49 protein-coding genes and 1 tRNA gene (1 of these 50 running past the window's edge) are annotated in these 57,671 nt (G+C 65.1%); 23 read left to right on the top strand and 27 right to left on the bottom strand.

Annotated features, from left to right (window positions below):
• Window positions 1–264: 264 nt before the first annotated feature.
• The gene (locus ACTU6U_RS00005) at window positions 265–1,458 is read right to left on the bottom strand and encodes a M23 family metallopeptidase (RefSeq protein WP_443467118.1); all 1,194 of its coding nucleotides are present in this window, start codon (window positions 1,456–1,458) and stop codon (window positions 265–267) included.
• A 68-nt stretch (window positions 1,459–1,526) separates the two neighbouring features.
• Window positions 1,527–2,018, bottom strand: coding sequence for a hypothetical protein (locus ACTU6U_RS00010; protein ID WP_443467119.1), 492 nt, complete (start codon window positions 2,016–2,018; stop codon window positions 1,527–1,529).
• Window positions 2,019–2,447: 429 nt separating this feature from the next.
• Here ACTU6U_RS00010 and rfbA point away from each other — a divergent pair, with 429 nt between their 5' ends.
• The 3 genes from rfbA to ACTU6U_RS00025 are packed head-to-tail and all read left to right on the top strand — an operon-like array spanning window position 2,448 to window position 5,763.
• Window positions 2,448–3,320, top strand: a complete 873-nt coding sequence (gene rfbA, locus ACTU6U_RS00015; protein WP_443467120.1) for a glucose-1-phosphate thymidylyltransferase RfbA — start codon at window positions 2,448–2,450, stop codon at window positions 3,318–3,320.
• Window positions 3,317–4,315 carry a dTDP-glucose 4,6-dehydratase gene (gene rfbB / locus ACTU6U_RS00020; protein ID WP_443467121.1) on the top strand — a complete coding sequence of 333 codons (999 nt, stop codon included), beginning with the start codon at window positions 3,317–3,319 and terminating at the stop codon, window positions 4,313–4,315. The genes rfbA and rfbB overlap by 4 nt, the downstream gene beginning before the upstream one ends.
• Before the next feature lie 32 nt (window positions 4,316–4,347).
• Window positions 4,348–5,763, top strand: a complete 1,416-nt coding sequence (locus ACTU6U_RS00025; protein WP_443467122.1) for a sugar nucleotide-binding protein — start codon at window positions 4,348–4,350, stop codon at window positions 5,761–5,763.
• A gap of 46 nt (window positions 5,764–5,809) precedes the next feature.
• Here the strand turns inward: ACTU6U_RS00025 and ACTU6U_RS00030 are convergent, their stop codons facing one another.
• Together ACTU6U_RS00030 and ACTU6U_RS00035 are read right to left on the bottom strand one after the other, a co-directional pair.
• Window positions 5,810–6,718, bottom strand: coding sequence for a glycosyltransferase family 2 protein (locus ACTU6U_RS00030; RefSeq protein WP_443467123.1), 909 nt, complete (start codon window positions 6,716–6,718; stop codon window positions 5,810–5,812).
• A complete protein-coding gene (locus tag ACTU6U_RS00035; RefSeq protein ID WP_443467124.1) occupies window positions 6,715–8,400 on the bottom strand; it encodes a glycosyltransferase in 1,686 nt (561 codons plus the stop codon). Before ACTU6U_RS00035 ends, ACTU6U_RS00030 begins: the two co-directional genes overlap by 4 nt.
• A 179-nt stretch (window positions 8,401–8,579) precedes the next feature.
• Here ACTU6U_RS00035 and ACTU6U_RS00040 point away from each other — a divergent pair, with 179 nt between their 5' ends.
• Together ACTU6U_RS00040 and ACTU6U_RS00045 are read left to right on the top strand one after the other, a co-directional pair.
• Window positions 8,580–9,449, top strand: coding sequence for an ABC transporter permease (locus ACTU6U_RS00040; RefSeq protein ID WP_443467125.1), 870 nt, complete (start codon window positions 8,580–8,582; stop codon window positions 9,447–9,449).
• Window positions 9,433–10,176, top strand: coding sequence for an ABC transporter ATP-binding protein (locus ACTU6U_RS00045; RefSeq protein WP_443467126.1), 744 nt, complete (start codon window positions 9,433–9,435; stop codon window positions 10,174–10,176). Before ACTU6U_RS00040 ends, ACTU6U_RS00045 begins: the two co-directional genes overlap by 17 nt.
• Window positions 10,177–10,181: 5 nt before the next feature.
• On the opposite strand, the gene ACTU6U_RS00050 is transcribed toward ACTU6U_RS00045, so the two are convergent.
• Window positions 10,182–11,255: a glycosyltransferase gene (locus ACTU6U_RS00050; RefSeq protein WP_443467127.1), complete on the bottom strand. Its 1,074-nt coding sequence runs from the start codon at window positions 11,253–11,255 to the stop codon at window positions 10,182–10,184.
• A gap of 67 nt (window positions 11,256–11,322) precedes the next feature.
• On the opposite strand from ACTU6U_RS00050, the gene ACTU6U_RS00055 reads away from it, so the two are divergent.
• Window positions 11,323–13,062: a DUF4012 domain-containing protein gene (locus ACTU6U_RS00055; protein ID WP_443467128.1), complete on the top strand. Its 1,740-nt coding sequence runs from the start codon at window positions 11,323–11,325 to the stop codon at window positions 13,060–13,062.
• A 3-nt stretch (window positions 13,063–13,065) separates the two neighbouring features.
• On the opposite strand, the gene ACTU6U_RS00060 is transcribed toward ACTU6U_RS00055, so the two are convergent.
• From ACTU6U_RS00060 to ACTU6U_RS00085, 6 genes are all read right to left on the bottom strand, one after another.
• Window positions 13,066–14,523: an LCP family protein gene (locus ACTU6U_RS00060; protein ID WP_443467129.1), complete on the bottom strand. Its 1,458-nt coding sequence runs from the start codon at window positions 14,521–14,523 to the stop codon at window positions 13,066–13,068.
• Entirely contained in the window at window positions 14,520–14,987 is a 468-nt protein-coding gene (gene purE, locus ACTU6U_RS00065; RefSeq protein WP_443467881.1) for a 5-(carboxyamino)imidazole ribonucleotide mutase, read from the bottom strand. Before purE ends, ACTU6U_RS00060 begins: the two co-directional genes overlap by 4 nt.
• Window positions 14,988–15,125: 138 nt before the next feature.
• Complete coding sequence (locus ACTU6U_RS00070; RefSeq protein ID WP_443467130.1) at window positions 15,126–16,250, bottom strand: 5-(carboxyamino)imidazole ribonucleotide synthase; 1,125 nt, start codon at window positions 16,248–16,250, stop codon at window positions 15,126–15,128.
• A 59-nt stretch (window positions 16,251–16,309) separates the two neighbouring features.
• On the bottom strand, window positions 16,310–16,864 hold the full coding sequence (locus ACTU6U_RS00075; RefSeq protein WP_443467131.1) for a PH domain-containing protein: 555 nt from the start codon (window positions 16,862–16,864) through the stop codon (window positions 16,310–16,312).
• 68 nt (window positions 16,865–16,932) lie between these two features.
• The gene (locus ACTU6U_RS00080) at window positions 16,933–17,697 is read right to left on the bottom strand and encodes a biotin--[acetyl-CoA-carboxylase] ligase (protein WP_443467132.1); all 765 of its coding nucleotides are present in this window, start codon (window positions 17,695–17,697) and stop codon (window positions 16,933–16,935) included.
• A gap of 46 nt (window positions 17,698–17,743) precedes the next feature.
• Entirely contained in the window at window positions 17,744–19,036 is a 1,293-nt protein-coding gene (locus tag ACTU6U_RS00085; protein WP_443467133.1) for a CDP-glycerol glycerophosphotransferase family protein, read from the bottom strand.
• A 49-nt stretch (window positions 19,037–19,085) separates the two neighbouring features.
• Here ACTU6U_RS00085 and ACTU6U_RS00090 point away from each other — a divergent pair, with 49 nt between their 5' ends.
• Complete coding sequence (locus tag ACTU6U_RS00090; protein WP_511198795.1) at window positions 19,086–20,159, top strand: glycosyltransferase family 2 protein; 1,074 nt, start codon at window positions 19,086–19,088, stop codon at window positions 20,157–20,159.
• A 134-nt stretch (window positions 20,160–20,293) separates the two neighbouring features.
• Here ACTU6U_RS00090 and ACTU6U_RS00095 read toward each other — a convergent pair whose 3' ends face one another.
• The 3 genes from ACTU6U_RS00095 to ACTU6U_RS00105 are packed head-to-tail and all read right to left on the bottom strand — an operon-like array spanning window position 20,294 to window position 24,500.
• Window positions 20,294–21,730, bottom strand: coding sequence for a CDP-glycerol glycerophosphotransferase family protein (locus ACTU6U_RS00095; protein ID WP_443467134.1), 1,437 nt, complete (start codon window positions 21,728–21,730; stop codon window positions 20,294–20,296).
• A complete protein-coding gene (locus ACTU6U_RS00100; RefSeq protein WP_443467135.1) occupies window positions 21,727–22,980 on the bottom strand; it encodes a CDP-glycerol glycerophosphotransferase family protein in 1,254 nt (417 codons plus the stop codon). The genes ACTU6U_RS00095 and ACTU6U_RS00100 overlap by 4 nt, the downstream gene beginning before the upstream one ends.
• Before the next feature lie 50 nt (window positions 22,981–23,030).
• Complete coding sequence (locus ACTU6U_RS00105; RefSeq protein WP_443467136.1) at window positions 23,031–24,500, bottom strand: S1C family serine protease; 1,470 nt, start codon at window positions 24,498–24,500, stop codon at window positions 23,031–23,033.
• Between the two features lie 97 nt (window positions 24,501–24,597).
• Here ACTU6U_RS00105 and ACTU6U_RS00110 point away from each other — a divergent pair, with 97 nt between their 5' ends.
• Window positions 24,598–25,800 carry an aminotransferase class I/II-fold pyridoxal phosphate-dependent enzyme gene (locus ACTU6U_RS00110; RefSeq protein WP_443467137.1) on the top strand — a complete coding sequence of 401 codons (1,203 nt, stop codon included), beginning with the start codon at window positions 24,598–24,600 and terminating at the stop codon, window positions 25,798–25,800.
• Between the two features lie 106 nt (window positions 25,801–25,906).
• On the opposite strand, the gene ACTU6U_RS00115 is transcribed toward ACTU6U_RS00110, so the two are convergent.
• The gene (locus ACTU6U_RS00115) at window positions 25,907–26,701 is read right to left on the bottom strand and encodes a carbon-nitrogen hydrolase family protein (protein WP_443467138.1); all 795 of its coding nucleotides are present in this window, start codon (window positions 26,699–26,701) and stop codon (window positions 25,907–25,909) included.
• A gap of 70 nt (window positions 26,702–26,771) precedes the next feature.
• On the opposite strand from ACTU6U_RS00115, the gene ACTU6U_RS00120 reads away from it, so the two are divergent.
• Window positions 26,772–26,848, top strand: a tRNA-Met gene (locus tag ACTU6U_RS00120).
• A 268-nt stretch (window positions 26,849–27,116) separates the two neighbouring features.
• A complete protein-coding gene (locus ACTU6U_RS00125; protein WP_443467139.1) occupies window positions 27,117–27,404 on the top strand; it encodes a DUF2188 domain-containing protein in 288 nt (95 codons plus the stop codon).
• A gap of 106 nt (window positions 27,405–27,510) precedes the next feature.
• On the opposite strand, the gene ACTU6U_RS00130 is transcribed toward ACTU6U_RS00125, so the two are convergent.
• Both ACTU6U_RS00130 and ACTU6U_RS00135 read right to left on the bottom strand, forming a co-directional pair.
• A complete protein-coding gene (locus ACTU6U_RS00130) occupies window positions 27,511–30,444 on the bottom strand; it encodes a UPF0182 family membrane protein (RefSeq protein WP_443467140.1) in 2,934 nt (977 codons plus the stop codon).
• A gap of 41 nt (window positions 30,445–30,485) precedes the next feature.
• Window positions 30,486–31,577 (bottom strand): YlbL family protein, encoded by a 1,092-nt coding sequence (locus ACTU6U_RS00135; RefSeq protein WP_443467141.1) that lies wholly within the window; start codon window positions 31,575–31,577, stop codon window positions 30,486–30,488.
• Between the two features lie 117 nt (window positions 31,578–31,694).
• Between ACTU6U_RS00135 and ACTU6U_RS00140 the strand changes: the two genes are divergently transcribed.
• A complete protein-coding gene (locus ACTU6U_RS00140) occupies window positions 31,695–33,098 on the top strand; it encodes a zinc-dependent metalloprotease (RefSeq protein ID WP_443467142.1) in 1,404 nt (467 codons plus the stop codon).
• Window positions 33,099–33,908: 810 nt separating this feature from the next.
• Here ACTU6U_RS00140 and ACTU6U_RS00145 read toward each other — a convergent pair.
• Window positions 33,909–35,630, bottom strand: a complete 1,722-nt coding sequence (locus ACTU6U_RS00145; protein ID WP_443467143.1) for an ATP-dependent helicase — start codon at window positions 35,628–35,630, stop codon at window positions 33,909–33,911.
• Window positions 35,627–36,544, bottom strand: a complete 918-nt coding sequence (gene nudC / locus ACTU6U_RS00150) for an NAD(+) diphosphatase (RefSeq protein ID WP_443467144.1) — start codon at window positions 36,542–36,544, stop codon at window positions 35,627–35,629. The genes ACTU6U_RS00145 and nudC overlap by 4 nt, the downstream gene beginning before the upstream one ends.
• Window positions 36,545–36,608: 64 nt before the next feature.
• Here nudC and ACTU6U_RS00155 point away from each other — a divergent pair, with 64 nt between their 5' ends.
• Window positions 36,609–37,868, top strand: a complete 1,260-nt coding sequence (locus ACTU6U_RS00155) for a phosphotransferase (protein WP_443467145.1) — start codon at window positions 36,609–36,611, stop codon at window positions 37,866–37,868.
• Here ACTU6U_RS00155 and ACTU6U_RS00160 read toward each other — a convergent pair.
• A complete protein-coding gene (locus ACTU6U_RS00160; protein WP_443467146.1) occupies window positions 37,814–41,242 on the bottom strand; it encodes an ATP-dependent helicase in 3,429 nt (1,142 codons plus the stop codon). The two genes, ACTU6U_RS00155 and ACTU6U_RS00160, sit on opposite strands and share 55 nt — an antisense overlap.
• Complete coding sequence (locus ACTU6U_RS00165; protein WP_443467147.1) at window positions 41,239–44,472, bottom strand: ATP-dependent helicase; 3,234 nt, start codon at window positions 44,470–44,472, stop codon at window positions 41,239–41,241. Before ACTU6U_RS00165 ends, ACTU6U_RS00160 begins: the two co-directional genes overlap by 4 nt.
• A gap of 91 nt (window positions 44,473–44,563) precedes the next feature.
• Here ACTU6U_RS00165 and ACTU6U_RS00170 point away from each other — a divergent pair, with 91 nt between their 5' ends.
• Both ACTU6U_RS00170 and ACTU6U_RS00175 read left to right on the top strand, forming a co-directional pair.
• Window positions 44,564–44,788, top strand: a complete 225-nt coding sequence (locus ACTU6U_RS00170; RefSeq protein WP_443467148.1) for a DUF3107 domain-containing protein — start codon at window positions 44,564–44,566, stop codon at window positions 44,786–44,788.
• Between the two features lie 5 nt (window positions 44,789–44,793).
• Complete coding sequence (locus ACTU6U_RS00175; protein WP_443467149.1) at window positions 44,794–45,081, top strand: hypothetical protein; 288 nt, start codon at window positions 44,794–44,796, stop codon at window positions 45,079–45,081.
• 28 nt (window positions 45,082–45,109) lie between these two features.
• On the opposite strand, the gene ACTU6U_RS00180 is transcribed toward ACTU6U_RS00175, so the two are convergent.
• Complete coding sequence (locus ACTU6U_RS00180) at window positions 45,110–45,820, bottom strand: ferritin-like fold-containing protein (RefSeq protein WP_443467150.1); 711 nt, start codon at window positions 45,818–45,820, stop codon at window positions 45,110–45,112.
• A gap of 172 nt (window positions 45,821–45,992) precedes the next feature.
• Between ACTU6U_RS00180 and ACTU6U_RS00185 the strand changes: the two genes are divergently transcribed.
• Window positions 45,993–47,513 (top strand): DEAD/DEAH box helicase, encoded by a 1,521-nt coding sequence (locus ACTU6U_RS00185; protein ID WP_443467151.1) that lies wholly within the window; start codon window positions 45,993–45,995, stop codon window positions 47,511–47,513.
• A 129-nt stretch (window positions 47,514–47,642) separates the two neighbouring features.
• Here ACTU6U_RS00185 and ACTU6U_RS00190 read toward each other — a convergent pair whose 3' ends face one another.
• Entirely contained in the window at window positions 47,643–48,509 is an 867-nt protein-coding gene (locus ACTU6U_RS00190) for a PHP domain-containing protein (protein ID WP_443467152.1), read from the bottom strand.
• 88 nt (window positions 48,510–48,597) lie between these two features.
• On the opposite strand from ACTU6U_RS00190, the gene ACTU6U_RS00195 reads away from it, so the two are divergent.
• The gene (locus ACTU6U_RS00195; protein ID WP_443467153.1) at window positions 48,598–49,614 is read left to right on the top strand and encodes an endonuclease/exonuclease/phosphatase family protein; all 1,017 of its coding nucleotides are present in this window, start codon (window positions 48,598–48,600) and stop codon (window positions 49,612–49,614) included.
• Here the strand turns inward: ACTU6U_RS00195 and ACTU6U_RS00200 are convergent.
• On the bottom strand, window positions 49,550–49,945 hold the full coding sequence (locus ACTU6U_RS00200; RefSeq protein ID WP_443467154.1) for a DUF3054 domain-containing protein: 396 nt from the start codon (window positions 49,943–49,945) through the stop codon (window positions 49,550–49,552). The two genes, ACTU6U_RS00195 and ACTU6U_RS00200, sit on opposite strands and share 65 nt — an antisense overlap.
• Window positions 49,946–49,980: 35 nt before the next feature.
• On the opposite strand from ACTU6U_RS00200, the gene ACTU6U_RS00205 reads away from it, so the two are divergent.
• The gene (locus ACTU6U_RS00205) at window positions 49,981–51,381 is read left to right on the top strand and encodes an aminopeptidase P family protein (RefSeq protein WP_443467155.1); all 1,401 of its coding nucleotides are present in this window, start codon (window positions 49,981–49,983) and stop codon (window positions 51,379–51,381) included.
• Window positions 51,378–51,989 carry a YdcF family protein gene (locus tag ACTU6U_RS00210; protein ID WP_443467156.1) on the top strand — a complete coding sequence of 204 codons (612 nt, stop codon included), beginning with the start codon at window positions 51,378–51,380 and terminating at the stop codon, window positions 51,987–51,989. Before ACTU6U_RS00205 ends, ACTU6U_RS00210 begins: the two co-directional genes overlap by 4 nt.
• On the opposite strand, the gene ACTU6U_RS00215 is transcribed toward ACTU6U_RS00210, so the two are convergent.
• Entirely contained in the window at window positions 51,986–52,633 is a 648-nt protein-coding gene (locus ACTU6U_RS00215) for an alpha/beta hydrolase family protein (RefSeq protein WP_443467157.1), read from the bottom strand. The genes ACTU6U_RS00210 and ACTU6U_RS00215 overlap by 4 nt on opposite strands.
• A 2-nt stretch (window positions 52,634–52,635) precedes the next feature.
• The gene (locus ACTU6U_RS00220) at window positions 52,636–53,256 is read right to left on the bottom strand and encodes a YflT domain-containing protein (RefSeq protein ID WP_443467158.1); all 621 of its coding nucleotides are present in this window, start codon (window positions 53,254–53,256) and stop codon (window positions 52,636–52,638) included.
• 67 nt (window positions 53,257–53,323) lie between these two features.
• On the opposite strand from ACTU6U_RS00220, the gene ACTU6U_RS00225 reads away from it, so the two are divergent.
• Genes ACTU6U_RS00225 through ACTU6U_RS00240 form a run of 4 tightly spaced genes read left to right on the top strand, consistent with a single transcriptional unit; the run spans window position 53,324 to window position 56,819 of the window.
• Window positions 53,324–54,595 (top strand): magnesium transporter MgtE N-terminal domain-containing protein, encoded by a 1,272-nt coding sequence (locus tag ACTU6U_RS00225; protein WP_443467159.1) that lies wholly within the window; start codon window positions 53,324–53,326, stop codon window positions 54,593–54,595.
• Entirely contained in the window at window positions 54,595–55,155 is a 561-nt protein-coding gene (locus ACTU6U_RS00230) for a DUF1003 domain-containing protein (protein WP_443467160.1), read from the top strand. The genes ACTU6U_RS00225 and ACTU6U_RS00230 overlap by 1 nt, the downstream gene beginning before the upstream one ends.
• The gene (locus ACTU6U_RS00235) at window positions 55,155–56,303 is read left to right on the top strand and encodes an Mrp/NBP35 family ATP-binding protein (protein WP_443467161.1); all 1,149 of its coding nucleotides are present in this window, start codon (window positions 55,155–55,157) and stop codon (window positions 56,301–56,303) included. Before ACTU6U_RS00230 ends, ACTU6U_RS00235 begins: the two co-directional genes overlap by 1 nt.
• 12 nt (window positions 56,304–56,315) lie before the next feature.
• On the top strand, window positions 56,316–56,819 hold the full coding sequence (locus ACTU6U_RS00240) for a YcxB family protein (RefSeq protein ID WP_443467162.1): 504 nt from the start codon (window positions 56,316–56,318) through the stop codon (window positions 56,817–56,819).
• 1 nt (window position 56,820) lies between these two features.
• Here ACTU6U_RS00240 and ACTU6U_RS00245 read toward each other — a convergent pair whose 3' ends face one another.
• Window positions 56,821–57,228 carry a twin-arginine translocase TatA/TatE family subunit gene (locus ACTU6U_RS00245; protein ID WP_443467163.1) on the bottom strand — a complete coding sequence of 136 codons (408 nt, stop codon included), beginning with the start codon at window positions 57,226–57,228 and terminating at the stop codon, window positions 56,821–56,823.
• Between the two features lie 80 nt (window positions 57,229–57,308).
• On the opposite strand from ACTU6U_RS00245, the gene ACTU6U_RS00250 reads away from it, so the two are divergent.
• Window positions 57,309–57,671, top strand: the 5' portion of a protein-coding gene (locus ACTU6U_RS00250; protein ID WP_443467164.1) for an O-methyltransferase. 273 nt of this gene lie beyond the right edge of the window; the window shows 363 of its 636 coding nt (coding positions 1–363); it begins with the start codon at window positions 57,309–57,311; the stop codon falls past the right edge of the window.

The raw sequence follows: 57,671 nt of genomic DNA on the forward strand, positions 1-57,671 counted from the left end.
AAAACCCCAAACAAGACGAGTCAACTAAACCGTCAGCAGTCCCCTGCGCTCGTCCTTCATCTCGGACGGGATCTCCAGCTCGGAGTGGCTGCGGATCACGATCGCCGATTTCGCCGGATCGGCATGCACATCATCCGAACTAGAAACATGCACATCATCCGAACTAGAAATCGGTGATGCTGTGCCCCTCCACGCCTGACGCCCTTCATCCGCGAAGGACCCCACCAATCATTAGCGGGGTGGGCGCCCTCCTGCCTTCCGGGGTCAGGTACGGCGGATAGTCGGTGATGGGTAGCCCAGCATGCCCCACTCCGCGTAGCTGATCGGCCTGTTCACGGTTGGACCGGCGTACCAGATCGTGGGAGAGCCGTTGAACTTGTACAACTGGTCCCCGGGAAATCGGGTTGCGATCGTCGGATTCGGGAATCCCTCCAGTGCCCATTGCTGGTGGCTGATCGGCCCGCCCTTACCCGTGGCAAAGTCGGTCAGGAAAGCGATGTTCGCATCCCACGAGAGTCTCACGAAGCCCTGAGTAGCACGCTTCTGGAACGGCTGGAACCCGGATGCCCCCCACTCCTCGTACGTCAGCGCATGTTTGACACCTCCCGCGTCCTGGACGAAGACCTGGGAGGAGCCTGCCCACTGGTAGTAGAGCGAGTCTTTAATCCAACCGGCGATCCGCGGATTTGGGCGTCCGACTCGATTCCACTCCTCGAGCGTCAGGTGCCGCCATATCCATCTCGACTGCTCGGTGCCGAAGATAGTGACGGCGCTGATCGTGGTCGACCAAGGATACCTGACGTATTCAGTCGGCGCAGAAAACGGAGGAGGCGACCCCACCGCCTGCCACTGCGAGAAGCTGAGGGCGGTGATCGCTGTCGGCGTCACCGCCCACACGGTGTTGTCGTACCTCGTGACGTAGTACTTGACGGGCTCACTGGGCTGAGTTGGGCCTACAACGTAGCTCTCGAAGTCGACCGATGCGGCGAACCCCTGCTGGGTCGGCGTGCCGTTTGCCCAGAGGGAGACATGAACGTGAGGCCCATAACCGCCTTCACTGCCGAATCCCGACGCACCGGAGTAAGCAATGACTTGCCCACGACTGACACGCGTTCCGACTGCGACAATGCTCGACATCAGATGCAGGTATCGGAGATAGTTTCCATCATCTCCGCGGAGAGCGAGGTAACGACCGGTGGCCGTCGATGTAGAGTCCTTGCGATCGATAATCACGCCATCCGTCGCCGCTCGGACTGCCGTTCCGATCTCGACTGCATAGTCGGTGCCTGGCTCTGCGGAGGGCGGATTCCGGTTCTTGTGCCCTTGCCACGAATCGGAGATGCGAACGTCACCGCACGGCCGGAGATACGTTCCGGCGGCAGTGGCACTCAGCCCAGGAGAAAGGGCGTCCGCGCTGACCGCGACTGCTCCGAGCAGGGTCCCCGCCCCCAGGAGCATGGCCCGGCGAGAGATGGTCTGCTGCGGTCGACGCCTCGATGAAGAATCGTCAGCATCCGCATCCCACACTACCGATCGCCCCCCTCGTTCTCGCCTCGGATCAGTCTCTGGATCTGTTCCTCTGGCAGCTCGCTAATCGATCCAGATGATAGTTCGAGCACGGGCGCCGACGGCGTGCCGCCGATTGTGCACAGCGCTCGGCCGTCGATCCCGCCGGTCCGAGCGGGAACAATCACCAGCCACTCGGGATCCACCGTGCGGTGCTCGACCCGCGTGTGTCCGAAATCGAACCGGACATCGGAATTGAAGGTCGAGACGGTGGCGTCGACGCAGATCTTAGCCAGCTCGTCGCCGGTGAAGGATCCGAACTCTGCGTCCGTCGTCGATGGCGCCGCGGTGCTTGGAGCGTGTGTCGTCGAGTCGGGCTCCGGACTCGCGGTGGCTACTGACGTTGGCGCCGGACCCTTGGCTCCCGGCACACCAGCACACCCGGCAGTAGCTATGGCCATGGCGCCGACGACTGCGACCGCGATCAGACGTGTGATGTAACGGGGAGTCATACTTTCGAATGTAGCGGTCAGCGTCTGGGCTGGTGGCGAATCGCGCGGAAGTGTCGTCGTTTGGCCGACTCTTTCTCGAGCGTGACGACGTCACCGCACACCCAGCAGAGAAAGCAGTTCTCTCCCACGAGAAATATAGTGTCGTCCGCAACAGCTTCGCATCCCGGACGGTTTCCGCACCGAACATCACCCATGGACTCGCTCGACGTCGCAGGGCGTGCTGGTAGACGGTGAAAGGCTGCTCGCGCAATACCGGCTCTCGGTCGATGAGCGAATGCAACCGCTCTTCGTCGAGCGCGACCGTCAGCCCTGCCGTTTCGGAGGGCCGACCCAACTGTCACGCCAGTAGCGGCGCCCGCGACTGTCCCGCAGAAGTACCTAGTTGGAGCCTTAGCGAGACTTTCGATCTTCGTGTGGCACGATAGACGGGTGAAAGGCATTATTCTCGCAGGTGGTTCCGGCACCCGACTACACCCGATCACGCTCGGGGTCTCCAAACAACTGATCCCCGTCTTCGACAAGCCGATGGTGTACTACCCACTGTCAACGCTGATGCTCGCCGGCATCAACGACATCCTGATTATCACCACTCCCCATGACGCGCCGTTCTTCGAACGCCTGTTGGGAGACGGTTCTCAGTTCGGCGTTTCAATCTCTTTTGCAGTCCAACCGTCGCCCGACGGTCTCGCTCAGGCATTTACGATAGGAGCCGATTTCATCGGTTCAGATCATGTCGCTCTAGTGCTTGGGGACAATCTGCTCTATGGCCCGGGACTCGGTGCACAACTCAAGCGGTACGCCGCGGTCGATGGCGCGGCAATCTTTGCATACTGGGTAGCGGATCCGAAGGCATACGGCGTGATCGAGTTCGATGCATACGGGAAGGCAGTCTCTCTCGAAGAGAAGCCTGCATCGCCGAAAAGCAACTTTGCAGTCCCTGGCCTGTATTTCTACGACAGCGACGTCGTAGAAATAGCGCGAGAACTGAGTCCCTCGCCGCGCGGCGAGTACGAGATAACGGACATCAATCGTGAGTACCTCGAGCGCGGCAAGCTTCAGGTCGAGGTGCTCCCGCGCGGCACCGCGTGGCTCGACACTGGGACGTTCGACCAGATGACCGACGCAGCTGAGTACGTTCGAACCATCCAGCGCCGAACTGGCTTGTCGATCGGGGTTCCCGAGGAAGTCGCGTGGCGCCAGGGCTTCCTCAACGACGAGGAACTGCGAAAACGAGCTGAACCGCTCGTGAAGTCTGGCTACGGCAGGTATCTACTCGAAACTCTCGAAAGGGGTCATCGATGACGCGCATACTCGTCACTGGCGGGGCAGGGTTCATTGGCTCGAGTTTCGTACATCACGTAGTCGAGAACACCGATGCTCACGTCACTGTCCTCGACAAGTTAACCTACGCCGGAAATCGAGCGTCGTTGGCGGGGATTCCTGCTGATCGTTTGCGATTCGTGCGAGGGGACATTACGGACGTGGACCTCGTCGACAGTTTGTTTACCGAGGTTGACTCCGTGGTCCACTATGCGGCCGAGTCCCACAACGACAACTCGCTACACGACCCGCGCCCATTCCTTGAGACGAACATCGTCGGAACCTACACCTTGCTTGAGGCAGCTCGGCATCACAATCGACGTTTCCATCACATCTCCACCGACGAAGTGTATGGCGACCTCGAGCTTGACGACCCGGATAGATTTACAGAGTCCACACCATACGCCCCCTCTTCTCCTTATTCGTCCACCAAAGCGGGCAGCGATCTTCTCGTTCGAGCCTGGGTTCGCTCTTTTGGCGTGCACGCAACAATCTCGAACTGTTCGAACAACTACGGTCCTTACCAGCACGTAGAGAAGTTCATTCCCCGTCAGATCACCAACGTGATCCGTGGCATCCGGCCTAAGCTGTACGGCGCCGGACATAACGTTCGTGATTGGATTCACGCCGATGATCACTCGTCTGCAGTCCTTACTATTTTGGACAAGGGCACGATCGGTGAGACATACCTCATCGGGGCGGACGGCGAAAAGGACAACAAATCAGTAATGGAGTTGATCCTGACCGAAATGGGTCAGCCGATGGACGCATACGATCATGTAATCGACCGAGCTGGTCACGACCTTCGTTATGCGATTGACTCAACAAAATTGCGAACGGAACTCGGATGGGCACCAAAGTACGGAAATTTCGAGGCTGGGCTGGCTTCGACCATCGATTGGTACAAGAAAAATGAAGCGTGGTGGGCGCCCTCTAAAGATGCCACAGAAGCTTTCTATGCCGGTAGAGGGCAGTAGCGAGTGCGGCATGATCTCGAGGGTAACTTGACGTGACAGAGTACGGCAAGGCACTGCACTCCGCGAAAACTCCGATTCCAGGCCTCCAGTTGTGGCGGCTCCCTGTACACGGCGACAGTCGCGGGTGGTTCAAAGAAAATTGGCAACGCGAGAAGATGGTCGAGGCCGGTCTTCCAGACTTTGGACCCGTACAGAACAACATCTCATTCAACGATGCGACCGGCACAACCCGTGGCATCCATGCTGAGCCGTGGGACAAATGGGTGTCCGTAGCCACCGGGCGAGTATTCGGAGCGTGGGTAGACCTTCGGGACGGCCCCAGTTTTGGCACCGTCTTCACTGCGGAGATAGATCCATCAGTTGCAGTGTTTGTCCCTCGCGGCGTTGGAAACTCCTATCAGACCCTGGAACCCGATACCGCTTACTGCTATTTGGTGAATGATCATTGGTCAGCGGATGCCGCATACAGTTTCCTCAATCTGGCCGACCCGGATGTGGCCATCCCATGGCCAGTACCCTTAGAAGACGCCGAGATCAGCGCGAAAGACCTTAGCCATCCACGGTTGGCAGAAGTTCGGCGAATCCCGCCGCGCATGACCCTCGTTCTCGGCGCAAATGGGCAACTGGGCAAGTCTCTTCGCAAACTCTTCGATGGCCGAACCGATGTAGAGTACGCCGAACGTACGGACCTCGATCTCAGCGACCCACGTTTAGATCGAGCGCGCAACTGGAGCGAGTACGAGACCGTGATCAACGCGGCCGCGTACACAGCAGTCGATCAAGCGGAGACACCCGAAGGGCGACGTGCAGCATGGGCAGTGAACGTCACCGGCGTCCGCCGGCTTTCCGAAATTGCGCGGGCCAATGGAATTACGCTTGTGCATATTTCGAGCGACTACGTGTTCGATGGCACCGAGGATGGCGCATACTCTGAGGCTGCCGATATTGCCCCGCTCGGAGTGTACGGACAAACAAAGGCCGCCAGCGAGCTGGCCGCCGCCATCGCACCGAAGCACTACATTGTGAGAACCAGTTGGGTTATCGGCGACGGGGCAAATTTTGTGAGGACGATGGCGTCATTGGCGCAACGAGGCATCAATCCCATGGTCGTCGATGACCAGCGCGGGCGATTGACATTCACCAGCGACCTTGCGTGCGGCATCAGGCACCTGTTGAATACGAGACCAGAGTACGGTGTTTACAACTTGACCAGCTCCGGCGAGCCGTGGACGTGGGCGGACGTAGCTCGAGCCGTTTTCTCGTCGGCCGGCCATGACCCGTCCCGTGTTACCGCTGTTAGCACGTCCGAGTACTTTGAAGGCTCAGCCGGGATTGTTGCTCCCCGACCCAACAACAGTGTCCTCGACTTGGCCAAGATCGAGTCGACCGGATTCGTGCCGTCACCGATGAGAGCGCAGTTGAACGACTACGCCAAGCGAATTATGTGAACAGTGGTGTGCGTGCAGCGATCAGCGTTACCGCACGCCACCATTGTTAGTTCTTCCGAGCCCCTTCCACCTCGGGATAACGAATCACCGGATTGAACGTGATTCCACGCAGCCACTTCCCCACCAGCTTCGTCCGCAGGTCAAAGGGCACCCGTCCCCGGTGCAGGCTGACGAACAGCCGTGCGCCGAACTCGAGGAAGTACAAGAGACCACGGTGATGCAGCTGCCACGATGCTTCGTTGCGCACCCCGTAGGCGAACTTCCACAGGCTCTTGCGATCAACCATGGCGTAGTTGACACCGCGGTTGTCGCCCATGTCGTGAACAACGACACTGTCCAGCACTTGCACGCCAGGGCAACGGCCGGTGAGACGCAACGTGTATTCACGGTCGTCGAACCAGATGAAGTACTCGGAGTACGGCAGGCCATACTCAGCGATTGCCCAACGCGGAATCAGCACAGAGACAAAAGAGCATGCGGTGACCATGACATTCTGCTGGCCTTTAACGAGAAGCCGACCCCAGTCCCACGTAGGTACGGGGTTGTTCATCTCACAGATGCTTCCATCAGTGAACTTCACCACGGAACATGCAAAGGGAACGTCAGGCCCGAGCTCAGCGACCGCACCATCGAACCCAGAAATAAGAGTGGCTAGCGCTTCAGGTTTCGGGTAGCAGTCATCGTCCATGATCCAGACATGGTCCGCACCTGACGCGTAACCTCTGCGCATACCTTCGGCGAATCCGCCAGCGCCACCTGAGTTAGTCTCCATCGTGACGACTTCGAGCGGCACCGAAGTCTCGAGACCCGCTAGGTACTCTGCGGTGCCGTCGGTCGATGCATTGTTGATCACCAGGAGCGTCTCGACCGCGTGAGTCTGCGCCTCGATCGACGAGATCACTGTCTTCAACTTATCGAGCCGGTTGAACGTAACGACCACTCCTGCGACGCTCACCACGAGCTCACCTCTTTCTTGAACCAAATACTGGCGGATGACTGCGCGAGAAGCTTCTTCTCCGCAGCGCGTTCCTCGTCCCACAGGGACTTTCGCGCGTCTTCGTCTCCGGCCAACGACGCAACGATCTTGGAAAGTCCGCGAGCTGCTGTGCGCGCGTGACGTGGGACCAGAGCGGCGTCAGGAATGATGTCGGCTTGTGCGCCGACGTCTGTCGACACCACCGGGACGCCGTGAGCAATCGCCTCGAGCGTCGTGAGCGTGAGCCCTTCGTTGTGAGAAGCCACAACAAGCAAGTGCGCCTCATCGAGGGTTTCAGAAACTGGAGTTTCAGAGGTCCTCCGGACGATATCGTCCTTCAGCCCGTTAGCTTCAATGACGTCGTCGACCCACGAAGCAAGTTCACCGTCGCCCTGGAGAATGAACCTCATTGAATGGCCCTCTCGCTTGAGATAGTTCACCATCGAGATGAAAACCTCGGGGGCCTTCTGTCGTGCCATCCGGCCGACGAACGCGACGGTGAATACCTCGTCTTCGCCCTTGGAACGGAAGACGGCGTCCACAGAGTCCGTCGTCAGTCCGCCCAACGGAGCCATCAAGACACGTTCAGCAGACAAACGTTGCACATCGATCATCCACCGCGCCAGTGAAGGCGAAATCACGTGGTGCGTCGTTATCGAAGCGCTCGCAATCACGCTGCTCAGCGGATAGCCGCCACCTGTGTACTCGACGATGTGAGTGCTATCAACAATCGGGATGTTAGGGCGCGAGGCAGCAATCCATGCCACCCTGTCGTACAGCCACTGGTTGTGGTGTATGACGACACCGCGAACGTCGAAGGTTCGAAGCAACGCCCTTAGCAGTGGTTCAACTCCTGGCGTCTGCGAGGTAACGGTCGGCTCCGAAAACGGAATCAAAAGCGCACCATCGAGTTCCGGTCGGGTGATCCAAGGTTGATGCGACGCGCGGTTCGTAAGAACAACCGGCAAGAATCCCGCTTCACGCACCAGTTTCACGGTTTCAAACGCCCAAAGTTCGGCACCACCGAGTTCGAACCAGTGGAGTCCGATGATCACCGCTCGCTGCGCGCCGTCAGATGCGGGGGAAGCCAAGACAAGCTCGTCGTCTTCGTGAGCACCGCCAGGCAAGAACTCGCTCTCGTAGTCACGACGTTGCATCGGCCGGTTGAGTCTGCGTCTGAATCGAAGCAATGACAGATCTCGCGCGTCGTCATAGAGCATGGGGGCACGAGTTTTCACCCACCGAGCGATCTTTCCAACAACATCAGTACGCGGGGGCCGATAGGGGTCCGAGGCGAGGACGTCGTCCATTGAGATATGCAGGTGACGCTGCGGAGCAGCAACGAGATGCCGAGCCGCAACTTCGTTGTCTTCAGCCTGTCGCCGTTCCTCAACGAGGTCGCTCACGATTTCGAAAGAATCTGTCCTCCGTCGGTTCTCTCGTGACATGCCGTCGAACGTGGTGTCGTCCGTCAAGCGAGGAAGGTTCTCTGCGCCGCCGCCATACAGATGCGCACGAAGCTGACGCCCTGGTGCCATCAGCGCGTGGAAGTTCAACGCACCTACGAGAAGTCGTCGTTCGCGGAGGGAAAGTTCGTCACCGAATTCAGCGTCGACGAAATGAAACAACGCGGGCTGATCGAGGACTGTATGTAGTGTCACAGAGTAGGAAACTTTCGGCTAAAGGAGCGCAACAAACCCCCGTGATCTTATCAGCGCCGTTTGCGGATCCCTGGAGCATCCGGTGAATCTGCCATGAGCTCCTCACGATCGCTTGCGGTTCGCCTCGTATGATGGTTCTCGGTGTGCGCGCAACCCGCGCGCCCGGAAGGAGGCGCTCGGTGGGTCGAGCAGACACGATCGAGAGCCAGGGGCTGACAGCACCCGGATCTGACAGCGGCCTCTTTGAAGTATTCCGGCAGCGTCATCTGCTGTCGCTGATCGTGCGCAAAGAAGTGCAGATCCGCTATCGAGGCTCGATCTTCGGCTGGTTGTGGTCGTACGTAAAGCCCTTGGTGCAGTTCGTCGTATTCTTCGTTGCAATCGGCGTCTTCCTGGGGATGAACGGACGTGTCGATTATTTCCCCATCTACCTGCTCTCTGGCATCACAGTCGTCACGTTCTTCAACGAGGCGTTCTCCAATGGCACTCGTTCGCTTGTGGACAACGCTCCACTCATCAAGAAGATCTATCTCCCCCGAGAGATGTTTCCCATCGCCAGCATGCTGATCGCCGCGGTGAATGCTGTTCCGCAGATCATCGTGGTCGTCGTGATCGCGCTGTTCTTCGGGTGGACGCCGTCATTGCTGTCGATCGCCGCGGTGGTCTTCGCCCTGGTGATCGTCGCGATCCTCGCTAGTGGCCTGGGCCTGCTCTTCGGCTCCATCAACGTCACCTTCCGTGACGCGCAGAGCTTCGTTGACATTATTCTTATGTGCGCCATCTGGGCTTCTCCCGTGATGTACGCCTGGACGCAGGTCGCTGATGCCGTTCCGAGCTGGCTCTTTACGCTGTACTGCTTGAACCCAGTTACGGCGGCCGTCGAACTATTCCACTACGGAATCTGGTACCCACTGGGCCCAACCGGATCCGGACCGATTCCGGACATGTGGTTGTTTGCCGGAATCGCTCTGCTTGTCTCGCTCGTGTTCCTGGCCGTTGGTCAGCTCGTTTTCCGACGCCTGGAGGGTCGCTTTGCCCAGGATCTCTGAATCGACACCGCTTCCCCGCATCGTGGTCGACGACGTCCACAAAAATTTCAAACTGCGGCACACTCATTCCATCAAAGAGACCGCCCTCGCCGCGATCCGCCGCCGGCCTCTGACCACGGACTTCCACGCGCTCGACGGGATCTCGTTCGAGATCAGCGAAGGCGAATCTGTCGCGCTCCTCGGCTTCAATGGCTCGGGCAAGTCCACGATGCTGAAGCTCATCTCTGGCGTACTCACTCCAGACTCTGGTCGAGTGCTCACTCGCGGACGCGTCGCCGGTCTCATCGAGGTCGGCGCGGGTTTCCATCCAGATCTCTCGGGTCGAGAGAACATCTTCCTCAACGCCGCGATCCTCGGCATGAGCAAGAAAGAAACCGAAGCTCGCTACGACGAGATCGTCGAGTTCAGCGAGATCGAGAAGTTCATCGATAACGAGGTCAAGCATTACTCATCCGGAATGTTCCTGAGACTTGCGTTCTCCGTCGCGATCCACACAGAAATGGACATTCTGCTGATCGACGAGATCCTGTCTGTCGGAGATGAACCCTTCCAGAAGAAGTGCCTCGACCGGGTGCGCAAACTCCATGCAGCAGGCAAGACACTCGTCGTCGTCAGTCACGATCTGGAGATGGTGTCCAAGCTCTGCGAGCGAGGCGTCCTCCTCCAGAACGGCAAGAAGCGCTTCGATGGCCCGAGCAAGGAAGCCGTGTCAATCATGCGTGCCTGAGCGCGTCACAACTCCGCATGAAGCGCCCACACGCGCTCCGCGGCACTCTCCCATGAGAACGCTTTTGCGCGATCCGCCGCAAGCACCCGCAGACGCTTCTCTCCTGCGCCGACGGCGTCGACCACAGCGTCCGTCATCTCCTCGATCGCAACGAGAGCGCCGCCTTCGGCGACGACGTCGCGATGCACACCGCTGTCAGAGGCAACAACCGGCACCCGCAGCGTAAGAGCTTCCATCGCTCGCCACGGCCACGCCGACGCCGAGCTGGGCGCGACGAACGCCGCCGCGGCCCCGAGCAAAGCCGCACGGTCCGAAGCCGCCAGACGCCCTCGCACGTGCGCACGGCGCTCCGGCAGCCCCGCCGCCGACGCCATCTCAACCAGACGCGGCTCAGCGCCATCGACTGCGTCGAGGACCACGACGTCGATGTCTGCCGCGGCGGCCGCGCGAAAGCCGTGCTCCAGCTCATCCTCGAGTCCGACGAGCACGACGTACCGCTCCGGCAGTGACAGCGCGTCGCGCCGCCGCGCGGCATCCGATGGCATGACGAAACCGTCTGGAGCGGCGCCGGCGATCACTCGCACCCGGTCACCGAGCTTCGCGAAGTCTTTGATCCTCTCGGCCATCGCATGCGTGGGCACGACGACAGCATCTGCGTGCTTCGCCGCACGCCGAAGCATCCCTCGTTGCCATGCGACGTTCGATTTCGACAGGTTCTGGGGCGCCTCCCACGCGCTCAGATCCCACACCGTCAGCGCGACTTGGTCGTTATCGTGCACACGATCATGCTTGACCAGCGGTGCCATCAGAGACGGCGCATGGATGAGCCCACCGCCCACCCCCGGAGCGATCCCCATCTGCCACGATGCGGCCAGTTCACGGCGCCCGAGTCTTAGAGAGCGAACCCCGGCGACGCCGGGAATCGCGGCGTCTCCGCCAGCGGGGACGATCAGCTCAACGGAGCATCCAGACGGAGCAGTGACGACCAGCCCTGTGACGAGGTCACGCGCGGCCTGGGCCTGGTCGGCGTCGACAATCGTCGCGATCTGGTCGAGAACGACGCGCAACTGAGCACCCATACGCTCAGATTATCCGCGCACGCCCGGAATCTCGGTGCCGCGCGCCGGAGCATGCTTGAATGCACTCATGAGTGACGGTCGACTGCCACCGCGACGACGCTGGGTGGGATGGGTGGTCGGCCTGACACTGCTCGTCGTCATACTCGCGGTCGGCTGGGTCTTCTTCCGCGGGTTCGGCGCCGCGAGCGAACTGCAGAACGTGCGCAACTCCGTCGGGCAGCTGCAGTCCGCCATCAACGACCGCGATTTCGCACGGGCTGAGCAGATCACCCCGCGGATCGAGCAGCATGCGGCCGTTGCCCACGACCTCACATCCGACCCAGTCTGGCGCAGCTTCGAGTTCATCCCCTGGCTCGGCGGTGACTTCACCTCGTTGCGTGAAATCGCCGAGATCACCGACGACGTGGCGACCAATGCGATCACACCTCTGATCGCCGTCGCGAGAGAAGCCGACCTCGCAACCCTCGGGCTCAGCGGTTCGCACGTCGATCTGGCCCCGCTCGCCGTTCTGCAGGAACCGCTGGGCGAGTCCGCCACGACGCTCGCTGCCGCTGATCTGCGCGCTCAGCGCGTCGACACCGACGTCACGATCCCGATGATGGGAGACGTCATCACCCAGACGCGCGATCTCATCCACGATGCCTCCGCAACGGTCGGCGCGATGCACGGGGCATCCGTGCTGCTGCCGAACATGCTCGGCAGCAACGGACCCCGCACCTATCTCGTCGCGGTCCAGAACAACGCGGAGCTTCGCTCACACGGTGGCGCAGTGCAAGCACTCGCGCTGATGCACGCCGAGAACGGCGCACTGAGCATTGACCGCACCGTCTCCGCGCACGACTTCCCGGCCCTCGACGCGCCCCTTCCGCTCGACGAGGCGACAGTTGCGCTGTACGGCGACGCTCCGGGCCGAATCGTGCGCGATGCCACGAGCATCCCCGGCTTCGCAGAGGCGGGAGCGATGCTCGCGACGCGCTGGCACCAACAGTACGGCGACGCGATCGACGGCGTCATCGCAGTGGACCTCATCGCGCTGCAACAGCTGACCGCAGCCACCGGACAGATCTCCTTCAGCGATTTCACCGCCGGCCCCGACACTCTCGTAGAGGTTCTCGCCTCTGAGGTTCCCGCCACCGGTGCAGACTCCACCGCCTACGATGCCTTGGTCGTCCAGGCCACGAGCGCGCTGGTGTCGGCGCTCCTGATGTCAGACGATCCGCCTGCCGTCCTCGGAGCGCTTTCGGATGCCGCATCCGGAGACCGCATCCGCGTCTGGAGCGTCCATCCCGAAGAGCAGGCCGCGCTGGGAGCATCCACTCTCGGCGGAACGCTGCCGAACGACACCGAGAGCGATGTCTACGTCGAGGTGCTGTTCAACGACCGCACCGGCGGCGCGATGGACTATTACGCTGATGCCGCCATCACCCGGGCCATCGGTGAATGTCACGGCGATCAGACCACCCAGGTGCACGTGACGTGGACGAACGACGCCCCCGCGAGCGAACTGCCGGCGTCGGTGACCGGCGCAGATCCCGAGGATCCCGAGGGCCTCGAGCCGGGCACGACGCGCACCCTCATCGCGATCGTGGGCCCAGAAGGCGCGACCGCAAAGCAAACCGGTGACACACAAGCGCAGCTCGGCGAGCGCCCCGTCGTGCAGTACGACGTGACACTGCCCGTGGGCGAATCTGTCACGATCACGGCGACGTTCACCGGTTCAGGCACGGGAGAACAGTTCGCCCACGTACGACACACGCCGATGCTCAATCAGGTCGACGTGACGCGGGCTGCTCTCGAGTGCGAGTAAGTCCTACGGCTCCGGTGTCGGTTCCGGCGTCGGCGGGTGCAGCGTCTGCGTCACGAGCTCATGGATGAACGCATAATCGGGCTGGTGCTCATCGACGCCGTTCTCAGGGATGAGCTCGATCGTCGTGACCGGCTGCTCTTTCGCCTTCAGCATGAGGTCGAAGAACTCGCTCAGCTTGTCGCGCGGAAGATCCGTATCGATGAGGACGGTGCCGGCAGCCGCGATGTCATTGAAGCGACTCAAGATGTTCTGCGGCGTGAACTGGTCGAGGATCGCAACCTGGAGCTCGCGCTGACGCTGCATGCGATCCCAGTCACTGGTCGTGTAGCGCGAGCGCGCATACCACTGGGCCGTGTCACCGTCCATGTGCTGTTGACCGGGCTCGATCCATCCGATCGCCCATTCATTGACGTCGTTGCCGTGCCATCCCTCGGGCGGACCCCCCTTCGGAAGCCGCTCGGTGACGTTGATGTCGACGCCGCCGAGAGCATCGATCATGGCGGCGAAGCCGTTCATGTCGACGAAGATGTAGTACGGGATCTCGATCCCGAGCACCCCTTCCGCAGCATCCTTCGTCGCCTCGATTCCCGGGGCGGAACCGTGGGATGCGGCATCCGGATAAAGGCCTGCGCCCTTGTCTTCGCGGCAGACCTCTGCCGCGTTTCGCACGTGGTTCATCCACGGGTTCCACCCGCAGTTCTGCGAAGAATGTCCCTCGAAGCCGTTCGGGTAGAGCGCCTGCATCGGGCTGCCGCCGCTGAACGGCGCACTGGGCAGCTCGCGGGGGATGCCGAAGATCGTCACCGCTCCCGTGTCGGCGTTCACCGACACCACTGAGATGCTGTCGAAGCGCATGGAGTCGCGTCCGTCGCCACTGTCGGCGCCGAGCAGCAGGATGTTGTAGTAGCCGTCGCTGGGTGGAAGACTCGGGCCGCTCTGCCCGAAGATGTCGTTGATCGCGCCACGACCGGATGCCACGACACTCGCAGCGTATCCCGCGCCACCGCTGAGCATTCCCACGATGACGAGTCCGACGACGGGGATCGCGATGCGTGAGATCGGCGGCACTTTCACCAAGCGCACGATACTCAGCGTGCTGAGCGTCAGCACGACCCAGAGCGCCGCGTAAGCGATGAGCAGCGCCTGAATCAGCGTAAGAACGAACCAGTTGGATGCCAACGTGATGAGCCCCGACTGCCAGACCACCGCCGCGGCGATGGTGCAGATCACGAGGAACCAACTGAGCAGGGTCGCGGCAAGCCCGAATCGGCCGAGCTTGCGATTGCGACCGGAGAGGATCTGCGCTGACCCCGGGACCAGCACATTCATGACGACCAGCCACCAGCCGCGCCGCCCCATGAATGCGGGGTCGGCGGCGTCAGGATTGCGCAGCGGGCGCGGCTCGATCAGTGGCCTTCCCGGCCTTGCCGGCGTGCTGCTGCGCGGCGCGGCCAGAGTCACAGGGAATCCTTGAGACGCTCATTCTTCTCCGCCACCTGCGACTCGAGGGTTCGTGCGTACTCTTCGACCCGGTCCGCGAGCGCATCATCGCCGGTGCCGAGGATGCGTGCTGCGAGGATGCCGGCGTTGCGCGCGCCTCCGATCGACACGGTGGCAACGGGGATGCCCGCCGGCATCTGCACGATCGAGAGCAGCGAATCCATGCCGTCGAGATAGGCCAGTGGCACCGGAACGCCGATGACAGGCAGGGCCGTCATGGACGCGAGCATTCCCGGTAGGTGGGCGGCGCCGCCCGCCCCCGCGATGATGACCCGGATGCCGCGACCGCGCGCTTCGCGCGCGTACTGCATGAGCTTGTCGGGCGTGCGGTGCGCAGAGACGACCTCGACTTCGTGCGGGATGCCGAAGTCGGAGAGCGCCTGCGAGGCGTCGCTCATCACGCGCCAGTCGGAGTCGGAACCCATCACGACGCCGACAACGGGCACAGCAGAGGAATGCAGTGGCTCAGTCACTCCCCCAGGGTACTTTCTGATACCCCGGGTTCCGCTGAACGGCGCGCCTGTCGATTCCCGACGCGGTCGATCCCTGAGCCTGTCGAAGGGTCAGGCGAAATGAGCGGCAGCGGCGCGCGCGGTGTAGACGACGTCATCCAGGTCGTCGCCGGCGGTGTTGACGTGTCCGACCTTGCGGCCTGGACGTGCCGCCTTGCCATAGGTGTGGATCTTCGCGTCGGGGTGCTCCGACATCGCTGCCTCGAAACGGTCCTCGAACGAGCCCTCAGCGGGACCACCGAGGATGTTCACCATCGCCGACCACTGCGCCCTGGTGCTCGGGTCACCCAGAGGCAGGTCGGCAACCGCACGCAGGTGCTGCTCGAACTGTCCTGTGACCGCGCCGTCTTGGCTCCAGTGGCCGCTGTTGTGCGGACGCATGGCGAGCTCGTTCACGAGGATTCGCTCATCGTCGGTCTCGAAGAGCTCGACGGCGAGCATTCCGGTGACGCCGAGTCCTTCAGCGATCTGGCGTCCGATCCCCTCGGCGACCTGCACGAGCCGGTCACTCGCCGCCGGAGCCGGCGCGAGAACCTCCGCACACACGCCATCGCGCTGCACGGTCTCGACAACGGGGTACGCCGCCATCTGGCCGCTCGGGCGGCGGGCGATCTGCTGGGCGAGCTCGCGACGGAAGGAGACGAGTTCTTCGACGAGCAGGGCATCGCCCTCGGCGAGCTGTGCGAACCAGTCGTCTGCTTCTTCGGCAGAGCGCACGACACGCACACCCTTGCCGTCGTAGCCGCCACGAGGAGTCTTCACAACCGCGCTCCCACCGTGATCATCGAGGAACACCTGGAGCGCTGCAGCATCGGCCACACGAGCCCAATCGGGTTGCGGCACTCCGAGCTCAGCGAGCTTCGCGCGCATATCGAGCTTGTCCTGCGCGAACCGCAGCGCATCAGGCCCGGGGTGCACGGCGACGCCGTCAGCCACCAGAGCACGCAGCACCTCCTGCGGCACGTGCTCGTGATCGAAGGTGATGACGTCGACATCCTTCGCAAAAGCGCGGACGGTCTCGAGGTCGCGGTAGTCCCCCACCGCCGTCGCGGCGAGCTGTGCCGACATCCCCTCGGATTCAGCGAGCACGCGGATGTCGAGTCCGAGTTCGACCGCCGGAGCGATCATCATCCGAGCCAGCTGTCCGCCGCCGATCACGCCGATGCGCAACGCCATGTAGATCTCCGTTCGTCGCACCTATTCTCCCGCATGGCGCAGGCTCCTGCGACGCACGATCAGAACACGCCCTCGCCTTCGGACGCGGACTGCGCGTCACGATGCGCGAGGATCTGATTCACCTCGATCTGATCGGCGAGAGCCTCATGGACGAGCGTCACGTTGGGGATGTTCACCAGCCGCACGGGCACATCGATGCCGTTGGAGAGGGTGATGGTTCCTGCACCGCCCAGACGCTGCAGAGGGCCACGGCGAACCCCGATCGAGTAGCCGCGCACGTGCGAGATCTCTTCGCGATGGCGGGCACCCATCCCATGGCGAACAATCACCCGTCGCGTGGTGACGGTGTAGGTGCGGGACAGCCAGATGAGGAACGGGATGATCACGCCGACGATGATGAGCGCGCCGGCTGCGGTGAGCAGCATCCAATCTTCGAAGCCCTCAGGAAGATTGCCGTAGAGATAGCCCGTCGCGCCGCACACGACGATCAGTAGCAGTGCAGACCAGATCAACCGGCGCGCATGTCCGCGGAAGCGCGCGATGAGCCGTTCGTCGGCAGGCGCTCCTGGTGGCGGCATCATCGGCCGGCCGCCGAGGGTCACGGGCTGAGTCATGCCTCCATTGTGCCTTCAGGCACCGACATCTCTGGCTGCACCGCGCCGTGTTCGCCTCGGCTGCGTCGTTACGTCAGCCGAGCGTGAACGACGTCTCCAGCCGAGACGACGTGCAGGGCGCCGGCGACATCGATGCGAAGTCGGCCATCCGCATCGATCCCGGTCGCTGTGCCGTGCACGATCGATCCGTCCGGCAGGTCCACGTCGACCTCGCGCCCCAGCGTTGCGCAACGTGCGGATACGGCGTCGTGGATGCCGCTGCGATCGGAGTCTTCCCACGCCACGAGTGCACTGAGTAGCCCATCGAGTCGGCGCAGGTAGTCAGTGATCAGGCGATCACCGTCACAGACCTCACCGAGTGCCGCGAACGACGTGGCTGTGGGAATCGGAAGCTGGTCGGCTGCCATTGCCGTATTCACACCGCTGCCGACGATCACGGCCGTCCCGGTCGATTCAGCCAGGATGCCGCAGATCTTGTGGCCATCGACGAGGACGTCATTCGGCCATTTCACTGCCACCTCGTGACCTGCGAGCTGTGCGGCCACGGCATCCGCCATCGCCAACCCCGCAACGAGCGGAATCCAGCCGATCGCTTCGGGGCGCGAGGGAAGCTCGCGGATCAGCACCGACACTGCCAGCGCCGATCCCGCCGGCGCGATCCACGACCGGTCAAGGCGCCCGCGGCCGGCAGTCTGATTGTCGGTGACGATGACGGACAGGTGCGGCCACGCCTCAGCATCCGCCGACAGCGTGCGCAACGCGGCATTCGTCGACGCCGACTCCGCCAGAACCTCAAGTCTGGACGTGACAACTGCAGCCTGCGCGAAGTCCATGCGCGTCAGTCTACGCACGCCTCTGAGCTCGGACTCGGCGAACCCGTCAGTGGATTTCAGACTCGTCGTCTTTGTCTTCTTCGTCGTCATCATCCTCATCGGGGACGACGACGCCCATCTCGCGCTGTTGCCACAGCTCCCACTTCGACATGAGCTGCTCGATCGCAGCGTGGAACTTCGCAGTCGCGACTCCCGGCGTCGTGTCGCCGAAGTAGTGCTGCACCCACATCTGCAGCTTGGCGATCGCCTGCTCGTCGGCGCGGACCCGGTCGATCTCCGACACGATCGCGGATGCGGCATCCGCCGTCAGCCACTCGCAGTCCGACAAATATCCGCCGGTGTCGACCTGAGCGTTCTCATCCAGGGGACGCGTGATCATCAGCGGCTTGCCGACCGCGAGACGGTCGTAGACCATCGCCGAGATGTCGACGATCGCGACATCCGCTGCCGCCAGCTGCCAGCCGAGTTCGGGACCATCATCGAATACGTGCTGCGCGCCGCGATCGGATGCATTCGCTTCTGCGACGGCGGCGATGATGCGCTTGTGCGCCGCGCCGTACGCGTCATCGACGACGCCACTGCGCGGGTGCGGACGGTAGATCACGCGGTGCCGTCCTGTGGCCAGCAGCGCCTTCACGAGAGTCTCGCCGTGCGTGGCGATCGACCCGTAGTGCGCGCTCGGACGGTCGCCTTCCCAGGTGGGCGCATACAGTACGACGATTCGCTCGTCAGGGGTGTACGGCAGAACTCCGGAGTAGTGATCGGCCTGCGGGCGACCGATCTCGAGCGTGCGTCGATCGATGTTGTAGTCCCACAGCGTGCGCCTGAGGCGATCGCGCGCCGCTTGACCTGCCACGAAGGCGTAGTCGTACGCCTTGTACTGGTTCGTGGTCATGTACATCTTGTCGGACTCGCCGTGGTTGATGAACACGTGCCAGCGCCGGCCATAGCGGAACATCTGGAAGTTGCGGGTGTTCTGATTCACGTACAGGACGATCCGGATGTCCTGCTCTGCGATGAAGCGCTCGACGTCGCGCACCGTAGGAACGAAGGCGACGGGGATCTCGGTCTCATCCATCAGCTTCTCGGCGCCATTGGCGTTTCGCGCGATCACGACGACGGGCCACTGTTTGGCGAGCTCGGCCAGCGGCTGATACCACTGGCGCATCTGGTACATGTTGACTGCACCATCGGCGAAGTACACCGCGACCTTGAAGTGATCCTCTGGCATGGGCGGCAGGGTCTTCACATGGCGCCGGACCCGCTGTACCGCCTTGCGCGAGCGCAGAGCCTTGCGCAGCAGACGATACGCCTTCTTGAAGTCCCGAACAGCACCCACCTGTTAAGACTACGCGTGTGCGCCTGGCACGCCATGACATGATCGACAGGTGGAAGAGCACGATTCGACAACGTCTCCGGTCGGAGTGTCATTCATCATGCCCGTGCTCAACGAGCGGGCCTACCTGGAGCATGCCGTCGCATCCGTGCTGGCGCAGGAGCTCGCAGGCCCCAGCGAGCTCGTGCTCGCTCTCGGCCCTTCCACGGACGGCACGACAGAACTTGCACAGCGGCTTGCCGCGAGCGACGATCGCATCCGCCTCGTCGACAACCCTGATGCGCACATCCCTGTCGGCCTGAACGCCGCGATCCGCGCGAGCCGGTATGCGACGATCGTCCGCGTCGACGCGCACTCCGAGCTCTCCCCCGGCTATGCGCAGCGGGCGCTCGCAACGCTCGAGCGCACCGGGGCTGCGAACGTCGGCGGCGTGATGCACGCAGAAGGACGCGCGCCGTTCCAGAAGGCGGTCGCGCGTGCCTACAACTCCCCCATCGGCCTCGGCGGCGGTGCCTATCACGGCACGACCCACGAGGGTGAAGCCGAATCCGCCTACCTCGGCGTCATGCGTCGCTCGGTGCTCGAAGAAGTCGGACTCTTCGATGAGACCATCCGCCGCGGCGAGGACTGGGAGTTGAACCTGCGCATTCGCCAGGCCGGCCACAAGGTGTGGCTCGACCCCGCGCTGCAGGTGACCTACTGGCCCCGCGAGAGCTGGTGGCGCCTTGCTCGGCAGTTCCGGGCGACAGGGGCGTGGCGCGGTGAGCTGGTCAGACGCTACGGACGCAGCAACGGGCTGCGCTTCTTCGCTCCCCCGGCGCTTCTGCTGGGCGTCGTCCTCGCAGTGATCGTCGGGGCGCTGCAGCTGACTCGCGTGCTCGGCGGCATCGCCTCCTTGGTGGCATCCATCGTCTACCTCCCGCTGATCGCGTACGCACTGCTCGTCGCCCTGATGGCGCTGCGACCCGGCGGAGGCGAATCTGCGCGCGAGCGCGTCTGGACCCTCGCCGTGCTGCCCACGATGCACCTCGCGTGGGGCTACGGCTTCATCGTCGGCGTGCTGCGTGGCGCCCGCGGCACCGTCGACGCCTCGCGGCTCGGCACGCAGAACACTCCGCTGCCGTAGCGGCCGCGTTCCGGCCGCGAGAATTGCTTTGCAGCGTGAGAATTGCGTTGCGAACACGAGTCTCGTGCGACAAAGCAATTCTCACGGACCTGGCCGCGCGCCTGCCGTGGACCCTGCCGCAGGCCTGCGGTGTTCTACGGCGCGAGGAAGCCGAGGTCGAGAAGGCGGGAGACCACCCGCTCGGAGGCCTTCCCGTCGTCGCGGGAGTTGAACTGGCCACGCCACGCCGCGTAGCGCGGAGCGAAATGGCCAGGCACCGAGTCGTCGAGAAGAGCCGCGACCAGTTCATCCTGCGTCTTCACCAGTGGGCCAGGGGCACGCTCGGCGAGATCGAAATAGAAGCCGCGGAGCTGCCCGCGGTAGTGATCCAGATCTGGAACCAGGAAGAACATCGGCTTACCAGTGACGCTGTAGTCGAACATCACCGAGGAGTAGTCGGTGATGAGCGCATCCGCGATGAGCAGAAGCTGCGATGTCTCCGGAAAGCCGGTCACATCGATCACGCGCGCACCCGACGTGTCTCTGCCTGGTTTGAGGGTTCGTGAGTGACCGCGCACGAGGACCACGGAGTCCGTCTGCTCGGCGAGAGTCTGCGGGTCGATGAAGTCGACCATCTCGGACCGATCATCACGCCACGTAGGCGCGTACAGCAGCACGCGCTCTTCCGCACCGATCCCCAGTGCCGCTCGCGTTGCTGACCCGTCGCCGGTGACGAGCATGTCGTTACGGGGGTAGCCGTCCGTCCAGACCGGTCTGCCGAAGAACGCGTACGCCTTCTTGAGGATCCGTTCCGAGTAGGGGTTCTGCGCCAGCAGCACATCCCAGCGTCGCGATTCCTTCACCACTGCGGCCATGCGCCGAGGGTCGAAGCCGGGGCGATGCAGCGCCAGACGCTTCAACGGCGTGCCGTGCCAGGTCTGCAGCACCTTCTGCCCCGACTTGCGCACGAAACGACGCCGCAGCCAGTCATTGACGATGAGCAGCCGGGCATGCCCCCGCGCACGCCACCACTGCGGGCTCCCCTCGACCACCGCGATCGCACCGTCCGGCACGGGCACCGAGAGGTCGACAACACTCCAGTAGCGCACGACATTTGGAGCACGCACGGCGAGCTCGCGATCGATCGCCCGCGGATTGCACCCCGCGCTCTGACCGTAGAAGCTCTCGAAGAACACGGCGTTCTCTTCGCCGCCTGCTTCGGCCGCGTACTGCGCCTCGAGTTCGGCCTGGCCCTCGCGTGTGTCGTAGAAGGGCTCCAGCGGAGGAGCGATCTCGACGCGGTCACCACGAGCCGCGATCCGCATACCCTGCAGCACTCGCGCTCCGAGTTCGATGTCAGAGAGGTCGGCTCCGGCAAGGTCCAGTCGGTACTCCCCCGAGGGCAAGGGAAGCGCCTCGCCGCCCCAGCGCGACACGCGAAGGGGGAAGGTCGCCGTCCACGTCGCCTCGTCGGCCGCGAGCGTCGCCTCGACTCTGGCGCGCGGGCCTTCGAGCACGCCGTGCGCGGGGGCTGCCCCGTCACCCGCGATGACCAGATTCTCCGTCTGGTCGTCGATGCGGATGGTCGTCATCGTGCTCCCTTCGGCGCGGGGATCGCCCGCGCGCATATTGCGCGGTACACGCGGTCGGAGTTCTGTCCGTCGCGATACGCGTGCACCTGTGCGCTGAGCGTACTGGACAGCGCAGAACGCGCGGCGAACGCACCCTCATCGCTCAGCAGTGTGTCGAGCTGGTTGGTCACGGTCTGCCAGTCCTGTGCGAGGTCGGCCCCGGCGACATCTTCGTATCGACCGTAGAATCCCCGCGTGCGAGCATATTCTTCGGCATCCGGAGCGAGATAGAGCACCGGCATCCCGAGCAGTCCGACGTCGTAGGCCAGCGAGGAGTAGTCGGTGATGAGCACGTCGATGCCGGGCAGCGCCGGCGTCACGTCGGCGAGAAGATCAGAGCCCAGCATCCGCACCCGTGCACTCGGCAACGGCGGCTGATACCCGCCGGCGCCCAGCGGATGCGAACGCACGAACAGCACAGCATTCTGTTTTTCGAGCAGAGCGATCAACCGCACCCAGTCGTCAGCCGTGGGAATCGCGGGGTCTTCGGCGCCGTCGCGCCAGGTCGGCGCGTACAACAGCGTGCGCGCGTCCTTCGGAAGTGCGCGCGTCACGTCTTCGAGCAGTGCGGATGCCGCGGCGCGCCGCTCCTGCGAAGAACCAGACGACAACACGTCCACTCGCGGCTCACCGGTGACGACCACGCGTGAGTCGCCGAGAGCGAAGGCCGACTCCAGCCGTCCGCGCGCGCGATCGGATGCCGCGGGCATCAGCCTGATCCGCTGCGCGGTCGCTCGGTACAGAAGTTCGATCAGCCGGCGCAGCACCGGCGCCCCAGGGACATTCGGCACCTGGGTCGTCGCCGCCGAATCGAGACCGATCCGCTTGAGCGGGATTCCATGCCACAGCTGCACGAGAAACGCACCAGAGGTCGCGTATCTGTTCACGTCTCCCTGCCCGTGCGTGACCACGAGCACGCCTGCGCGCGCAGTGGCCCACCAGCCGCGCAGAGAGGACTTCTTGATCGTGGGGATGCCGAGGGCCGCGGCATCCGCTCGCTCGCGAGGCGAAGAAACCAGCCACACGGCGTCATGCCCCCGTGCGGTGGCGATGCGCCAGAGCGCGAGAGCTCCGTCGCCGATACCGGCGCCGCACCCGAACACCCAGCGTCGCCCTCGGGGAACGAGAACGGTTCCGATGCGGCCTGCGGCATACAACGGAATCCTCAGCAATTTCGCTGCGTTGCCGGAGCCGAAAGAGAAGGACGCCACCCCGCGAGCCTATCGCGGGGTGGCGTCGGAATCTGTGAACGCGTGTGCGCTCAGAGGTTCAATTCTCCGAGGGTCGCCTTCGTCTCGTACGACTTGCCGTCGCGAACGTACGTGATCGTCGCGTCGCTGCCGGCCGCTGCCGCACGGACCTGCGCGGTGAGGTCGGTGGCTCCAGCGATCGGAAGTCCATTGAACTCGGTGACGATGTCGCCCTTCTTGAGCCCGGCAGCGTCCGCGGCCCCACCCGGGGTGGCTTCGACGATGACTGCACCAGCGACGTCGGCCGATTCGACCGACGAGGCATCTTGCACCGTCGCGCCCAGCAGTCCGTGCGTGGCCGCGCCGTTCTCGATGATCTCCTGCGACACGCGCTGAGCGATGTTCGACGGGATAGCGAAGCCCACACCGATCGAGCCGGCTTCCTGTCCGCCACCGGCCGTCGCGATCGCGACGTTGATGCCGATGAGACTGCCCTCGCTGTCGACGAGCGCCCCACCGGAGTTTCCGGGGTTGATGGCGGCATCCGTCTGGATCACCGAAATCGAGATCGACGACTTCGGCGTCTGCTGCTGCGTGCCGGGCAGATCGAACTGGAACGGGCTACCGCCCTGATCGCCCTCGCCCTGGTCATCGGGTGCGTCCTGCCCCGCCGAGTCCGGAAGCGCCGCAGAGGCGATCTGGATGCTGCGGTTCAGCGCGCTGACGATACCGGTGGTGACCGAGTTCGACAGCCCCAGAGGAGCGCCGACCGCGACAGCGGTGTCACCGACGTTGAGATTCGAGGAATCGGCGAACTCGATCGGGGTGAGGTCCTTCGCCCCTTCGAGCTTGATCACGGCGAGGTCGTAGATCGGATCAGTGCCGACGATCTCCGCGTCGTAGATGTGACCGTCTGACGTGGAAACACGAACGGTTGGGTTGGCCTCCGCACCGCCGAGAGTCACGACGTGCGTGTTGGTGAGGACGTATCCGTCATCGCTGAGCACGACACCCGAACCGCTTCCCGACCCTTGGGCTCCCGCCACCTGGATCGTGACGACAGAGGGAAGAACCTCGGTGGCAACGGCCGTGGTCTCATTCACCGAGCCCGGGTTGTTCACCGTGATGGTTCCAGGTCCCGTCGCGGTCGAGCCGACCGGCTGCGCCCACATCGTGGTGCCGAGGTAGCTGCCGCCGAAGCCGGCGATGCCGCCGACAAGGGCTGCCGCAACGATGAGAGCTGCGACCTTGCCTGCACCGAACGGCTTCTTCTCTTTTGTCTTCGTCGCGGTCATCGGCCCCTGGGTCGGGTACTCCGCGGACTCGTACTGGTTGTCGTACGGCGGAAGAGGAATTGTCTGCGCATGGCGGTCGGCCGTCTGCGGGAGGCCGAACGCTGCGCCCTGGACCGGATGCTGCGGAGTCGCGTGCGATGTGAACGCAGCGGGCATGTCGTGGTGACCGGCACCTGTGCCAGCCGGAGTCTGCGACGCAGGCTGCTCGGGGAACGAGGGCCGCTCGGGGGTGTTGCTCTGATTCATGTCTGCTCCTTCATCAACGCCATTTCAGAGTGCCGCGTGTAGCTGTGCATTCGATATGGGCGAGGTGAGTGCTCCCTATGGCCTTAGCCTGGTTTGCATGAGTGCTATTCCTGGCGCCTGGCGGCGCACTGCGGCCGGTGCCGGCCTGCTCTCCGCAGACGGCGCGGTCGCGCCCACTATCTTCGCAGAGATGTCTGCGGCTGCAGTGAGAACCGGAGCGATCAATCTCGGTCAGGGCTTCCCCGATGAAGACGGCCCCACCGAGGTGCTCGAGGCCGCGCGCGAGGCGATCTCGCGCGGTGCGAACCAGTACCCGCCGGGCCGCGGCATCCCGGATCTGCTCGACGCGATCAGTGAGCACCAGAAGCGCTTCTACGGTCTCGAGGTGGATCCCGCGACCGACGTCATCGTCACCGCCGGAGCGACGGAGGCTCTGTCTGCAACGCTGCTCGCGCTGATCGACTCCCCCGATGACGAAGTCGTCGTCTTCGAGCCGTACTACGACTCGTATGCCGCTGCCGTGGCGCTGGCCGGCGCACGCCTGCGCACCGTTCCGCTGCGCCGGGGCGATTTCCAGCCGGATCTCGACGCGTTCGCCGCGACGGTCACCGACCGGACGCGCATCATCCTCGTGAACGATCCGCACAACCCCACCGGCATCCAGTTCAGCCGTGAGGTGAAGGCCGAAGTCGTGCGTCTGGCAGAGAAGCACGACGCGGTCATCGTCACCGACGAGGTCTACGAGCACCTCGCCTTCCGCACCGCCCACGTGCCGCTGGCGACGCTGCCTGGCGCCGCAGAGCGGACGCTGACGATTTCATCAGCGGGCAAGACGTTCTCCACAACCGGGTGGAAGATCGGCTGGATCCACGGCCCGGCTGACCTCATCACTGCGGTGCTGACGGTGAAGCAGTTCCTCACCTATGTGAACGGATCCGCGTTCCAGCCCGCGATCGCGGTGGGGTTGCGGATGCCGGATGCGTTCTTCGCGGATGCCGCCGCCGCACTCCTCCGCAAGCACGAGATCCTCGGTGACGGGTTGCGCGCGGCCGGCTTCGAGGTCATCGCACCGCAGGGCGGATACTTCACGGTCGCCGACGCCACAGCTTTGGGCGGGGCGGATGCTGCGGCCTTCTGCCGCGCGCTTCCGGAGACGGCCGGAGTCGTCGCGATTCCGCTCAGCGCCTTCGTGAGCCGCGAGCATCAGAATGACTATGCGGGCCTGGTGCGATTCGCGGCCTGCAAGCGGGTGGAAGTGATCGAGGATGCCGTAGCGCGCCTCGCCGTTGCAGGATTCTAGCATCCGGGTGCGGCAGCGGGAGGGGTCGCAGTTCGCCGCTACGGCTACGCTTTAGCGACAAGACGCGACCCCCGCACGGCCCCACCGCCGCCGCCCGGTCGAGTCGCTAGCGCGGGACGACGCGGTAGCGGCGCAGTTCGAGCACCGGGTTCGTCTCGCGCACCTTGGCGATCGCCTCAGTGGAAAGCTCGGCGACAGCGATGCCCTCTGCCGTGCCGGCACCGGCGATGACGACGCCCTGCGGATCGATGATCTGAGAGTGTCCGACGCCGATCGGAGTCGGGTGATCTGCCGCGACAACGTACGTGGTGTTCTCGATGGCACGCGCCGCGAGCAGCGTCGTCCAGTGGTGTTCCTTGAGCGGTCCGCGCACCCATTCCGCCGGCACGACGATGACATCGGCTGCGGCATCGGCGAGGGTGCGTGCGACCTCCGGGAAGCGCAGGTCGTAACAGGTCATCATGGCGATCCGCAGGCCGTCGATGGCGACCGTCTGCGGTTCGTCGAGCTCACCGGCTTCGATCCAATCCGACTCCGTCTGCCCGAACGCGTCATAGAGGTGTTGTTTGCGGTAGACGGCGCGGAGCCCCGCAGCATCCACGGCGACGAGCGCGTTGCGCACGCGCTCCCCCGCGCTCTCGACCAGGCCCGCGATGATGGTGACGTCGTGAGCGGATGCCGCGTCCTGCAGCGCTGCGACGAATTCGCCCTCGATCGTCTCGGAGTTCTCGGCGAGGGTGGCATCCATCGGATCCACGAAATAGCTGGTGTACTCCGGGAAGACGACGAGGCGCGCACCCCTGGCCGCGGCCTTCGCGGTGAATTCGGCGACGCGGGCTCGATTGTCCGCGCGCGAAGCGCTCGGGCGGAACTGACAGACGGCGACAGCGAGATCGGACATGCTCCCATCATCACTCATCCCAGCCGGTGGCGTCCGGTACCTCAGACGCGTGCTAAGCTATAAGACGTGCCGCGGGGTGGAGCAGTTCGGTAGCTCGCCGGGCTCATAACCCGGAGGTCGTAGGTTCAAATCCTGCCCCCGCAACCAATGCGACACACAGAAGGCCCGGAATCTCAACGGATTCCGGGCCTTCTGCTTTGTGTCCCCACGTCAGCACTGTCGCTCTCACGCATTGGCCTGACTCGTTCACGTCGAAGGTCCGCATCCCTCGCTGCTGGTTCTTGAACGCCAGAGACCGCGACTGTGAGGATGCATACGTCGAATATCAGTTTCCTCGCACGGTCGGCAAGGGGTCAATCCCCTGATTGCCCCCTCGACTGTGCCATATGGTCAGGGAACGATTAGAGGAGGTGCGATGAGCGATCCGCAGAATACGCGCGGCAGCCGTGCGGCCGACGAAACAGACATGTCCAACGGAGATGTCGAGACTCTGCAGCACGACGGTAAGTGGCGCAACCAGGTAGTCGGTGAGCCCAGCCCGGTCGGAGACACCTACCACACACAAGCTGGTGCCGCTGAAGAAGGCCGCCAGATCGCTGTCAGTCGCCAGGCCGAGCACATCATCAAAGACAAAGACGGGCATATCTCCGAGCGCAATGATTACGGACAGGGCCAGCGAGACGATGAGGCCACCGAACGGTAGGGCCTCGACCTGAAACTCAGCACGACGCCAGATGGGTTGTGTTGGTTCTGAAAGCTCAGAACCAACACAACCCATCTTTCACGCCGGTGGGGCCGGCCCGATCTGACTACTTGCCGCTGGACGCCTCCAGCGAGAGCAGCTCGGTGACGGCAGCCGTCAGTCGCTTGTCTGCTTCGGCGAACGCGGTCAGGTCGCCGGACTTCAGCGCGGTGTCACGGTCGGTCATCGCCTTCTGCGCCGCGGCGAGCGCAGCAGCATACGCGTCAGAATCCGTGCTCGTACCCGGATCCGTCGTTCCGGGCTCGGTCGTGCCCTCGTCGGGCGGAGTGGTGCCGCCTTCGCCTGGATCGGTGGGCTCCACTTGCTCATCGCCGCCGCTCGCTCCCGAGTCGCCGCCGAAGATCACATCGAGGGCACCCGTGAGGGTGTCTTCGAACGCGACGCTGTCGCCGAAAGTAACCAGCACCTTCTGCAGCAGCGGCAGCTGCGTTCCCTCGGAGGACTGGATGTACACGGGCTGCACGTAGAGCAGACCGCCACCGACCGGGAGGGTGAGCAGGTTTCCGTAGAGCACCTCGGACTTGCCGAGCGTCAGAACGTTGAGCTTGTCGGCGATCGTCGTATCCGAGTCGAACGTGTTCTGCACCTGGCCGGGGCCGGGCACCGTCGTATCGGCGTCGATCTCGAGCATTCTCAACTGCCCGTACCCCTCGGCCTTCTTTCCGGCCGTGGATCCGGCATCCGAGTCCACCGCGAGGTAGCCCATCAGCACGTTGCGGCTCGTCGTTCCCTGAGCGGATGCCGGAATGAACGTCGAGAACATCGAGAACCGCGGCGAATCCTGCCCCGGCATCTGCATCGACAGGTAGTACGGGGGCTGCAGCTGGTTCTCGTTGCGCGGGTCGTTCGGCGTCTGCCAGCGGTTGTCCTGCTGGGCGAACGAGCTTGGCGTGTCGACGTGGTAGACCTCGAGAATTTCGCGCTGCACCTTGAACAGGTCAGTCGGGTAGCGCACGTGACTCATCAGATCTGCCGACATCTCACTGATCGGCTCGATCGTAGTCGGGTAGACCTTCTGCCATGCCTTCAGCAGCGGGTCCTCGGCATCCCACGCATACAGCGTCACCGAGCCGTCATAGGCGTTCACTGTCGCCTTGACAGAGTTGCGAATGTAGTTGATGTCGTCGATCGCGAAGTTCGGCGCGGCCGTGTTGGAGTCGGCGATCGCATCGGAGAGGCTCACGCTCGTCGAGTAGGGGTACGTCGAGCTGGTCGTGTAGCCGTCGATGATCCAGACGATCTCGCCGTCGACGACGCTGGGGTACGGGTCGCTGTCGAGCGTGAGGTACGGGGCGACCTTCTGCACGCGCTGCTTGGGATCGCGGTCGTACAGGATCTGCGAGTCGTTGTTGACCAGATCAGAGAACAGGATCTCCGCTTCCTGGAACTTCAGCGCGAACAGCAGCTTGTTGAGGGTGTTCCCGATGTGCGGTCCGCCGTCGCCCTCGAAGGTCGTCTTCGTCTCGCTGGCACCATCTTCACCACGCGGATAGTCGATCTCGACGGGCTCGGTGCCCTCAGGCGCCCCGACGATCGAGTAAGGCGGGGAGTCTTCGCCGAAGTAGACACGTGGCTCGAACTTCTCAGTCTCGGTCAAGAATCCTGACGAGGGGATGCCTCGTTCGAGGAACACCGGCTCACCCTCGCTCGTGCGCTGGTTGCCGGCGGCGACGACGAGTCCGTAACCGTGGGTGTAGACCGCCGTGCGGTTGTTCCAGTTGTTGCTGTCGCCCAGACGGTTCACGTCGAGTTCACGGACGGCGACGACAGTGTCCTGCGACTCCCCGTCGATCTCGTAGCGATCGACGTCGAGCACGTCCTGGAACTGGTAGTACCCGCGGAACTGCTCGAGCTGCTGCACGGTCGGGCTGATGATGCTCGGGTCGAGGATGCGGATGGATGCCGTGGTCTCGGCATCTTCGCGCAGCTGACCGGCCTCAGCATCGGTGACGGCCTTAAACGGCGTGACCTCGAGGTCGGCGATATCGTACGCGTCCTTGGTGCCCTCGATGTTGCGCTCGTAGTACTGCGCCTGGAAGCTGTTCTGGTTCGGACGCACCTGGAAGGTCGTGACGACCCACGGGTAGCCCACGCCGACGACGAGCGATGCAACGATCAGCAGCGCGGTCGCCGCGAGCGGGAAGCGCCAGCGTCCGATGATCGCTGTGACGAAGAAGAGGATCGCGACGAGCGCCGCGAGGATCGCGAGGATCGCCATTCCGGGAATCGTCGCGTGCACTCCCGTGTAGGCAGCACCGGTGATGCGGTCCTCTTCAGCGACGAGGGTCTTGTACCGGTCGAGCCAGAGGCTGGCCGCCTGCACGAGCAGGTAGAGGCCGGCGAGGATCGCGAGCTGGATGCGTGCCGGCTTCGAGATGCGCAGCTCGCCCTGGCCGATGCGGACCGAACCGTACAGGTAGGAAACCAGAGCCGTCACGATCAGGCAAAGCAGGATCACGGCCGAGACGAAGGCGAGCAGGATCGAGTAGAACGACATCGCGAAGAGGTAGAACCCGGTGTCCATGCCGAACTCGGGGTCGGTGACGCCGGTGGCGCCGCCCGTGAACCACAGCCAGACGGTCTCCCAGTTGCCTGCGGCAGCGAAGCCGGCGAAGACGCCGAAGAAGATCGGCATGCCCCACATCGCCAGGCGCCGGAGAGGTTCGATGACCTCCTGGTACCGGTCGAGCTGCGAGCTCAGTCGCACGTACACCGGACGCAGCCGGTAGGCGAGCTGGATCACGACGAACAGCGGCACCGCCATGCCGAGGAACCCGATGGCGAACATCGATGCGGCTGCGAGCCACTGGGTCGTCAGGACATTCGCGAATCCGAGCTGGTCGAACCAGAGGAAGTCGGTGTAGAGGGAGGCAAAGACGAAGAACGCCGCGACAAGTGCGGCGATGATGACCAGAGATATGGTCAGAATTCGTCGGGATGTACGAGGCGTGGCCGGGTTCGGCGCCGAGGTCGTGGTCACCCGTCCATCTTATGCACCGCTAGCTGTGCGCGCGCCGCGTGTCAGCCGGCCGCGGCGGCGCAGGCAGGCAACGCGTCGACGTCACCGCCGTCTGCGATCACCTCGAGCGCATCGAGTGATTCCTGCAGCGTCGAGGTGCTGATGACCCTCAGCCCGTCCGGGATGTGACCGACTACTTCACCGCAGTTCGTGGACGGCGCGAGGAAGTAGTCAGCCCCCGCATCACGCGCGCCGTACAACTTCTGACGGATGCCGCCGATCGGCCCCACGGCGCCAGTAGCGTCGATCGTGCCGGTTCCAGCGATGTCTTTGCCGCCGGTGAGCGTGCCCGGCGTGAGCTCGTCGACGATTCCCAACGCGAACATCATGCCGGCGCTCGGCCCCCCGACGTTGTCGAGCTGGATGGCGACATCAAACGGAAAGTCGTACTCGGTTGTGAACGAGATGCCGATCAACCAGGTATCGATGCCGCTGACCTGTTCCTGCTTCGGGGTGACTTCGATCTGCTGTTCCTCGCCATCGCGCAGCACTGTCAGCTCGAGAGGTTCGCCCGTCGAGTCCTGCACCGCGGCCCGCAGCGCGCTGGCGCTCGAGAGCGGTTCGCCGTCGACGGCCTCGACGCGGTCGCCCTCCTCGAGCAGTCCGTCTGCCGCCGAGTCTTCGACGATCGATACGACCTCGACTTCGGCGCCGGTGTCATAGCCAAGCTGATGCAATGCAGCCGCTGTCGCCTCATGCTGCGAATCGACCATCAGCAGAGCGTTCTGCTCGTCGCGCTGCTCGCTGGTCACACCTACGGGGAACACCGAATCCAGGGGCACGACTGCGCGGGACGAATCCATCCACGCCAGCGCGAGCTCGAACCACGACGGCGTGCGCTCACGGTTGCCGACGACCTGCACGGTGGTCAGGTTCAGGCTTCCACTCGTCTCGAAGGTCTTAGTGCCCTCGATCTCGATGAGCGGCACCTGCTCGCCATCAGCACTTGCCGCGGTCCCGAGCGTGTCGTACACCGGGCCCGGACGCTGAATGACGTAGGGCGTCGGCAGGAAGGTCAGGGCGACCAGAGCCGCAAGTGCGACGATCAGCGCCCACACTCCGAGCCCGATGCGGGCAGGACGAGTTCGTGCCACGTGATTTCCTCCGTCGTTCGCGACCGGCGTACAGCGATCTGCTCGCGCCGGGGGTGCGCGCAGAAACCTGTGACTAGCGTAGATGGCACGGCTAGCGACGTGCTGAGAGGCGACGAAATGGCAGACAACGATCCGAACCCGGAAGACTTCCAGGAGTTCCTGCGAAAAATGATGTCCGGCGCGGGCGGTGGAGACTTCGATCTCAGTGCGCTGCAGAACGCGCTCGGCGGTGAAGGCGGCATCCAATTCGATCCAGCGATGATGGCCGCGCTCTCCCAGCAGCTGCAGAATGTGTTCGGCGGCGACCCGTGGGAGAACACCCTGCGGCAGGCCCTGCACATCGCGAACAAGGAGGGCCAGGGCATCACTGACGGATCTCGTCATTCTCTGGTCGACGCCTTCGGCCTCGCGAACCTCTGGCTCGGCGAGGCGACCACGATCGCCGAGCTGTCCGAGAGCCCTCAGGCCATGACGCGCGGCGAATGGGTCGAGAAGACCCTGCCGGTGTGGCGGGAGATCGCCGAGCCGGTCTCGACCAGCATCGCCGACGCTCTCACCAGTGCGCTCGACTCGCAGGTTCCCGAAGACATGCGCGACGCGATCCAGGGGGCGGGCAAGCTCATGCGCGGCCTCGGATCCTCGGTGTTCGCGGCACAGTTCGCTCAGGTGCTCGGCAACCTCTCGCTCGAGGTCGTCTCCGGCGGAGACGTCGGCATCCCGGTGCTTCCTGCGGGCACGGCTGCCGTCATCCCCCAGAACCTCACCGCGTTCGGTGAGGGTCTGGAGATTCCCGAAGACCAGATCACCCTCTATCTCGCGACGCGTGAGCTCGCCTACGCCCGCCTGTACCGGCACGCGAAGTGGCTGCACCTACAGGTCATGTCGCAGATCACCGACTTCGCTCGCGGTGTGACTGTCGATGTCGATGCGCTCGAAGATGTCGCCAGCCGCCTGGATCCTTCGAACCCCGAAGAGCTCCGCGCGGCGATCGAAGGCGGAGCACTGCTGCCGACGCAGACCGAGGCACAGCGCGAGGCTCTCGCACGACTCGAGAACATCATCGCGATGATCGATGGCTGGGTGGATGTCGTCACCAGCGAGGCCACCTCCCGCCTTCCCGATGGCGCACGACTGGCTGAAGCGGCCCGCCGCCGCCGTGCGGTCGGTGGTCCTGCAGAGGACGCCCTGGGTGCATTGGTCGGTCTGAAGTTGCGCCCACGACGCATGCGCGAAGCATCCGCGATGTGGCGCAAGGTGACGGATGCTGTCGGCATCAGCGCGCGCGACTCGCTCTGGGACTACCCGGATCTGCTGCCTTCGGCAGCGGATATCGACGACCCGACGGCGCTCATCGAACGGCTCCAGGCCCGCGCGCGCGGCGAGGAACCAGTCGCCGATGAGTTCGACGAAGCTCTCGCCCGCCTGCTGGATGGCGACGACTTCTCGGCTGACACTGACGCCGACAGCGATGCCGACAATGACGCTGACAGCGGGCCTGCTGACGGCGAGAAGCCGGTGTGATCGGAGCACCACTCGCTCTGCACTTCGCCGAATTCGGGGAAGTTGTCCACTGATCATCGAATTGCGCCCTTCGGGGCGTAATCGCTGGTCAGACTCGGGGAATGCCTCCCCTTTCTCCGACGACGCTGACCAGAATCGACCCGGCCTTTCCCCTGCTCTGGCGTGACGTCGACACGGTGCAGTTCGGGCTGGAGGCCGAGGTTGTCGTACCGCTTTCGGCTCCGTGGGTCGAGCCGCTCCTCCAGGCCATGCGCAACGGCTTCCGGCGCGCATCGTTCGACGTGATCGCGCACGGGCTCGGCGCGCCGCGAGGCCCAGCCCGTGAGCTGCTGCGAGCGCTCGAACCTGTGCTGCGTCCCGATCGCCGGCCACTGCCGCAGATCTGGGTCGAGAGTGTCAACCTCAGTGACTCACGCGTTCAGGCGCGGGTCGAGCACGCGCTCGTCGACGAGGGCTTCGCGACGGTCGATCGTGGCGCGCATGATGCTGTCGGCATCGTGCTCGTGCACGGCGCCGCATCCGCGCATCAGCTGGCAGGTTACCTCCGCGACGATCTCCCCCATCTTCCGGTGGCGTTCGAACCCGGCGGCACGACCATCGGTCCGATGATCGTGCCTGGCCACACTCCGTGCCTGTCGTGCCGCGACGCCCACGAGCGCGACCGGGATCCCGCGTGGCCCCGCATGCACGCCCAGCTCGTCGGTGCTACGTCGGTCGACATCGCTTCCGTGCGCACGATCGAAGCGGCTGCCCTTGTCGCGCGCATGCTCGGCGAGATCGACGACGCGAAACTCACCCAGTCCGTCCGGATCAGCGGCGACGGGCGGCGCCTGTGGAGCGAGGCGAAATTTCACGCAGATTGCCTGTGCCGCGAGCAGACGTCCCGATCTCCTCAAGGAACCGCGAAGGGCGCCGATCCCCTCGCCCAGACGAACGCGACCACGACAGCGCCAGCGTTCGTGCGGCGCGCGTGATGCCGACGTAGGCAAGGCGCCGTTCCTCATCGATGGCGTCGAAGCCTGTCGCGTACGAGATCGGCAACGCACCCTCAGCGCAGCCGGCCAGGAACACGTGCGGCCATTCCAAGCCTTTGGCTGCGTGCAGAGTCGACATCGTCACCGTCTGCATCGTCGGCTCGTGCTGGTCCTTCGCCCGGGCCATGAGAGTCTCACTGAATGAACGCAGCGTCGTGTCATCGCTCGCCTCCTCCGCGAGGCGCAGGATGGCACGCCGGGCCTCCCACCCATCGCGCTGTGCGCCGCCCGCGGCCGGCGGCTCGTCGGTGAGACCCATTTCGCGCAGCACCCTGCGCACATTCGGCAGGAACCCGCGCTCTGTCGGCGCGACGGATGCTCCACGAAGAGCGAGCACCGCTTGACGAACCTCTGGCATGTCGAAGAATCGCTTGCCGCCGAGCACCGTCGAGGGGATCCCTGCTTCGGCGAGCGCCTGCTGGATCGGGGCGGATTGCGCGTGCGCCCGGTAGAGGATGGCGATCTCGGACGGTTGGGCACCAGCCTTGATCCGCGCGACGATGCCAGTGGCGATGCCAGCAGCTTCCTCCGCGTCACTGTCGTATGCGGTTACGGTCGGCGCATCAGCCGTCGGCGCTTCGCGGGCTGCGACGAGCTCAAGCGCGCCGGGGCGCCCCTTCATCAGCGCATTGGCTGCGTCGAGAATCGGGGGCTGCGAACGATAGTTCGTCTCGAGACGCACGACCGTGGCATCAGGGTACGTGCGGCCGAACTCCAGCAGGTAGCGCTGGTCGGCACCCGCGAAGGAATAGATCGTCTGGCTCGCGTCACCGACCACGCAGATGTCGCGGCGTTCACCGAGCCACAGCTCCAGCAGACGGTTCTGCAGTGGTGAGACGTCCTGAAACTCATCGACCGTGAAATGCCGGTACTGCTCGTGCACCGATGCGGCGACACGGGTTTCGGCCTCCAGCATTCCCGCACATGCCAACAGCACGTCCTCGAAGTCGAGCTGATGACGATCATCTTTGAGCACTTCGTACCCGCGCTGCAGTTCGGCGAGCTGGTCGGTGTTCACCCGACCGACCGATTTGCCGAGTGCCGCATGCTGATCGATCGTCAGCATCGAGACCTTGCGCCATTCGATCTCACTCGCAACGTCACGCAGCGTGGCGGTATCGAGCCGCAGACGCAGCTGCTCTGCGGCCTGGCCGAGAACACGCACCTTGTTGTCGACGATCTTCGGGGCAGGAGAACCAGCCAGTGTCGGCCAGAAGAAGTTCAACTGCGCGAGGGCTGCCGCGTGGAAGGTGCGCGCTGAGACGCCCTCGATACCGAGCGCGCGCAGTCGACCGCGAAGCTCCCCCGCGGCCTTCGAGGTGAAGGTGACAGCCATCACTCGGCTCGGCGAGTAGGCACCGGTGTCGACGCCGTGCGCGATCCGGTGCGTGATGACGCGAGTTTTTCCCGTACCGGCTCCAGCGAGAACTGCGACGGGTCCGCGCAGTACCGTTGCTGCTTCCCTCTGCCGTTCATCGAGCGCGTCGAGTGCGCTCACTGGGGCCCAGCGTCCGTGATCCGGGCAGTAGGATTCCGGTCTTCGTACCAGTCGATGATGAGCGCGCGGGCGATGGATGCGGGGCCAGGAAGCCCGATCGGGCCGTCGCCGTTCAGCGCGGAACCGATCTCCTCGCGCGTGCACCAGCGCACGTCGATGATCTCTTCACCGTCGGGCCGTGCCTCCCGTGCGTCCGATGCCGTCGCCCGGAAGCCGATCATGAGCGAGCGCGGGTACGGCCACGGCTGCGAAGAGATGTAGCGGATATCGTCGAGGTGGACGCTGGCCTCCTCTTCGATCTCACGATGCACCGTGGTCTCGAGCGATTCGCCCGCCTCGACGAACCCGGCGAAGCACGAGTACATCCGTCCTCGCCAGTTCGCGTTCGCCCCGAGCAGCAGCCGCTCTCCGTCCGCGCTCTCGACGGCGACGATCACCGCCGGATCAGTGCGGGGGAAGATGTCGACCTCACAGGTCTCGCAGCGCCGGGACCAACCGCCCTGACGCAGCACGGTCTCGGCGCCGCACTTCTGACAGAATCGCGCATCGCGCAACCAGGAGGCGACAGTGACGGCGGCGACGAGCGTCTCGGTGTTCTCCGCGTCGAGCATCCCACCGGTGTCACGCACCCCCAGCCAGGTCTCGGCGGGCGCGGCGTCGATCGAGTCGTGTTCGGGCTCCACCGCGGCGATCAGGATCGTGCGGCCCTGGCCGTCACGGCCGAGCAAGCCCCACTCCGCACCCTCGCCGACCTCCGACGGCGAGACAGTCACAAGAGCATCATCCGCAACGCGCGCACGCCCTTCGCGGACGACGATCACCAGAGCATCCGCCGATGAACGCAGCGCATCGAGGATGCCCGGTTCATCGCGAAGGAAGCCAGCGCGGTCGAACACGGCGCGTGAAACGTTCATCGACTCCTCTTTCGCAGGCGTGGCGTAGGCGGAACCGCACCCGAGCACACCTAACCTTGGGGTCATGGCACGGTCTCCCTTTACTCTAGCGGCGGCGGTCACCGCCGCTCTGCCCGGGGCGGAGGTCGTGGGAGCACGATCTCTCACGGCCGACGGCGATGGACGATTCGACTCCGCCGTCGTCACCCTCGCCGATGGACGAGAGCTCGCGATCCGCGTCGGTGACGACGACGAGACCTCACGAGAGCTCGCTTCCGAGTCGATCGCGCTGCGAGCGCTGACGACGGGAGCCCGTGCGATCCTGCCCTTCCGCGTGCCCGAGTACCTGGGTGAAACCCGACTCGCAGACGGACGTGCGCTGGTGACCGAGCTGCTGCCCGGGTTCCAGATCGAAGCGACTCACGTGCCGAGTGGGCGGGGTGCTGCGGCATCCATGGGTGCCGCGATCGCTGCCGTGCATGCCCTCCCTGCCTCGGTCGTGCGCAGCGCCGGCCTCAGCGCGCGCAGCGCTGAGGAGGTACGCGCCGAGATCGGCCGGCTGGTCGACGGCGCGGCCGCAACCGGCCGGGTCCCTGCCAGGCTCACCGTGCGCTGGCGCGAAGCCGTCCAAGACGATGACCTGTGGCGTTTCGAATCAGCCGTGACGCTCGGCGGTGTGAAGGCGACCTCCTTCCTGTTCGAAGACGACCCAGAGCGCGGGCCAGAGGTCACAGGGCTCCTCGACTGGCATGGTCTGTCGCTCGGCGATCCTGCGGTCGACCTCGCGTGGCTCTCCTCTGCACCGGATGCTGCCGGCGACGTGCACGCGACCTATGCAGAATCCTCCAATCGTGCACCCGATGCCGCACTCGCCGTACGCGCACGGATGCTGGCCGAACTCGAGTTCGCCCGCTGGCTGGTGCACGGCGATGCGATGCATCGCGAAGACATCGTCGATGATGCGGCTGCGCTGCTGGATGCGCTCGCCGAGGGTCTGCGCGAGAACGATCTGACGGTGATCGCTGCCCGCGGCGAGGGCGTCGATTCCGCGCTGGACGCTCTTGATCATGTCCCCGCGACGGCATCGACCGGCATCAACACCTCGATGCAGACCGATGCCTACAGCCCCGGTGATCTCCTTCCGGAGGAGTCGCTCTCCACAGGCACCGGCGATGTCGCGGTCGCCCGTGTGAAGGATGCTGACGCGACAGAAGACCTCTCAGACGTCGCTGAGTCCGGACTCATCCCCTCAGATGAGCCCCTGTCGCAGGCCGAACCCGCCGATGAGGCTCAGCGCGCAGCGCGCGCGGCGCTCCACCGCTGGACCAATTCTTCCTCCGAATAGACCCGTTCGCCTCTGATCACGAGGTCATCGGCCACGTAGTAGAGGGCGACATCGATCTCATCGAGCGGAACGCCGAACCGACGGTGGTAGGCGAGTCGATACAGCGCGAGCTGCAGCATCCGCTCGTCCTTCTCCGCCGCCGTTCGGGGTGCCTTGCCTGTCTTCCAGTCGACGATCTCGATGCGTCCACCGCGATCCGCGCGGCGATAGACGGCGTCGAGCTTGCAGATGACGATGTGCCCGTGACCTGTTTCATCTGCCGCGAGGACGAAGTCGATCTCGATCTCCACCGCGATCGGGCGTAGCTCGGCCCACTCGCTGCGTTCGAAGATCGCGCGCAGCTGCTCCAAGTCTTCGATATCGGTCGCTGAGGCGTTCCACGCTTCGGGCGCCTCGTCGTCGATCTCCCACAGTGCACTCTGCGGGCTCGGCGCCGTGCCGACGAGTCCCGAACGATGCTCGACCCACGCGTGGAACAGGGTTCCGAGCCTGGTCTGCCGATAGGGGCGCTCTGGCATGGGTCTGGTGAGGCTGTGGACGGTGCCTGCGTAATCGGTGATGTAGTCCTTGAACCGTGAGGCCGGCACTCGAGTCGGCGCCTCGGCAGTGACGCCGCGCTGGCGTTCTGCGCGCTCGGCGAGGAGCCTGCGGAGCATGTCGCTCGGCGCGGCTGCATCGTTCTGGAACTCGTCACGCACGGCGTCCGCTGCCTCCTCGACCCTTGCGCGTCTGGTTCCGAGCGGGTCGAGGGGCCAGATGCTGGTCTTGCCCTCACCCTCGTAAGGGTTCTCGTCCTCGTCGATCTCGGTCACCGGATCGATGCCGATGACGTCGAAGGCCTCGAGCAGGTAGGGCCCTGGCTTTCGCGGCTTCTTCTGTCCTGCCCAGTGCGAGCCGCTGAGCAGGAGGTCTGTGCGCGCACGGGTGACGGCGACGTAGCCCAGCCGGCGCTCCTCCTGCTGCTGGTAGTCGCGATAGGCGTCTTTGAATACCGTGATCGCGCCGGGAGTCGACTTGCTCGCGCTGGTCAGCGACGCGATTCCCGCTTTGAGCCGTTTGGCGGGGTCGAGTTCTTCCTCGGTCGGGGGCAGCCAGTTGAACGTCGGGAGGGCCGCACGGTCGCCGCGCAGTGCGAAGGGCAGCACGCCGAACCCGAACCAGCCCGAGGTGTCGCTCGGGCGCGATGGCAGCTCGCCGTCGACCATGCGAACCACCGCGACCGCATCCCACTCGAGGCCCTTGGAGCCGTGGATGGTCAACAGCTGCACGACTCCGGGCTCTGGCAGTTCGGGACGCGGCATGAGTTCATCGGTGCTCTCGGCCTTATCGAGCCAGGCCAGCAGGCTGCCGATCGTCCCTCGATCGTCAGCGGCGAGAAACGCACGCACCTCATCCGCGAACGTACGAAGCTGCGTGGCGGCGACCCGCGCAGGTCCGCGCGACTCGTTCGCCGCCAGTTCGATATCGAGGCGCAGCTCGAGCTCGATGAGCCTGATGAGCTCGGGGATTGGCTGACCCGATGCGCGGCGCAGTCGCTCGAACATCTCCCCCGCTGCGCGGATGCGCGCTCTGCCCTCCGACGAGATTCCCTCCAGCAGACGGTAGTCATCGCGCAGCCCTCGCACGACATCGACCGCGTCCACGATGGAGACCGCTTCATCGGCACCGCGCGAGGCCCTGATGCGTGATCGCAGCTCTTCCGGCAGCGGCAGCAGACCGCTGTCGCGCCGGGACAGCTCCCCGGCCAGCGCGTACAGCGCCCCCATATCAGCGACCCCGACGCCGAAGCGCGGGCCGACCAGCAGGCGGATCAGCGGCGAGCCGGCGTTCGGATCGTGGATGACGCGGAGGGCCGAGAGCACATCGACGACCTCGGGAGTGGCCAGCAATCCGCCCAGCCCCAGGATTCGATGCGGAATGCCGCGTACGGCAAGTGCTTCAGCGAAGGTCTGCATATGCCGCTTGGAGCGGAACAGGATCGCACCGGTGTGCGGATTCGCGCTGTCACTGTGAGCTGCCCGGCGCTCGGCGAACCATTCCGCAACCTGTGCGGCCTCATCGTGCACAGTGAGCGGAAAGCGCACGCCGACGGTTCCCGCGCCGGCGCCGGGGCGCGCTTCGAGCGGCGGCACGTCGAGCTCTGCCCGTCGCAGCGGCTTCAAGACCTCGTTGGCGATATCGAGGATCGTGCTGTCATTGCGCCAGCTCGTCATCAGGCTGTAGCTGTGCGCGGGCTGTTCGGCGGCGAAAGTGGCGGCGAACGCGTAGAGATTGTCTGCACTGGCACCGCGCCAGCCGTAGATCGACTGATGGGGGTCGCCGACCGCCATCACCGCCTGATCCCGGAAGAGCGCCGCCAGGAACCGGGTCTGGATGACCGACGTGTCCTGATATTCATCAAGGAGCACGACCCGATGCTGTTCCCGCAGATCTTCGCGCACGTCAGGAGCGGTCTCGACGATGTCGAACGCGCCGCTGACCTGGTCGGCGAAATCAAGGACGCCACGACGCTGCTTCTCGGTGTTGTACTCGCGGACGAGTGCGGTCAGCGTGGGCAGCGAGAGCAGGTTGTCGGCGATCTTCGCGATCGGGTCACTGCTGCGATAAGGCTCGAACGCCCGCGCCTGCTCTACTGCGATGCGCTCAGCCCGGCCGAGGTCGGACCGATGATCGAGCGCATCGCCGGCAAGACGCTGCACGGCGTCGACGATGGTCGCGACCGACAGCTCGATGTCTTCGAGCTGTGGCAGGTCAGCGCGAAGCACCACCTCACGGGCGAGCATCCACGAGGCCGCTTGAGTGAGCATCGCGGCATCCGAATCTCGGCCGATCCGCGCGGCGTGCTCCCTGACGATCGAATCGGCGAAGGCGTTGTAGGTCGACACTCGCGGCTGCACCAGCAGATCGTCCGCAGTGCGTGCCGCCGCAGGATTCCAGCCGGTGCCGTAGTTCACCGCGAGCTCATCGAGGACATGGTTGCGCACGAGAGCCTTCTGCGCCGACGTCGTGGCTGCGTTCACGCGCGCAAGAGCACCGGATGCCACGATTTCAGGCACATGCGCAAGCAGCCCGCGCCTGCCGAACTCGTCGATGACCGCGAGCCGGGCCCCGATGCGCTCCGCCAGCTCGCCGGCTGCCTTGCGGGTGAAGGTGAGGCCGAGGATCTCGTCGCGGCGCACGTGTCCGTTGGCGACCAGCCAGACCACTCGCCCCGACATCGTCTCGGTCTTGCCGCTGCCCGCGCCCGCGACCACCAGAGCGGGGGTCGGCGGTGCCTCGATCACGCGCTGTTGCGCCTCGGTGGGAGGGAACTGACCCAGCGCCGCCGCGACATCGAGTGCCGACAGCCCCAGGCCATCACCCCACGCGCTCATGCACTCACCGCGGGAACGGTGTGGATGCGGCACGGCTGCACCCGCCACTGCACATCAGCGCAGTGTGCTTCGACGTGCGCAGTGAACGTGTTCGCCGACATTCCCTTGGCGGCATCCGCAAGTCGGCCCAGAAAACGCGTGCGGTCCTCGCCGACAAGAGTGTGCTGATGCGCGACCCGATAGTCACTGCCAGAGAGTGTCTTCGCCACCAGCACCAATCTGGCACCGGCGAGCGCCTGCGCGTCGGCATCGGTGACGAGCCCCTGCTCAACTGCGATCTGATACGCGGCGAGCTGTGCATGGTCTATGACCTTGGCATCGGACTCCGACTCGTACTTGCCGGTCTTGAGATCGACCACCACGACGCGCTCCCCCTCGATGTTCGTTCCCATGGCTGCGAAGTTCTTGCCCCGAGCCGCCGCGTGCTCGCCTCCGCCGCGCGGATAGGCCTCGACACGGTCGATGAACCCGTGCACGAGAGCGCGGTGGGGCCCGTAGACCTCGTCGCCGACGTAGACCTCAGGTGCGTTTTCTGCCACCTCGTCGCCCACCTCGACGGCGAAGCGGAACTCGACCTCGCTGGCCAGAACGCGCCCGCGCTCGGTGACGACGTTCCCGAGGTACGAGTGCAGACGGTCGATGTAGAGCTCTGCTCGGCGCCGTTCCTTCCGGCCGATCCATTCGGTCTCGAACTCCAGTTCCGGCCAGAGGGCGGCGACGACCTCACGCATCTTCTCGAGCTCGCCATCGGGGACTGTCTCCATCGCCGAGTGGATGATCGTTCCGATCCCCGCCGACGGCGGCAGCACGGTGTCGCCTCCGAGGGATGCGATCACCCAGTTGAGCTCGCACTCTTCGAACGCCTCCATCTTCGACGGAGAGACGCGTGCGGCCTCGACCTGGAGATCGTGCAGGGGCGCCGTCGTCGAAGGCTCGGCAATGCCGTACCACTCGGCGGGGGCAGCGCCTGACACCTCGGCTTCAGCGAGCAGACGCAACTGCTGGGCAGCAGCCACGCGCTCCGCAGGATTCGTCGTACTGGTGAGCGTGCGCCGGTGCTTCGCAACCAGTCCGCGCAGAGTGAGCGGATGCTCGGCGGCAGGATGCTGCGAAGACGGCGGGGGTGCAGGAAGGAATGAGAAGAAGGCGCTGGGACCGGTGGTGTCGTCATCGACCGCGGTGACCAGAATGCGCGTGCGCGCCCGGGATACAGCGCGCACGAACAGGCGCAGTTCATCGTGCAGTGCGTCGCGACGGCGATCAAGGACCCCCTGCGGCGCCTGTTGTGCACCAGTGCGCGCTGCGACTACGGCATCCGCCAGGCGCCATGTCTCGAGCAGGCCGCCGCGGAGACGCGTGTTGGGCCAGACGCCGTCCTGCACACCAGAGACGATCACCGCATCGAACTGCGTGCCCAATGCCGTCGCGGGCGTGAGCAGCGTCACCAGGCCTGGGCGATCCGGCGTCGAGAGGGTGTCTTCGGGCACCTCGCTGTCGAGGATGTCGCGCACGAAGGTATCCGGCTGCTCTTCGGGTGTCCGCTCCACGAAGCGCTTGGCCGCATCGAAAAGCGCAACCAGCGCATCCAGCGCACGAGCGATCTCGCCGCCGCCGTGCTGCTCGGCACTCTCGCGCCAGGACTTCTGCAGCTTAGAGCCGTCCAGCGCGCGCGCATCATCCCAGATGCGCCAGAGCAGTTCGTGGATCGTCTCTCCGGCCTCAGCCGCCGCCGTCGTCTCAGCAAGCGTCTTGGCGAAGCGGGCAGCGACGCGAGCCTCGGGAGCATCGATGAAGGTGAACGCCGCCGGATGGCTCATCGCCTCGCGCAGCAGCTCTCCCGCGGGGGTCGAGCCGCCATCGGCGAGCTCGTTGTGGCGCATTCGCGCGCGCAGGCGCCGAAGACCGACGGCATCCATCCCACCGAACGGCGAGCGCAGTGCCTCGATGAGCGCCTCGGTCTCTCGCTGCTCGAGCGGCGTCAGCGCGAGTCGCACGATGCCGACGATGTCGCGCACGACGCTCTCGCTGCCGAGCGGCCGCTGCACGCCCGCGGCCCGGGTGGGAACTTCGCGGGCTGCGAGCTCGGTCTCGAGGGCCGTCACCTGACGGGTGTCGTGCGCGATGACCGCCATGTCGCTCCACGCGATGCCCTCGGTGAGATGCCACTCGCGCAGCGTTCCCGCGATCCGATCGATCTCTTCGTACGGAGAGGAGGCGAGGAACGTCTGCACCGCCGGGTCTGGATGCTCCGGCGCGGGCCCTGGCGGCCGGCGATGCTCCACTCGTCCGGCCACACCGATCGCCTGAGTCACGGTGCGCGTCAGATCGATCAGGGCCGGCACTTGCCTGTGCGGCGTATCGAGCACGAACACCTGGCCGAGCATTCCGGCCAGGTCGTGGAACAGCTGCGGGCTCGCACCGCGGAACGCCCCCGAGGAGATATCGGGATCACCGAATGCCAGCACGGCGATCCCCCGCGAGCGCAATGCCTGCACGAGCGTGATGCCGCCACGTGTGATCTCCTGCGCATCATCGATCAGCACGACGCGCAGCGGCGCGAGAGGACCCAGGGTCGCAGCATCCGCCTCGAAGAGAATCGCGGAGGCTTCGCTGATCAGATCGGCGGCATCGCGATATGAGGTGCGCATGCGCGCGAGCACTGCTCGGTACTCGTCGAGGAAATCACCCGCGACGCGCCACACCGCGCGATCTGAGGACTGCAGCTCTGCAGGAGTCACTCGGAGCTCGGTACATTCCGCGAGAAAGGCGCGCAGTTCGGAACGGAAGCTCTTGGATGCGCGAACGGCGGGGCTCAACGTCTCCGGCCACCTGCTCGCTTCTCCCGCTGCCTCGTCTTCTGCGTCCCCCGCGAGCAGGTCGGCGATGATGCGATCCTGATCTGCGCCGGTCAGGAGTGCCGGAGGATCTTCACCGGCGCGAACCATCGCCCCCCGCACGATTTGGAAGGCCAGCGACCCCAAAGACCTCGCGAGAGGACCGGGGGTCGCCTGCCCGACTCGCACACCGATCCGGTCGCGCAGCACGGTCGCCGCCTGTCGATTCGCTGTCAGCGCAAGAACCTCTTCGGGGGCGAGTGCCCGCTCTTCGAGCAGGTGCACGACACGCTCGATCAGCGTCTGCGTCTTGCCCGTGCCCGGTGCACCGATGATCACAGCGGATGCCTCGACGGGGGCGTTCACGACCACGCGCTGTCCGGCATCCTCTGTCATGTCATCCACGCTATCGGCAGCCGCAGACAGCGCCGCGACACCTGCCCGCGGGGTAGAGTCGTCTCAGTCCCCGAATCTTCAAGGAGCACGCGTGGAAATCCGCATCGGCATCATCAACACCGGCCGCGAACTGAACTTCGAGACCTCCACCTCTGCGGACGAGGTCCGCACCCAGGTGGCCTCCGCTCTCGAGCAGAACGCCGCTCACGTGAGCTTCATCGATGTCAAGGGCAACTCCTACATCATCCCCACGGCGAACCTCGCCTTCGTCGAGCTCGGCACCGAAGAGTCCCGTCGCGTCGGCTTCGTCGCCTGACCCGGATGTACATCCTTCTCGCGCTCATCGCAGCGTGCGCGTGCGGCATCGGTGTTCACTACCTGTTGCCGCACCGCTCGCTGCGCGGTGTTGCGCTCGTGCCGGCGATCGCGACGGCGTCCTCCGCAGTGATCTACACGGTCATGCAGTGGGCCGGCATCAGCGACGGCAACGGATGGCTGTGGCTGGCGAGCATCGTCGGCGCACTCCTGATCGCCACTGTCGCCGGCGCGCTGCTGACGCAGAACCGGCGCACATCGGATGCTGCCAAGAAGGCCGCGCTCGGAATCTGAGCGACGCGTCTGAGCGACGCAGGAACAGCTACGCGGCGAGTCCCATCGCGTCCATGCGGCGTGCGTGCGCGCCCATGAGCTCGGTGTAGACCGGTTCGACGCGCTCTTCTTCTACCGCGAGACGCTCGCTGCGCAGGGCCTGACGTGCAACGAGAAGGGTGTCGCCGACGAGTCGGCGCGCCCACATCGACAGGAGCGAGCGCCACTCGCCATCGCTCTCGATCGTCTTCTTGAGGATCGAGACGACCTCTCCGGTGTCATCGTCCTCGCTGAGGATCTCGGCGACCCGTGCGCCGGTCTCGCCGTAGCTGGAGGCAAGCGCGAGGTAGAAGTCGTCCAGCATCGCTGCCGTGATGTAGACCGCGAGCAGCGTCTCCCGCGGGCGGACGCCGATCGTCTTCCGGCGGAACGCGTCGAGCGGCTCCTGGAACGGCAGCATGATCTCAGTTGGGTCCTCGCCCTGAGCGGTGATGACCTCGACGATTCCGCGGTGCTTGCTGAGCGCTGCGCCTGCGGCGCGCGTCAGCGCGGCCTTCTCATCGAGCTCGGGCGTCGCGCGGATGAGACGTGTGAGCGTCTCGAAGTATCCGAGCTGCAGATAGGCGGCTTGGCCGAGGAAGCGATCGAGCTCGGGAGCGAGCTCGGCGAAGTCGACACGCGTCGTACCGCTGTGCTCCCCACGACCGCGCAGGGCAAGAGCACGTCGGGGCTTGTCTCGCTGCCAGAACCACTTCACCACGCAATCAGACTACCCGCGCAGGCCCATTCCTCGGCGCTAGACGCCCCTCGGGGTAGGCTGGACGAGTCCTGCCGTAGGAGCAGGGCGCCGCGCCTGTGGCACAAGAGACGGCGTGGATCCGTTACGTGGCGGCCTCTTCTTCAAGAACTCCGCCGGACAGGCACACAAAAAATTGACTACTTTCACTGATCTCGGCATCGATCAGGACATCGTCGAGGCACTCACTGCCAAAGGCATCATCGACGCGTTCCCCATTCAGGAGCAGACCATCCCGCTCGGTCTTCCCGGTCAGGACATCATCGGCCAGGCCAAGACCGGTACCGGCAAGACCTTCGGCTTCGGCATCCCTGTGGTGCAGCGCCTGGGTCTGAACCCCGAGCCCGGCGTCAAGGCCCTCATCGTCGTGCCGACCCGCGAGCTCGCGGTGCAGGTCTATGAAGACATCGATCTGCTCACCAGCAACCGCTCCACCAGCGTCGTCGCCATCTACGGCGGCAAGGCGTACGAAGGACAGATCGACCAGCTCAAGGCTGGCGCGCAGATCGTCGTCGGAACCCCCGGTCGCCTGATCGACCTCGCCGGCCAGCGTCTGCTCGACCTCTCGGGTGCGGTCGAGGTCGTCCTCGACGAGGCCGACAAGATGCTCGACCTCGGCTTCCTCGCCGACATCGAGAAGATCTTCCAGAAGGTGCCGGCGGTGCGCCACACCCAGCTGTTCTCGGCGACGATGCCCGGCCCGATCGTGGCCCTTGCACGCCGCTTCATGTCGAACCCGATCCACATCCGCGCGAACGACCCCGATGAGGGACTGACGCAGGCGAACATCAAGCACCTCGTCTACCGTGCTCACTCGATGGACAAGGACGAGATCATTGCCCGCATCCTGCAGGCCGAGGGCCGCGGCAAGACCGTGATCTTCACCCGCACCAAGCGTGCGGCTCAGAAGCTCGTGGACGAGCTCGGCGACCGCGGCTTCAACGTCGGCGGTGTGCACGGCGACATGGGCCAGGAGCAGCGTGAGCGGTCGATGGCCGCGTTCAAGGCCGGCAAGCGCGACGTGCTTGTCGCGACCGATGTCGCCGCCCGCGGCATCGACGTGGATGACGTCACTCACGTCATCAACCACACGATCCCCGACGAGGACAAGACGTACCTGCACCGCGCCGGCCGCACCGGCCGTGCTGGCAAGACCGGGATCGCAGTGACCTTCGTCGACTGGGAGGACCTGCACAAGTGGGCCCTCATCAACCGCGCCCTCGAGTTCGGCCAGCCCGATCCCGTCGAGACCTACTCGTCGAGCCCGCACCTGTTCGAAGAGCTCAACATCCCCGCCGGCACCAAGGGAAGACTGACTACAGCGCCGAAGGCCGAGAAGCCGGCATCAGAGCGTCGCCAGCGCCCGCCGCAGAAGGCCGCAGATGCTGCCGCTGAGGGCACGGACGAAGGCACGACGCGTCGCCGTCGCCGCCGCCGCCGCGGTTCGAGCGCCGAGCAGGTCGGTTCGACCTTCACTGAGGACGCTGCACCCGCCTCGTCGGCAGGCTCCGCTCCCGCACCCGCCGCAGATCGCGACGCTGAGGGCGCCGGAACACACGATGGCGATGCGACGAACGAGCACCGCGATGGAAAGTCCGCACCGCAGCGCCGTCGCCGTCGTCGCCGCTCCGGAGGCGCAGCGCCCACCGGCGCCTGAGATTCGCAGCGCGACCCGTCTCGCGCGGCCGTTTCCTGTTGGCGCTGCTGTTATTTCTGCAGCGCGAACCGGAATGAGCCGCGCGACTCAGAGAACCGCCGCGCGACTCAGAGAACCGCCGCGCGAACGTCAGGGGTAGCGGGGAGTTGATCCACTCGCCTGCGCGATGATCCGCTCGACCATCGCGTCGGCGGTGGTGTTCTCGCCTGGCCGGTTCGGCTTGCCCGTGCCGTGGTAGTCGCTCGACCCCGTCGCGATGAGATCATGCTTCACAGCGAGCTCGCGCAGCATGCGCTTGCCCGGCTCGGTATTCTCGCGGTGATCGATCTCGAAGCCGCCGAGGCCTGCGTCGATCAGCTGCTCGATGTACGGCAGCGGCATCTGTTCGCGTCCTGACGTGGCGGGGTGGGCGATGATCGCCACTCCCCCAGCATCCGTGATCAGGCGCACGGCGGTGATCGGATCCGGCGCGTAGTGCGGCTCGTAATACCCCTCACGCGGATGGAGGATCCCCTCGAACGCCTCTGTCCGGTCACGGACAATGCCGCGCGCGATGAGCGCATCGGCGATGTGCGGCCGGCCCACCGTGGCATCCGCCGTCGTGCGTTCGAGCACGTCGTTCCAGGTGAGGTCGTAGTCGCGGCTGATGTTCCCGACGATGCGCTCTGCCCGACCCAGCCGGTCATCGCGGATGCGATCCGTCTCGGCGCGCAGCGCCGGATCGGCCGGGTCGAACAGGTAGGCCAGGACGTGCACGCTGCGCCACTGCTGCTTCGCAGACAGCTCCATGCCGGGGATGAACGTCATGCCGAGGGATGCCGCGGCCTCCGCCGCTTCGCCCCACCCGGTCGTGCGGTCATGGTCGGTGAGCGCCAGCGTGCGCAGTCCATACCCGCGTGCCTGCCGCACCACGTCTTCTGGGCTTTCCGTGCCGTCGGAGTGGTTCGAGTGCAGGTGCAGATCGCTCGGTCCCGCGAAAATCTGCACATCGGTCATATCCCTGACATTACTGCTGTCTCAAGGACCTCGACTGAGACCGTGCCGCGGCAGGTGATTCACAGCGTCTCCCTCTACGCTCGTGATGATGTTTCGTCTGTTGGGGATCCTCGTCACCGTGCTGTTTGCGATCGCGACGGCGATCGTGGTGTGGCCGCAGTTCTTCCACCTCGAGCAGACGTTCCCGTTCGCACAGCTCGTTGCCGTCCGGGGGCTCGTCCTGGTCGGTCTGCTCGCAGTGTCCGTCGTATCGCTGCTTCTGCTGTTCGCCCGCCCGCTGCGCGGGTTCGCGGCATCCATCCTCATCGTCGCGCTGCTCGGAGCTGCCGCAACCGGTGCGATCGGCGCAGTGCGCGGTTTCGGCACGGGCGCGCTGCCAGAGAAGACCGCCGAGAGCGTGCGCGTTCTGACCTGGAACACTGCGGGTGAAGCGGTCTCCGCCGAGACGATCGCCGATGCGATCCTGACCCAGCAGGTCGACGTCGTGACCCTGCCCGAGACCGCGGAATCGGTCGGCGAGCGCATCGCGGTCATGCTCCGCGAGCAGGGGCATCCGATGTGGGTCCATCACGTGCAGTTCGGCAACGTCGACAACGGCCCTCAAGCGTGGGAGACCACGATTCTCATCTCCCCCGCGCTCGGCGACTACTCCGTGATCGCGTCCTCTGAAGATGGCAGCAGCAACACCGGTTCTGTCCCGAGCGCGGTCGTGATGCCCGTCAGCGGCGTAGGCCCCACGATCGTCGCCGTACACGCGGTCGCACCGCGCATCGAAGACATGGCCGGCTGGCAGTCCGACCTCGACTGGATCGCAGATCAGTGCCCTGAGGGTGACTTCATCCTCGCCGGAGACTTCAATGCGACGATCGACCACATGGCGGCCCTGGGCACGGGCGGCGGCGACATGGGCTACTGCCGCGATGCCGCCTCACGCACCGGCACCGGAGCAACCGGAACTTGGCCTGCGAAGTACCCCGAGCTCGTCGGCGCACCGATCGACCATGTCATGGCCAGTCAGAACTGGAATCCGACCGGCTCGCTCATCCTCGACGCGGCGGGGTCGGACCACCGCGCGCTCGTCGTTCAGCTCGAGCCCGCGGGCTGATCCCCGCCCAGATCGCACGCCAGCCGAGCAGGAAGAGCGCGAGGGTGAGCGTCGCGACGATGATGAACGGCACGGCCGTCCCCTGTCCGCTGAACGATCGCAGCAGCAGGCCGATGACCACGGTCAAGAACCAGACCATGACGCCGGGCAGCATCCGGTCGGGTTGCGCCTTGCGCAGCAGCAGCACACCGTGTGCGAGCACCAGTGCCAGCACGAACGGCCAGGTCGTGTTCAGGAATCCCGGCAGGTCGCTGAAGATCCCTTCGGCGTGAGAGAGACGCCCGATCACGCAGAACACCACGACAAGCACGAGATCTATGAGAATCGCCACATGCCCAGCCTACGCAGGAGTGAGAGACTGGGGGTATGAGCACTGCAGAGAACGAAACGATCGAAGAGGCGCCCGTGACGACGAACCGCAAGCAGCCGTTCCCTCGTGGCTTCCTCGACACGATCTCGACCGGGTGGGCTGAGCGCCCCGAGTCCCTCCCTGCCGCACGCGCACAGGCGGCGTTCGCGGCGGCCCGTCGCGCAAAGGTCTCCGAGGCATTTCCCGGCAAGCGCCTCGTCATCGAGGCCGGCTCTCTCAAGCAGCGCAGCAATGACACCGACTATCCCTTCCGCGCGCACTCGGCATTCGCCCACCTGACGGGCTGGGCTGCGGACTCCGAGCCGGATTCCGTGCTCGTGTTCGAGCCGACTGATGCCGGTCACGACGTCACCCTCTACTTCCGCGAGCGCGCCGACCGCACCACGACCGAGTTCTACGCGGATGCCACAGTGGGCGAGTTCTGGATCGGACCGCGTCCGTCAATCGCCGACGTCGCCGCAGATCTCGCGATCGCCGCCGACCATCTCGCGGTATTCGCTGCGACCGATGAGGACGTGACGCTGGCCGACACCGAACTCGAGCGCTTCGTCTCAGAGCTCCGCCTGATCAAGGACGAGTATGAGATCGCCGAGATGCGCAGGGCCGTCGAGGTCACCGCACGCGGCTTCGACGACATCATCCAGGCTCTGCCGGATGCCGCCCAGCACTCGCGCGGCGAGCGCGTCGTCGAGGGCGTCTTCCACCGCCGCGCCCGTGAGGACGGCAACGGTGAGGGCTACGACACGATCGCGGCCTCCGGCCCGCACGCCTGCTACCTGCACTGGACGCGCAATGACGGCTCGGTGGTCCCCGGCGACCTCATCCTCGTCGATGCCGGCGTCGAGGCCGACAGCCTGTACACCGCCGACATCACCCGCACGCTCCCGGTGAACGGAACGTTCTCCGACGTACAGCGTCGCGTGTACAACACGGTTCTCGAGGCCGCGGATGCCGCGTTCGCCGCGGCCCGCCCCGGTGTGCGCTTCCGCGAAGTGCACGAGGCGGCGATGGCCGTCATCGCGAAGCGGACCGCCCAATGGGGTGTGCTTCCGGTCACCGCTGAAGAGGCTCTGGACGAGGGCGCCGGTGGCCAGCACCGCCGGTACATGGTGCACGGAACCTCGCACCACCTCGGCATCGATGTGCACGACTGTGCGCAGGCTCGTCGCGAGATGTACTACGACGGCATCCTGGAGGCAGGCATGGTCTTCACGATCGAGCCTGGTCTGTACTTCCAGATCGACGATCTCACCGTTCCCGAAGAGCTCCGCGGAATCGGCGTGCGCATCGAGGACGACATCCTGATGACCGAAGAGGGTCCGGTGAACCTCTCGGCCGACATCCCTCGCACCGCAGAGGATGTCGAGGCCTGGATCGCCAAGGGCCGTACGGTTTGAGCGGTTCCCGTCGCGTCACCCGCCGGTTGTTCTGGGCGGGTTTCGCGGCGTACGCGGCGTTCGCCACCTGGGCAGAGCTCGTGCACTGGCGTTCGAGCTATCTGATGCTGGGGCCGCATGCTCTCGATAGGAGTCTCGCCGCAGGCACCGAGGCTGTCGTCGTGCTCGGCTACGGCAATCATGAAGAGCGTGCGAACTTCATCAATCGCTACCGCGTGCGTGCCGGCATCCGCTCGCTGAACCGCACTGCCGACAGCACACTCATCTTCTCCGGCGGGACGGTCGAGGGCGACACCCCTGAGGCCGTCGTGATGGAGAGATTCGCCCGCGAGGAACTCGGGTACACCGGACGCATCCTGCTCGAAACGGAGAGCCGTTCGACGTGGGAGAACATTGAGAACGTGATTCCGATGATCGAGCAGGCGGATGCGATCAAGATCGTCTCGAACTCTCCACACGCAGAAGTCGCCCGCGAATACCTCTGGCAGCAGCGGCCAGATCTCGCTGAGCGGCTCGTCCGCGCGGACGAGCACCGCTTCGGAGAGATCGTGCCGATGAAGATCGGCGCTTCCTTGCGTTTGCTGCTCTTCCGCTGGCAGCACCGCTAGCTCGCGGCGAACTCCTCGACGAGCGGGGCGAGCGAGGCACCGATCTCGTGCGCTGAGCGCTTGTGCCCCTTCACTTCGAAGGAGTGCCCTCCCCCATCGATCCATGCGATGCGGGCGTTCTGGCACGCCGCCACAGCTTCCTCGAGCTGTACAACTGGCTGAACGAAGGGATCGTTCGTCCCTTCGATGAACAGCTGCGGCGCAGCGATCACCGGAAGATGCTCCACGCGCGGCTTATCGGGGCGCCCTGGCGGATGCAACGGGTACCCGAGATAGATCAGCCCGTCGACCTCAAGCCCCTCGGCCGCCGCCATCGAGGCCATCCGTCCGCCATAGGACTTCCCGGCTGCCCAGATCGGATGCTCCGGCGCAAGTGCGCGCGCACACTCCACGGCAGCGAGCCAGGTCGCGATCGCGTGAGCTGCGGGCCCCGGCATCCGCCTGCCCTGCTCACGGTAGGGAAAGTTGAATCGGAGGGTGGAGAACCCGAGGTCGTTCAGGGCGTCGGTGAATCCGACGAGGAACGGATGCTCCATCCCTGCGCCTGCGCCGTGTGCCACGAGCACCGTGCCGCGACCGGCACCTTCAGCCCACTCTGTCGAGATCGACACCGCACCCTTCGGGAACTCGACGTCGAAGGGCATCTTCAGCTCTCGCTGTCGTCGCTCTTCTTCGCAGGTTCCTCGGCCGCAGGCTGCGGTGCTGCCTCCGTGGGCTCAGAGGTCTGCTCTCCGGGTGCGATCCGCTCACCGTAGCGAGGAGGTTCGTCCAGATCCACCGGAGGCCGGACGACCTGCGTGCGCGTTCCCGTGCCCAGCACCTCACGCGCTTTGGCGAGCGAGTCCGGGAGAACGGTCACCTCGTAGTGGTCTGCCGCCATCTGTGTGACGCTCGCGAAATCACGACGACGTCGCACGATCGCGAAGGTGACGAGGCTCATGATCATGCCGATGGCCACCCCGATGAACACGAAGCCGACGAACAGCTGGATCGGAGCATCCGGGTTGCCGATCACGAGAATCGCTGAGAGCAGCAGGCCGATGAGCACGCCGTTGACGGCACCGGAGCGGGCCGCGGTCGCGTAGCCGAGCTTGCCGGTGACGCGCTCGATCGTGCGCACCCCCTGGCCGACGATCGCGATATCGCGCGCAGGAACCTCACCCGCGATCAACGTCGACACCGCCTTCTGCGCGGCTTCGTACTCGCGGACCGAAGTCACGGGCTCGCCGACGGTCGTACTGCTCGCCGGACGGTTCAACATGCTCATGCCCCCATTGTTCCATGAGAGGCCCCGACCAGCCCGAGTTCAGCGGTGCGTGGACTACGCTGGACGCGTGAGCACACAACGGGTTTTCGTCGCGCGCCTGGCAGGCTGCGCCGTCTTCGACCCCGTGGGCGACCGGCTCGGCAAGGTCCGAGATGTCGTCATCGTGTATCGAAGTACCGTCGCCCCGCGAGTGATCGGCCTGGTCATCGAGATTCCCGGTCGCCGCCACGTCTTCATGTCGATCGGCAGGGTGACGTCGATCCGCGCGGGGCAGGTGCTCACCACCGGCCTCATCAATGTGCGCCGGTTCCAGCCGCGCCCCGGTGAGGTGCGCGTGCTCGCCGAACTGCTCGGACGCCGAGTCGAGCTCACCGACGGCAGCGGCAGCGCCGTGATCGAAGATGCCGCGATCGAACCCAACCGCCTGGGCGAGTGGAGCGTCAGCCAGCTCTTCCTGCGCAAGCCCAAGACGAGCGCTTCTCCGTTCGCGAAGGGCCCGACGACGTTCGCTGCGTGGAACGAGGTCGCAGAGAAGCGCGCACCCGGGGAGTCGCAGTCCGCCGAACAGCTGGTCGCCTCGTACTCCGAGCTGCACGCCGCTGACCTCGCGACGACACTCCTCGATCTGCCGCAGCGACGCATGATCGAAGTCGCCGAAGAGCTCCCCGATGACCGGCTTGCCGACGCGCTTGAGGAGATGCCAGAGGACGAGCAGGTGCACATCCTCGACGGGCTCGGCGACGAACGGGCCGCCGACATCCTCGATCACATGGAGCCGGACGACGCGGCGGACCTGCTCGCGCAGCTTCCCAAGAAGCGCCTCGAACAGCTTCTCGACCTGATGGAGCCCGAAGAGGCGGAGGACGTCCGCACCCTGCTCAGCTATGGTCCAGACACCGCCGGTGGCCTCATGACGACCGAGCCGATCATCCTCTCCGCCGACGCCACCGTCGCCGAGGCCCTCGCGCTGATCCGCCGCCACGAACTGCACCCGGCCCTGGCAGCGGCGGTATTCGTGACCCTGCCTCCGTTCGAGACGCCGACGGGGCGCCTGCTCGGCGTCGTGCACTTCCAGCGGATGCTGCGCTACCCGCCCCACGAGCGTCTCGGCGCGATCGTCGACGAGACGATGGAACCGATCTCGGTGACGGCATCCGCTGCCGAAACGGCACGCCTGCTCGCCAGTTACGACCTGGTGTCGCTGCCCGTCGTGGATGCCGCCAGTCGGCTCGTCGGCGTGGTCAGCATCGACGACGTGCTCGATTACCTTCTGCCCGATGACTGGCGCACGCACGATGCCGGCGATACGGGCGCTGTGACGACGGAAGGTTCGCGATGATGGCCAAGAGCGACCGTTCCGGCCTCGATGCTCCCCTCGGACGCGGCACGGCCCGGCAGAAGACCACCGACCGCGACCGCTTCGGACGGTTCACGGAGTGGGTGGCACGCGCCATGGGCACGCCGACCTTCCTCCTTCTGCTGACGCTGTTCTGCCTCCTGTGGATGGTCTACACGGTGACTGCGGAGGCGAACGGCTGGTGGCGCTTCGATTCGGCGGCCCTTGGGTTCACCGCTCTGACGCTGATCCTTTCGCTGCAGGCGTCCTATGCCGCACCGCTGATCCTGCTCGCGCAGAATCGCCAGGACGACCGCGACCGCGTGCAGATCGAGCAGGATCGGCAGCGCTCCGAGCGCAACCTCGCCGACACCGAGTACCTCGCTCGCGAGATCGTGGCGCTGCGCATGTCGCTCGAGGAGCGCAATTCGCAGGCGGTGACGCGCGACGTACTGCGTCAGGAGCTGCGTGCGCTTCTTGCAGACCTCGATGAAGAGCATGGCGCTGACGACACCAGCCCGCGCACCGGTCCCCTCTCGACCAGAAACCATCGGGCACGCTGATGAGCCTCTCAGATCGTGTGCGCCAGGCGGTAGCCGCGGTGACGGACCCCGAGCTTCGCAGGCCGATCGGCGACCTCGACATGGTGCGCGACATCAGCGTCGACGATGGTCATGCCCATGTCGGAATCGTGCTGACGATCGTCGGATGCCCCGCGGCTGCGCACATCGAATCCGATGTCCGTCGCGCCGCGGCATCCGTCCCAGAGGTCACCGACGTCACGGTCGAGGTCGGGGTCATGACTCCGGCTGAGCGCAAAGCGCTCACCGAGAAGCTGCGTGACGGACGCCCACCGCGCCAGATGCCGTTCGGCGCTGACTCGCTCACGAGAGTCATCCTGGTCTCGAGCGGCAAGGGCGGGGTCGGCAAGTCCACGATCACCGCGAACCTCGCCGCCGCTCTCGCCGCCAAGGGCCTTGCCGTCGGTCTCATCGACGCCGATGTGCACGGCTTCTCCATTCCAGGGCTCCTCGGTATTCCGACCGGCACCCAGCCGACCCGCATCGACGACCTCATGCTGCCGCCCGTCGCGCACGGCGTGAAGACGATCTCGATCGGCATGTTCCTCCGCGACGGCGAGGCCGTTGTGGCCTGGCGCGGCCCGATGCTGCACCGCACTGTGCAGCAGTTCCTCACTGACGTCTTCTTCGGCGATCTGGACGTGCTCCTCATCGATATGCCGCCCGGCACCGGCGATATCGCGATCTCGGTCGGTCAGATCCTGCCGCACGCCGAGGTCATCGTGGTGACCACTCCGCAAGGGGCGGCATCCGATGTCGCGATCCGCAGCGGGCTCGTTGCGCGGCAGACCGGTCAGCACGTGATCGGCGTCGTCGAGAACATGGCCGCCTTCACGCTCCCCGACGGCACCGTGGTCGATCTCTTCGGGTCGGGCGGCGGCGCAGAAGTCGCCGCAGCCCTGTCGCAGCCAGACGAGGGCGATGAGGTCCCCCTGCTTGCGTCTGTACCGCTGAGTGCCGCGCTGCGCGTCGGAGGAGACGCGGGAGTCCCGATCGTCCTGAGCGACCCTGAGGATGCCGCGGCGCAGTCGATCATTCAGCTGGCAGATCGTCTCTCGCACCGCACCCGGGGGCTCTCAGGGCGGTCCCTGCCGATCTCGCTCTCGCGAACCGCCGCATCCGAGTCGTGAAAGACTCGTGAGGTGACTGCCGATTCCACCTCTCGCTCCGTTGTCATCGATGCGGAGCTGCTGCGCGGCATGACCCGGGATGCCACGATCTTCACGCTCACCCGGCCTCTCGCGATCATCGCCTACACCGCGCTGATCGCCGCGTTCATCGTGAATGCCGCCGTGCTGGGAATGATCAGTCCCGCAGACGAAGAGCAGCGCACGAGCCTGACGCTGACGCTGGTGGCGATCGCCGCGCTGATCGTGGCGTCGATCATCTTCACGAGAGCATCGAACCGTCGAGCGATCAGCACGGCGATGCCCTCTGGCTCGTCCGTGCGCGCCGAAGTCCGCGAGGAGTCGATCGTGGTGGCATCGAAACGGGGCGTCTCGGACATGCCGTTCACGACGTTCCGCACGGTGCGGGTCGGACGTCACGCCGTACTGCTGCTCCTGCGCGGAACGTCCGTCGTCACCGCAGTGCCGCGCGTTCTGCTGAGCGAGACGGGTGTCGCGCAGCTCAAGTCGAAGATCTGACTCAGGTCGCTTCAGCGTCGAACGGCGGCGGCGAATCGCGAGTGAAGTCCGGTCTGACCCGCGGCGCTCGAGAGGCGACTGCACTCGTGGCCGGCGCATCGGCCTGCACGGCTGGCGCAGTGGCGACTGATACGGCTGCCGCCGGTGCCGGGCTCTCCTCGAGAAGCGCATCGCGGATGATGCGGCGCGGATCGTACTGACGCGGATCGAGCTTGCGCCAGTCGACTTCGTCGATCTCAGGACCGAGCTCGTCGCGCATCCGCGACTTCGTGTCTCGCAGGTACTCACCGGCCTTGCGGACGAACTTCGCGAACGCCTCAGCGGCCTTCGGGAGTCGCTCAGGACCGATGATGACGGCAGCGATCACCCCGATGAGAAGAATCTTCTCGAACGTGAGCCCGAATTCCATGTACACAGGCTACCCGCCGCGCCTGCGGGCGATGAACACCACGGGCGAATACCCTGGAAGTAGCACCCGAGGAGAAACCCATGAGCGAGAACGACGCCAACGCACGCTACATCCGCGAGGCGATAGTCGAACCCGCGCACATCGCGCGAGCACGCACGCACGCACGAGAACTCGGTGTCGCGTCGATCAGCGCGGCCGTCGGCGCCCAGCTCGCCGTGCTCGCCGCTGCGACGAACGCTCGATCGATCGTCGAGATCGGCACCGGAGCCGGAGTTTCCGGGCTGTGGATGCTGCGCGGAGCGCCCCAGGCTGTGCTCACGTCGATCGACAACGAGCCAGAGCACCTCGCGGCCGCCCGACGCAGCTTCACCGAGGCGAAGGTCCCCTCGACCAAGGCACGCTTCATCACCGGACGCGCAGCCGATGTGCTTCCCCGTATGAAC

The sequence above is a fragment of the Microbacterium zouquanmingi genome, assembly GCF_052266695.1.
Taxonomy (GTDB): domain Bacteria; phylum Actinomycetota; class Actinomycetes; order Actinomycetales; family Microbacteriaceae; genus Microbacterium.

Bases quoted from the DNA above. Each gene is read 5' to 3' on its own strand.
- ACTU6U_RS00110 (WP_443467137.1), top strand. From the start codon at position 24,598: ATGAGTGCTATTCCTGGCGCCTGGCGGCGCACTGCGGCCGGTGCCGGC.
- ACTU6U_RS00080 (WP_443467132.1), bottom strand. From the start codon at position 17,697: ATGGACTTCGCGCAGGCTGCAGTTGTCACGTCCAGACTTGAGGTTCTG.
- ACTU6U_RS00005 (WP_443467118.1), bottom strand. From the start codon at position 1,458: ATGCTCCTGGGGGCGGGGACCCTGCTCGGAGCAGTCGCGGTCAGCGCG.
- ACTU6U_RS00245 (WP_443467163.1), bottom strand. From the start codon at position 57,228: ATGGAATTCGGGCTCACGTTCGAGAAGATTCTTCTCATCGGGGTGATC.
- ACTU6U_RS00140 (WP_443467142.1), top strand. From the start codon at position 31,695: ATGGCAGACAACGATCCGAACCCGGAAGACTTCCAGGAGTTCCTGCGA.
- ACTU6U_RS00220 (WP_443467158.1), bottom strand. From the start codon at position 53,256: ATGAGCATGTTGAACCGTCCGGCGAGCAGTACGACCGTCGGCGAGCCC.
- ACTU6U_RS00190 (WP_443467152.1), bottom strand. From the start codon at position 48,509: ATGACCGATGTGCAGATTTTCGCGGGACCGAGCGATCTGCACCTGCAC.
- ACTU6U_RS00070 (WP_443467130.1), bottom strand. From the start codon at position 16,250: ATGGCGTTGCGCATCGGCGTGATCGGCGGCGGACAGCTGGCTCGGATG.
- ACTU6U_RS00230 (WP_443467160.1), top strand. From the start codon at position 54,595: ATGGCCAAGAGCGACCGTTCCGGCCTCGATGCTCCCCTCGGACGCGGC.
- ACTU6U_RS00075 (WP_443467131.1), bottom strand. From the start codon at position 16,864: ATGACTCAGCCCGTGACCCTCGGCGGCCGGCCGATGATGCCGCCACCA.
- ACTU6U_RS00205 (WP_443467155.1), top strand. From the start codon at position 49,981: ATGAGCACTGCAGAGAACGAAACGATCGAAGAGGCGCCCGTGACGACG.
- ACTU6U_RS00155 (WP_443467145.1), top strand. From the start codon at position 36,609: ATGGCACGGTCTCCCTTTACTCTAGCGGCGGCGGTCACCGCCGCTCTG.
- rfbB (WP_443467121.1), top strand. From the start codon at position 3,317: ATGACGCGCATACTCGTCACTGGCGGGGCAGGGTTCATTGGCTCGAGT.
- ACTU6U_RS00175 (WP_443467149.1), top strand. From the start codon at position 44,794: ATGTACATCCTTCTCGCGCTCATCGCAGCGTGCGCGTGCGGCATCGGT.
- ACTU6U_RS00215 (WP_443467157.1), bottom strand. From the start codon at position 52,633: ATGCCCTTCGACGTCGAGTTCCCGAAGGGTGCGGTGTCGATCTCGACA.
- ACTU6U_RS00160 (WP_443467146.1), bottom strand. From the start codon at position 41,242: ATGAGCGCGTGGGGTGATGGCCTGGGGCTGTCGGCACTCGATGTCGCG.
- ACTU6U_RS00055 (WP_443467128.1), top strand. From the start codon at position 11,323: ATGAGTGACGGTCGACTGCCACCGCGACGACGCTGGGTGGGATGGGTG.
- purE (WP_443467881.1), bottom strand. From the start codon at position 14,987: ATGGGTTCCGACTCCGACTGGCGCGTGATGAGCGACGCCTCGCAGGCG.
- ACTU6U_RS00105 (WP_443467136.1), bottom strand. From the start codon at position 24,500: ATGAATCAGAGCAACACCCCCGAGCGGCCCTCGTTCCCCGAGCAGCCT.
- ACTU6U_RS00235 (WP_443467161.1), top strand. From the start codon at position 55,155: ATGAGCCTCTCAGATCGTGTGCGCCAGGCGGTAGCCGCGGTGACGGAC.
- ACTU6U_RS00010 (WP_443467119.1), bottom strand. From the start codon at position 2,018: ATGACTCCCCGTTACATCACACGTCTGATCGCGGTCGCAGTCGTCGGC.
- nudC (WP_443467144.1), bottom strand. From the start codon at position 36,544: ATGAACGTTTCACGCGCCGTGTTCGACCGCGCTGGCTTCCTTCGCGAT.
- ACTU6U_RS00050 (WP_443467127.1), bottom strand. From the start codon at position 11,255: ATGGGTGCTCAGTTGCGCGTCGTTCTCGACCAGATCGCGACGATTGTC.
- ACTU6U_RS00195 (WP_443467153.1), top strand. From the start codon at position 48,598: ATGTTTCGTCTGTTGGGGATCCTCGTCACCGTGCTGTTTGCGATCGCG.
- ACTU6U_RS00125 (WP_443467139.1), top strand. From the start codon at position 27,117: ATGAGCGATCCGCAGAATACGCGCGGCAGCCGTGCGGCCGACGAAACA.
- ACTU6U_RS00095 (WP_443467134.1), bottom strand. From the start codon at position 21,730: ATGACGACCATCCGCATCGACGACCAGACGGAGAATCTGGTCATCGCG.
- ACTU6U_RS00165 (WP_443467147.1), bottom strand. From the start codon at position 44,472: ATGACAGAGGATGCCGGACAGCGCGTGGTCGTGAACGCCCCCGTCGAG.
- ACTU6U_RS00115 (WP_443467138.1), bottom strand. From the start codon at position 26,701: ATGTCCGATCTCGCTGTCGCCGTCTGTCAGTTCCGCCCGAGCGCTTCG.